This is a genomic window from Pseudomonas songnenensis, from assembly GCF_003696315.1.
Taxonomy (GTDB): Bacteria; Pseudomonadota; Gammaproteobacteria; order Pseudomonadales; family Pseudomonadaceae; genus Stutzerimonas; species Stutzerimonas songnenensis.
Genome location: NZ_RFFN01000001.1, coordinates 222915 through 278675, shown reverse-complemented (window position 1 = coordinate 278675; position 55761 = coordinate 222915). Strand labels below are relative to the sequence as shown.

Genomic DNA, 55761 nt, shown 5'->3' with positions numbered 1-55761 from the left:
TCAGAACGCGAGCCATGATTTCTCCATAGGAAGGCTTCAGCGGCAAACAATGCCGAACTTCAGGATGCTTGCTCCACCGGTGCGAAGTCAGGGACATGAGCCTTGATCGCACCGAGCAGCTCTTCTTTGCTGAACGGCTTGGTGAGGTATTGATCGGAGCCGACAATACGCCCTTTCGCCTTATCGAACAGGCCATCTTTGGAAGACAGCATGATCACCGGCGTCGACTTGAAGGAGCTGTTGTTCTTGATCAACGCGCAGGTCTGATATCCGTCCAGCCTGGGCATCATAATATCGACGAAGATGATGCGGGGATGAGTATCCGCAATCTTGGCGAGCGCATCGAAACCGTCCACTGCGGTGATGACATCGCATCCTACTTTCTTCAGCAGGGTTTCAGCGGTACGACGAATCGTTTTCGAATCGTCGATCACCATGACCTTCAAGCCCTCGGAGTGCTGTTCCATTTCGCCCTACCATCGCCTCGGTGAGTCGTAGTTTATCGTTATGTCAGTGCGCCGGAGGCCCTGCCACCGATGGGCTGCACCCAATCGCCGGACCTTTTTAGCACACTCCTCATGCACACGCTATCAACCGGAAAAGCATCCGGATTTTCCTTGACCCAGTGCACAACCGCGGCCAATCTGCAGCGACATTTTTGAGCCACTGGCGGCCCGCCGCCCACTGCCGGAGAACACCTCATGACCGTTCGCGTCGGGATCATCATGGACCCTATCGCGCAGATCGCCTTCAAGAAGGACAGCTCGCTGGCCATGCTGCTGGCGGCCCAGGCGCGCGGCTGGACACTGTTTTATATGGAGCAACGCGATCTTTATCAGCTCGGCAACCAGGCTCGTGCACGCATGCGTCCGCTACGGGTATTCAACGACCTGCAGCACTGGTTCGAGACGGATGAGGAAATCGACGCAGCCCTTGCTGACCTGAACGTGATCCTCATGCGCAAGGATCCGCCATTCAACAGCGAGTATATCTACGCAACCTATCTGCTGGAGCTGGCGGAAAAGGCGGGAACGCTGGTAGTCAACCGACCGCACAGCCTGCGCGACTGCAACGAAAAATTTTTCGCCACGCAATTTCCGCAATGCACGCCTCCGACACTGGTCAGTCGGCGCTCGGACATTCTCCGCGACTTCGCCCGCGAGCACCGTGACATCATTCTCAAACCCCTCGACGAGATGGGCGGCGCCTCGATTTTTCGTCATCGCGAAGGCGACCCCAACCTGTCCGTCATTCTCGAGGTACTGACCGAGCACGGCAGCCGACAGATCATGGCGCAGCGCTACATCCCCGCCATCAAGGACGGCGACAAGCGCATCCTGATGATCGATGGAGAGCCGATTCCCTATTGCCTGGCACGGATTCCCGCAGCGGGTGAAACACGTGGCAATCTCGCCGCGGGCGGGCGAGGTGTAGCGCAGCCGCTATCGGACCGTGATCGCGAGATCGCTGCAATCGTCGGCCCGGAATTGCGCAAGCGCGGCCTGCTGTTTGTCGGTCTGGACGTAATCGGTGACTACCTCACCGAAATCAACATCACCAGCCCCACCTGCATCCGCGAAATCGACAACGCCTTTGATACCCGAATCGGCGAGCGCCTCATGGACGCGATCGCGGGCAAGCTGCAAGCTTGAACCAGCTAACAGCTTTGAGCTTGGAGCTTGCGGCTCCGAGCTCAAAGCCGGCAGACTGCGCGGCACTTCGAGCCGACCCGACCTGCAATGAACGCCGCTATCCGCCAACCCGCGCCTGAAACTACCCGAGTCCGCCCCGCGGACCGGCTCGGCTTCACGCTTTTTCTGGCTGCTGCATTGCACCTGGCCCTTATTCTCGGCCTGGGTTTCACGCTGTCCGAACCAAAACAGATCAGCAAGACACTGGAAATCACCCTGTCAACGTTCAAGAGCGAGGAGAAACCCAAGGAAGCAGACTTTCTCGCCCAGGACAACCAGCAGGGCAGCGGCACGCTGGAGCACAAGGCGTCGCCAAAGACCACCGAGCAGGCGCCCTTTCAGGACACCGAGGTACGCAAGGTAACGCCACCGGCGGCACCACCGCGCAGCACGCAACCGGAACCGGCGAAAACAGTCGTCACCACCCGCAGCCGGCAGCCGGACAAGGCCGATACCAAGCAGCAGACCCAGCCGCAACCCGAGCCGCAGGCTGCTCCGGCATTCGACAGCTCTCAGCTGAGCGCCGAAATCGCCAGCCTCGAAGCCGAGCTGGCACAGGAAGTCGAGCGCTATGCCAAACGCCCAAGGGTCAGCCGGCAGAATAGCGCTGCCACCATGCGCGACATCAGCGCCTGGTATCGCGATGAGTGGCGCAAGAAGGTTGAACGCATCGGTAATCTCAACTACCCGGACGAAGCGCGTCGCCAGCAGATCTACGGGAGCCTGCGCATGCTGGTGACCATCAACCGTGACGGGACGGTACAAGAGTTGCGCGTGATCGAGTCGTCCGGCCAACCGGTGCTCGACGAAGCCGCGCTACGAATCGTGCGCCTGGCCGCACCTTTCGCGCCATTTACTGGCGAGCTGGCGCAGAAATTCGATCAGGTCGAGATCATTCGCACCTGGCGCTTCGAGCGCGGCGACAAGCTCTCCAGCCGCTGACCCATCACAGGACCAACCGTCGCACCTGTAGCCTGGAAGCAGAGCAACGCTTAAGCTAGCGCGCATGAAAAGCACCGCGCCCAGTTACCTCAAGCATCACTTTCTGATCGCCATGCCCCAGATGGCCGATCCGAACTTTGCCCAGACGCTGATCTACCTCATCGAGCACGGCGCCGAGGGCGCCATGGGCCTGATCATCAATCGACCGAACGGACTGAGTCTGGCCGATGTGCTGGAACAGCTGCGCCCGGACGAACCGATTCCATCACTGTGCCAGAGCCTGCCGATCTTCTCCGGCGGACCGGTGCAGACAGATCGCGGCTTCGTCCTGCATTCTGCCGATCAGCAATTTCAGGCCACGCTGTCGCTCGGCCCGCTCGGCATGTCCACATCGCAGGATGTGCTGTTCGCCATCGCCGACGGCCAAGGCCCCGCCCGGCATTTCATCGCTCTGGGCTACGCTGGCTGGGAAGCAGGACAGCTGGAGGCCGAGCTGGCTGACAACGCCTGGCTCAGTTGCCCGGCGAGCACGGAAATCCTCTTCGATCTGCCCTACGACCAGCGCCTGAACGCAGCCGCCGCATCGCTGGGAGTCGACCTGCGCCTGCTCAGCACTCAGGTCGGCCACGCATGAGCACGCCTCGTCTGCTGCTTGGCTTCGATTACGGCACCAAACAGATTGGCGTTGCCGTCGGCCAGATGATCACCGGGCAGGCGCGCGAGCTCTGCGTGCTCAAGGCGCAGAACGGAACGCCGGACTGGCAGCAGATCGAGGCGCTTATGCGTGAATGGCAGCCCGATGCGCTGGTCGTCGGCCTGCCCCTGAATATGGATGGCACGCCAAGCGACATGAGCGCCCGGGCCGAAAAATTTGCGCGCCGACTCCATGGCCGCTTCAACCTGCCGGTTCACACCCACGACGAGCGCCTGACCACGTTCGAAGCCAAAGGCGAGCGTCTACGCCAGGGCCAGCATGGCGGCTACCGCGACCGCCCCGTGGATGCCCTGGCCGCAGCCCTATTACTGGAAGGCTGGCTGAGCGATCACCCTGCCGCCTGATCCGGACCCGTAAGGAGACCCCATGATCCTGCCCAACCCCGAACAGCTGCTGCCCGAGATGGTCGCCGCACTGAAGCAGTACCTGAGCGACCGTGACATCCAGGAGCCACGCTTCATCGGCATCCGCACCGGCGGCGTATGGATCGCCCAGGCGATGCTCGCAGCACGGGGGCAGAACGAACCGCTCGGCATCCTCGACGTCTCCTTCTATCGCGATGACTTCACCCAGAAGGGTTTGCATCCCCAGGTGCAGCCATCGGAACTGCCATTTGAGATCGAAGGGCAGCACCTGGTACTGATCGACGATGTACTGATGACCGGCCGCACCATCCGCGCCGCGCTCAACGAGCTGTTCGATTACGGACGCCCCGCCAGCGTGACGCTGGTCTGCCTGCTCGACCTGAACGCCCGCGAACTGCCGATTCGCCCCGACGTAGTCGGCGCCACTCTGTCGTTGGCGCCAGAGCAGCGCATCAAGCTGATCGGGCCGACCCCCCTGGCCCTCGAGCAACAGACGGAAACCAGCCCCTCCTGAGCGAGTCGGTAGCTTCCGCACTACAGTCCATCTCCAGCCGCCCACCGAGATTCTGCGATGACGCCCACCGACGCCAAGCGCCCGCTACAGCTGAACGACCAAGGCCAGCTGCGCCACTTCCTCTCACTCGACGGCCTACCCCGCGAGTTGCTCACGGAGATCCTCGACACCGCTGACTCTTTCCTCGAAGTCGGCGCCCGGGCCGTGAAGAAGGTCCCGCTGTTACGCGGCAAGACGGTCTGCAACGTGTTCTTCGAGAACTCCACACGCACCCGCACGACCTTCGAACTGGCGGCCCAGCGGTTGTCGGCAGACGTGATCACGTTGAACGTGTCGACCTCCTCCACCAGCAAGGGCGAAACCCTGACCGACACGCTGCGCAACCTGGAAGCCATGGCGGCGGACATGTTCGTGGTACGCCATGCCGACTCCGGTGCCGCGCACTTCATCGCCGAGCATGTCAGCCCCCAGGTCGCGGTGATCAACGGCGGCGACGGGCGCCATGCGCACCCGACGCAGGGCATGCTCGACATGCTCACCATTCGCCGGCACAAGGGCAGCTTCGAAAATCTCTCGGTCGCGATCGTCGGTGACATCCTGCATTCGCGGGTAGCGCGCTCGAACATGCTGGCGCTGAAGACGCTTGGCTGCCCGGATATCCGCGTCATCGCACCGAAGACCCTGCTTCCCGAAGGCATCGAGCAGTACGGCGTGCGCGTGTTCACCGACATGAACGAAGGCCTGCGTGACGTCGATGTGGTGATCATGCTGCGCCTGCAGCGCGAGCGCATGCAGGGCGGCCTGCTGCCCAGCGAAGGGGAGTTCTACAAGCTCTACGGCCTGAACACCCAGCGCCTGGCACTGGCCAAGCCCGACGCCATCGTCATGCACCCGGGCCCGATCAACCGCGGCGTAGAGATCGAGTCGGCGGTGGCTGACGGCCCGCAATCGGTGATCCTCAATCAGGTCACCTATGGCATCGCCATTCGCATGGCCGTGCTGTCCATGGCGATGAGCGGCCAGACTGCGCAGCGCCAGATCGATTCTGAATCCGTATCCGAGGAGCAGCAGTGATGGTGGCAACCCGAATCCTCGGCGCACACGTGATCGACCCCGTCAGCGGGCGCAACGAAATCGCCGATATCTACCTGCAGCACAGCAAGATCGCCGCGATCGGCGAGGCGCCAGCCGGCTTCGAAACACAACGGACCATCGATGCTCAAGGGCTGACCGCCGCACCCGGCCTGGTCGATCTCGCGGTAGCCCTGCGCGAGCCTGGCTACAGTCGCAAAGGCAGCATTGCCAGCGAAACCCTGGCGGCCGCAGCCGGCGGCATCACCAGCCTGTGCTGCCCGCCGCAGACGCGCCCGGTCCTGGACACTGCGGCAGTCACCGAGCTGATCCTCGATCGTGCCCGCGAATCAGGCCATGCCAAGGTCTTTCCCATCGGCGCGCTGACGCGCAATCTGGCCGGCGAGCAGCTGTCCGAGCTGGTCGCATTGCGTGAAGCCGGCTGCGTCGCCTTCGGCAATGGCCTTACCGAATTTGCCAGCAACCGCAACCTGCGCCGTGCCCTGGAATACGCCGCCACCTTCGATCTGACGGTGATCTTCCACTCCCAGGATCACGATCTGGCTGAAGGCGGGCTTGCTCACGAAGGTGCCGCCGCCAGCTTCCTCGGCCTGTCGGGGATTCCGGAGACCGCGGAAACCGTGGCACTGGCGCGCAATCTGCTGCTGGTGGAGCGCTCCGGTGTTCGCGCGCATTTCGCCCAGCTGACCAGCGCCCGGGGCGCGGAGATGATCGCCCAGGCACAGGCTCGCGGCCTGCCGGTGACGGCCGACGTGGCGATGTATCAGCTGATCCTCACCGACGAAGCGCTGCATGGGTTCTCCAGCCTGTATCACGTGCAGCCGCCACTGCGCAGCGCAGCGGATCGCGATGGCCTGCGCGAGGCAGTGAAGGCCGGTGTGATCTCGGCGATTTCCAGCCATCACCAGCCACACGAGGCCGACGCCAAACTGGCCCCGTTCGGCGAAACCGAACCGGGTATCAGCAGTGCCGAAATCCTGCTGCCCCTGGCGCTGACATTGGTGGACGACGGCTTGCTCGATCTGCCGACAATGCTGGCGCGGTTGACCAGCGGGCCCGCTGCAGCGCTACGCCTGCCGGCCAGCACCCTGCAAGCTGGCCAACCTGCGGACCTGGTACTGTTCGATCGACACAGTTCGACCCGGGTCGGCGAGCGCTGGTATTCCAAAGGCCGCAATTGCCCGTTCATGGGCCACTGCCTGCCGGGCGCGGTGCGCTACACCATCGTCGACGGCCACATCAGCTTCGAAGGCTGATGCGAAAGATCTGCGCAGGCTGGACATCAACCCGTCCATGCCTGCGAGATCTCCAGCGTACTTACCTGCCCTACTCCTTCAGCTCCGCGCCAGATTGCGCTCGGATATCTGCGAGTTCAGCGTCCAGAAGTCGTAGAGCACACCGATGAAGAACAAGCCGCCGGTAAACAGGTAGAGGATCCCGGTGATCCACTTGCCCTGGTACATGCGATGCACGCCGAACACACCGAGGAAGGTCAGCAGTATCCAGCCGACCGTGTAGTCGATGGGCCCCGGCTGGAAGCGCATGTCCGCTTCACGATCCATCGATGGAATCAGAAACAGGTCGATGATCCAGCCGACGAAGAACAGGCCGAGGGTGAAGAACCAGATGGTGCCGGTGATGGGTTTGCCGTAGTAGAAGCGATGGGAGCCGAGAAAACCGAATATCCACAGGAGATAGCCGATCAGCGTGCTATGGGTGTTCTGCTGCATCCGAACCTCGACGTGCAATTGAAGAGTGACGTTCAGCTTATCCGATAATGCGCCTGAACCGCCCCGCCAGACGGGCCTTGCCGCTATGCGCAACCGTGATACTGTATATGCAAACAGTATCACGGTCATCATCATGCAATTGATCGACAAACTCAGCGTGCTCGCCGACGCGGCCAAGTACGACGTTTCCTGCGCCAGCAGCGGCGCGCCGAAGCGCAGCTCGAAGGGCAAGAGCGGACTCGGCGCGACCAGTGGCATGGGCATCTGCCACAGTTTCACGCCGGATGGGCGCTGTGTCGCGCTGCTGAAGATCCTGCTGACCAACTTCTGCCTGTACGACTGCCAGTACTGCGTCAATCGCCGCTCCAGCGATGTGCCGCGGGCGCGCTTCACGCCGGAAGAAGTGGTCAGCCTGACGCTCGACTTCTACCGGCGCAACTGCATCAGCGGCCTGTTTCTCAGCTCCGGCATCATCCGCTCGGCGGACTACACCATGGAACAGCTGGTGCGGGTCGCCAGGCTGCTGCGTGAGGAGCACGAGTTTCGCGGCTACATCCACCTCAAGACCATTCCCGACGCCGACCCACTGCTGATCGCCGAAGCCGGCCGCTACGCCGACCGGCTCAGCGTGAACATCGAACTGCCGACCGAAACCAGCCTGATCCGCCTGGCGCCGGAAAAGCAGGTGGTGACCATCAAGCAGGCCATGCACACCATTCACCAGGGCGAAACCGAGGCCAGCGCGGAGCGGCGGGCACCGCGCTTCGCGCCTGCCGGGCAGAGCACGCAGATGATCGTTGGCGCCGACAACACCGACGACAGCACCATCCTGCATACCGCGCAGTCGCTGTACGGCAGCTATCGACTGCGCCGGGTCTACTATTCGGCCTTCAGCCCGATTCCGCACAGCCCCAATACCGTGCCTTTCGCGGCACCACCGCTGATGCGCGAGCATCGCCTGTATCAGGCCGACTTCCTCATGCGAGGCTACGGCTTCAAGGCCGGGGAGCTGCTCAGCGGGCCAGGCAACCTTGCGCTGGATATCGATCCCAAGCTGGCATGGGCGCTGGCGCACCGCGACCAGTTTCCGGTGGACCTCAACCGCGCCGAACCGACGATGATCGCCCGCATTCCCGGAATCGGCATGCTCAGCGCGAAACGCCTGGTGGATCTGCGCCGGCAGAAGCGCATCCGCTTCGAGGATCTGACCCGTCTGCGCTGCTCGCTCGAGAAAGCCAAACCCTTCGTCATCACTCAGGATTACCGGCCAAGCCTGGCAGGACACGAGTCGGCCATGCTGCGCCAGCATCTGCGCGACACGCCCGCACAACTGGCGCTCTGGTAATGCTCACGGTGCGTTTCGATGGAAGCTTCCAGGAGTGGCGACTTCAGGCTCGCGCGCTGCTGCAGCGCCGCGTCGCGCCACATGAGGTGAACTGGGCCAGCGACGCTGAATCGACAGGGCTGTTCGACGATCCCTCGCCGGCACCTTCAACGGAAGACGGACCGCGCATTCGCATCCCGAGGCAACTGCTGGACGAACTCGAAATGGCCGCACGCTATCGCACCGAGCAGCGCTGGGGCCTGCTGTACCGCGTGCTCTGGCGAGTCAACCAGGGCGACTCGAGTGCGCGAATGGTCGGCGACATCGATGGCAGCGAGCTGCATGGGCGTATCAAGGCAGTCCGTCGCGAGGCCCATCATCTGCATGCCTTTCTTCGCTTCAGCCCACTGCAGACCAGTGATGGGCCGCAGCACGTCGCCTGGTTCGAACCTGCGCACGACGTACTGCCCTGGGCGGCGGGACACTTCGCCGAACGGATGGGTGGCAACAGCTGGCTGATCGCGACGCCGCAAGAAGGAGTTTGCTGGGATGGCCGGGAGATGTACTACACCCGCCCCTGCCCGCCACCGTGGCGGCAGCTGGCGCAGAACGCAGCGGACCCCGGCGGCGAGCTATGGAAGGCGTATTACGAAAGCACGTTCAACCCGGCCCGGCTGAACCGCGGCGTACTGGAAAGCAACCTGCCTGTGCGTTTCTGGAAGAATCTGCCCGAAGGCATGCTGATCCCGCAGTTGATGAGCCGCGCGCGTGCCGGTGCGCAGCGTGACGGCCAGGCCGAGCGCGTCGCCGCCAGAAGCGGCAAGCGCATCGGCCGGGAGGCAAAACCGGCCGACTAGCGGAAGCTGCGGCCCGGATCCTCGTCACTGACCTCCAGGCTAAGGCCTTGCGACACGCTGGTCAGATGTTCGCCATCGGTTTCCGATCCCAGCTTGATCAGCAGGCGCAGGTCGTTGGCCGAATCGGCGTGCAGCAACGCATCTTCGTAGGTGATTTCACCCTGCACATAGAGGTTGTACAGCGCCTGGTCGAAGGTCTGCATGCCCAGCTCGGTGGAGCGCTTCATCAGCGACTTGAGCTCATGCACCTCGCCCTTGCGGATCAGGTCGGCCGCCAGCGGCGTATTGATCAGCACCTCGATCACCGCACGACGCCCCTTGCCGTCAGGCGTCGGCACCAGCTGCTGGGCGACGATGGCCTTGAGATTGAGCGACAGATCCATCCACACCTGGTTGTGACGATCCGGCGGGAAGAAGTTGATGATACGGTCCAGCGCCTGGTTCGCGTTGTTGGCGTGCAGGGTCGCCAGACAGAGGTGACCGGTTTCGGCGAAGGCCACGGCGTAGTCCATGGTTTCACGGGTGCGGATCTCGCCGATGAGGATCACGTCCGGCGCCTGGCGCAGGGTGTTCTTCAGGGCCACTTCGAACGAACTGGTATCGATACCGACTTCGCGCTGGGTGACGATGCAGTTCTGATGCTGGTGGATGAATTCGATCGGGTCTTCGATGGAGATGATGTGCCCGCTGGAATTCTTGTTGCGGTAGCCGATCATCGAAGCCAGCGAGGTCGACTTGCCGGTACCGGTGGCCCCGACGAACAGCACCAGCCCGCGTTTGGTCATCGACAGCTTCTTGAGGACGTCCGGCAGCTTCAGCTCTTCGATGGTCGGAATGTTGGTTTCAATACGCCGCAGCACCATGCCGGCCAGGTTGCGCTGGTAGAAGGCGCTGACGCGGAAACGGCCAATACCACGGGCGCTGATGGCGAAGTTGCACTCGTGGTTCTCGGTGAACTCGCGGCGCTGCTGCTCGTTCATCACGCCGTGCACGGTCTCGCGGGTCATCTCCGGGGACATCGCGGTCTTGCTGACCGGCATGATCTTGCCGTTGACCTTCATCGAAGGCGGCACGCCGGCCGTGATGAACAGATCGGAGCCGCCCTTTTCCACCATCAGGCGCAGAAGTTTCTCGAATTCCATCGTTGTACTCGCAATCGTGGCAAGCACCGCATCGGGCGGCGCCCCTGGGTTGTCAGGCGTTTAGAAGTTCTCTGGCTGCTTGGCCTTTTCCTTGGCGCTGTCTCGCGAGATCAGCCCTTTGGCGAGCAGCCCCTTGAGGCATGAGTCGAGGGTCTGCATGCCCAGCGAGCCACCGGTCTGGATCGAGGAATACATCTGCGCCACCTTGTCCTCGCGGATCAGGTTACGGATCGCCGGCGTGCCGATCATGATCTCGTGGGCCGCCACACGGCCGCCGCCAACCTTCTTCAGCAGGGTCTGCGAGATTACCGCCTGCAGCGATTCGGAGAGCATCGAACGGACCATGGACTTTTCTTCGGCCGGGAACACGTCGACCACGCGGTCGATGGTCTTGGCGGCGGAGGTGGTGTGCAGGGTGCCGAACACCAGGTGGCCGGTTTCCGCAGCGGTCAGCGCCAGGCGAATGGTTTCCAGGTCGCGCATCTCGCCCACCAGGATGATGTCCGGGTCTTCCCGCAGTGCCGAACGCAGTGCCTCGGAGAAGCCCAGGGTGTCACGATGGACCTCGCGCTGGTTGACCAGGCACTTCTTCGATTCGTGAACGAATTCGATGGGGTCCTCGATGGTAAGGATGTGGTGGTACTTGGTGTTGTTCAGGTAATCGAGCATCGCCGCCAGGGTGGTCGACTTGCCCGAGCCGGTCGGTCCGGTGACCAGCACCAGCCCGCGCGGCACATCGGTGATCTTGCGGAACACCTCGCCCATCCCCAGGTCTTCCATGGTCAGCACCTTGGAGGGAATGGTCCGGAACACCGCGCCGGAACCGCGATTCTGGTTGAACGCGTTGACGCGAAAACGCGCCACGCCCGGCACTTCGAACGAGAAGTCGGTTTCCAGGAATTCCTCGAAATCCTTGCGCTGCTTGTCGTTCATGATGTCGTAGATCAGCGCATGCACCTGCTTGTGGTCCATGGCCGGCAGGTTGATGCGCCGCACGTCGCCATCGACGCGAATCATCGGCGGCAGGCCGGCGGAAAGGTGCAAATCCGACGCACCCTGCTTGGCACTGAAGGCCAGCAGTTCTGTGATATCCATGGGACTCCCCAATTACAAGCAAGCAGGTAGAATGCCGCGCAGACCCAAGGCGGCGGGCGCAAGTAATGTCCACGATAGAGAAGAATATTGCAAAGGTCGCAGCGCGCATCCGTGAGGCGGCGCAAGCTGTGGATCGCGACCCGGCCACGGTAGGGCTGCTGGCGGTGAGCAAGACTCAGCCGGCCGCCGCCATTCGCGAGGCTGCGGCTGCCGGCATCCGCGATTTCGGCGAGAACTATCTGCAGGAAGCGCTGGACAAGCAGGCCGAACTGAGCGACCTGCCGCTGGCCTGGCACTTCATCGGCCCCATCCAATCGAACAAGACCAAATCCATCGCCGAGCACTTCGACTGGGTGCACTCGGTGGACCGCCTGAAGATCGCCCAGCGCCTGTCCGATCAGCGCCCCGCAGCACTGCCGCCGCTGAATATATGCCTGCAGGTGAATGTCAGCGGCGAGGCGAGCAAGTCCGGCTGCGCGCCAGAGGAATTGCCACAGCTGGCGCAGGCCGTCGCCGCGATGCCGCACCTGCGTTTGCGTGGGCTGATGTGTATTCCCGCACCGAGCGAAGACCCCGCCGAGCAGCGCGCCGCCTTTGCCCGCCTGCGCGCATTGCGCGATGAACTGCCACTGACACTGGATACGCTGTCCATGGGCATGAGCCAGGACCTCGAAGCGGCAATTGCCGAAGGCGCGACCTGGGTCCGCATCGGCACCGCACTGTTCGGCGCCCGTGATTACGGGCGCCCTCAATAAAGGAATCGCTATGACCTCTCCCCGCATCGCCTTTATCGGCGCCGGCAACATGGCCGCCAGCCTGATCGGTGGGCTGCGCGCCCAAGGCGTCGCTGCCGATGCCATCCGCGCCAGCGATCCAGGCGTCGAGCAGCGCGCGAAGATCAGCGCCGAGCATGGCATCCAGACCTTCGCGCAGAACGCTGACGCATTGGCCAACGCCGATGTGGTGGTGCTGTCGGTCAAGCCGCAGGTCATGCAGACGGTTTGTCAGGATCTGGCGCCCTGTCTGGAGCACGCCCCCTTGATCGTCTCGATCGCCGCCGGCATCAGCTGCGACAGCCTGCAGCGCTGGCTGGGCCCACGACCGCAGGCGATCGTGCGCTGCATGCCCAACACACCGGCGCTGTTGCGCCAGGGCGTCAGCGGCCTGTTCGCCAATGCGCAGGTCAGCGACGCGCAGAAGCAGCAGGCGGAGCAGCTACTGTCGGCCGTCGGCATTGCCCTGTGGCTCGACGAGGAACACCTGATCGATGCGGTGACTGCCGTTTCCGGAAGCGGGCCGGCCTATTTCTTCCTGCTGATCGAAGCGATGACCGCCGCCGGCGAGCAGCTCGGCCTGCCCCGCGAGACGGCCGCACGCCTGACCATGCAGACGGCGCTGGGCGCCGCACGCATGGCCTGCGAGAGCGACGTCGATGCCGCCGAACTGCGTCGCTGCGTCACTTCACCGAACGGAACCACCGAAGCGGCGATCAAAGCCTTCCAGGCCGGCGGCTTCGAGCAACTCGTGCAGCAGGCGCTGAACGCCGCCGCACAACGCTCGGCCGAGCTGGCCGAACAACTGGGCCAATAAGGAGCATTCATGTCCCAACTCTCGCAAGCCCTGATCCTCGTCATCCAGACCCTGGGCAGCCTTTACCTGCTGATCGTGCTGCTGCGCTTCATCCTGCAACTGGTACGCGCCGACTTCTACAACCCGCTCAGCCAGTTCATCGTCAAGGCGACCCATCCGCTGCTGCGGCCGATGCGCCGCATCATTCCGAGCATGGGCACGCTGGATCTTTCCTCGCTGATCCTCGCGCTGATCGTGCAGATGGTGTTGATGGCGCTGATCCTGCTCATCGCCTACGGAACCACCGGCAACCCCTTGTTGCTGCTGGTCTGGGCGCTGATCGGCATCACCGGCCTGTTCCTCAACATCTTCTTCTGGGCGCTGATCATCAGCGTCATCCTGTCCTGGGTAGCACCTGGCAGCCACAACCCGGGTGCACAGCTGGTCAGCCAACTCTGCGAGCCTGTCCTGGCGCCGTTCCGCCGCCTGCTGCCGAACCTCGGCGGGCTGGACATCTCGCCGATCTTCGCTTTCCTGACGATCAAGCTGCTGGACATGCTGGTGGTGAACAACCTGGCCACCATGACCCACATGCCCAACATCCTGCGCATGCTCATCTGAGACGCCGTTCATGCTTTGCTGCCAAAGCGGCACCGGGGAGCGAAAAGCGCCTCGGAATGCCGCACGGCAGCACGTAGACTTCAATTTCTCGGCTTTTTCCATCCTGCCTCGTACTCTGCTGCGGGGTGTGAACGAGGGCATCGACTCAAACTCGAGCCGCCGATGACCGCCCATGCCGCCAGCAGGGCCGCTCGGTCAGGCCAGGCTTCGATTGAATTGACCTTGCATTAGCGGGTCCGATAATTCGCCGAATCACACCTCCAGGAGCTGGATGAGCATGGAACGTCTCGATCGACAAGTGGACGCCTACGTCGCCTGGAAGCGTGACCTCATTCGCGAGATCACTCGTTATCGCAGCTGGCTGGCACACAACCGGCTCAGCAGCGAGGCCGTGGAAGCGCGGCTGGAGCGCGCCCTGCGCGTGCTGCGCACCGATCACATCACCCTGGCGTTCGTCGGCGAGTATTCGCGCGGCAAGACCGAGCTGATCAACAGCCTTTTTTTCTCCAACTATGGGCAGCGCATCCTGCCCTCGCGGGCCGGGCGCACCACCATGTGCCCCACCGAGCTGCTGTTCGATCCGCGCTCGGAGCGTTCCTACATCCGCCTGCTGCCCATCGAGTCGCGCCTGGAAGACACCAGCATCGCGCAGCTCAAGCGCACACCACGCCTCTGGCTGAACCTGCCGCTCGATCCGCACGACCCTGAAAGCATGGCTGAAGCCTTTGCCCAGGTGGCGCTGACCAAAGCCATGCCAGTGGAGCAGGCGATCCAGCTGGGTTTCGACCCAGCCGGTCTGGAAAGTGCCGGCGGTGCCGAAACCGTGCTGGTGCCGGCCTGGCGGCACGCCATGGTCAACTTTGATCATCCCCTGCTGCGCCAGGGCCTGCGCATTCTCGATACCCCCGGGCTGAACGCGCTGGGCAGCGAACCGGAACTGACCCTGTCGATGCTGCCCAACGCTCAGGCCATCGTGTTCCTGCTGTCTGCAGACACCGGCGTCACCGCCAGCGACATGCAGATCTGGCAGCAGCACATCCGTCAGCTGGACGAAGACACGCAGAGCAGCCTGTTCGCCGTCCTCAACAAGATCGATGTGCTCTGGGACGATGTGGCCGGCGAAGCCTTCGTCCACCGCGCCATCGACGAGATCCGTGCGACGACCGCGCAGCAGCTGGGCATCGACTGTGCCGACGTACTGCCGCTGTCGGCCAAGCAGGCGCTGATGGCAAAGATCCGCGGCGACCAGGCACTGCTCGAACGCAGTCAACTGGCGCAGCTGGAGCAGCTGCTCAGCCAGCGCATCCTGGCGCAGAAAGAGCGGTTGCTGGAGGACCAGGTGGTGCTTCAGGTACTTGCCCTGGTGCAGAACAGCCAGCACGCGCTCAAGTTGCGCCTGGAAAAGGTCATCGAACAGCGCGACGTGCTGGCCAGCCACCAGGAAGGCAGCGGGCAGATGCTGCTCGAACTCACCGCGCGCACTCGGCATGACCACAACCGCCATCACAAGCGCCTGCTTGACCTGAAGACCAACCAGCGTCTGCTGCAACGGCAGGGTGAGCTGCTGCGCGCAGCCATCCGTGCAGAACGTCTCGAAGAACACCTGACCCGGCTGCGGCGAAGCCTTACCGGTAGCCTGACCACGCTGGGCATCAACCTGGCCATCCTGCACTTCTTCCGCTCGGTGGAGCAGGATCTGGGCATCCTCGAACAAGAGGCCGAGCGCGCCAACAAGATGGTCTCGGCGATCTACCGCCGACACAGCGAGGAAAATCCGCTGAATGGAATCGATCCGCCACTGTTTCAGCTGCAGTCCTACCAGCGCGAGCTACGCGGCCTGCAAGGCAAGGCCGATCAGTTCCGCCTGCAGCTCAAGACGCTGCTCACCGAGCAGCGCACGCTGACCCGACGCTTCTTCGCCACCCTAGTGCAGGAAGTCATTGCCCTGCACCAGCGCCTGCGCCAGGAAGCCGAGCAATGGGCTGGCGACGCGCTGACGCCGCTGCTGCAGTTCTCGCTGGAACACAAGCAGCAGCTGGAAACACATATCCTGCGCCTGAAGAGCCTCGCCCAGGAGAGCCAGCAGAGCAGCCAGCGCGGGCAGCTGCTGACCCGCTACAGCGGCGAACTGGAGCAGCAACTGGCACAAGCCGCGGAAATGCTGCGCGCATTGCGTCGGCCCGCGCCGCTGCGCCGCCAAGGCAAAGTGGTCAGCCTGGCAAGCGTTCAGAGCAGCTGAGCCGCTTGCCATTTCCGCCGCGCAAGCGTCGAAATGGCAAGCGACCCGCCCGCCGTTGCATTTCAGGATGAATTGCAGCGCGCTTACCTTTAGACTTTGCCGCCTTCTTCAAGCAAGAGCCAGGGTCGATGCCCACTGCAATTCCCGCCGATTCCGTTGGCCTGGTGAGTCCGCAGGTCGCGCACTTTGCCGAGCCATTGACACTCGCCTGCGGTCGCACGCTGGCCGATTACCAGCTGATCTATGAAACCTATGGCGAGCTGAACGCCTCGCGCAGCAACGCCGTGCTGATCTGCCACGCGCTGTCCGGTCATCATCATGCCGCCGGCTACCACAGCGAGGACGATCGCAAACCCGGCTGGTGGGATTCGTGCATCGGCCCGGGCAAGGCCATCGATACCGAGCGCTTCTTCGTCGTCAGCCTGAACAATCTTGGCGGCTGCAACGGCTCGACCGGGCCGAGCAGCACCAATCCGGCCAGTGGCAGGCCCTACGGCGCCGATTTCCCGGTAGTCACGGTGGAAGACTGGGTGCACAGCCAGGCGCGCCTGGCCGACCGGCTCGGCATCGCACAGTGGGCGGCGGTGGTAGGCGGCAGCCTGGGCGGCATGCAGGCGCTGCAATGGACCATCAGCTACCCCGAACGCGTGCGTCACTGTCTGGCCATCGCCTCGGCGCCCAAGCTGTCGGCACAGAACATCGCCTTCAACGAAGTCGCGCGCCAGGCCATTCTCTCCGACCCCGAGTTTCACGGTGGGCATTTCCAGGAGATGGGCGTGATTCCCAAGCGCGGCCTGATGCTGGCGCGCATGGTCGGGCACATCACCTACCTGTCCGATGACGCCATGGGCACCAAATTCGGCCGCGGACTGAAAAGCGAGAAGCTCAACTACGACTTCAACAGCGTCGAGTTCCAGGTCGAGAGCTACCTGCGCTACCAGGGCGAGGAGTTCTCCGGGCGCTTCGACGCCAATACCTACCTGCTGATGACCAAGGCGCTGGATTACTTCGACCCGGCGGCGGCCAACGACGATGATCTGGCCAAGACCTTCGAGGTCGCCAAGGCGGACTTCTGCGTGATGTCCTTCACCACCGACTGGCGCTTCTCGCCGGAGCGCTCGCGGGAAATCGTTGATGCCCTGCTCGCGGCGCGCAAGAACGTCTGCTACCTGGAGATCGACGCACCGCAGGGCCACGACGCGTTCCTGATCCCCAATCCCCGCTACCTGCAAGCCTTCCGCGGTTACATGAACCGCATAGCCGTATAAGGAACGAAGATGCGCGCCGATCTGGACATCATCCAAGACTGGATCCCGGCCGGCAGCCGAGTCCTCGACCTCGGCTGCGGCAACGGCGAGCTGCTGGCCTGGCTGCGCGACCACAAACAGGTCAGCGGCTACGGGCTGGAGATCGACCCGGACAACATTGCCGCGTGCATCGACAAGGGCGTCAATGTCATCGAGCAGAACCTCGATCTCGGCCTGGGCAACTTCGCCAGCGACAGCTTCGACATGGTGGTCATGACCCAGGCGCTGCAGGCCGTGCACTATCCCGACCAGCTGATGAAGGAAATGCTGCGCGTCGGTCGCCAGTGCATCATCACCTTCCCCAATTTCGGCCACTGGCGTTGCCGCTGGTACCTGGCGAGCAAGGGCCGCATGCCGGTGTCGGAGTTCCTCCCCTACACTTGGTACAACACGCCGAACATTCACTTCTGCACGTTCGAGGATTTCGAGCGGCTGTGCCAGGAAAGCGGTGCCAGGGTGCTCGAGCGCCTGGCAGTGGACCGCGACCACCGGCATGGCTGGGCCAGTCGACTCTGGCCGAATCTGCTGGGCGAAATCGGCATCTACCGTGTCACCGGGCCAACCCGCTGAGCGGCTTCAACGCTGGAGGTAAGCTTATGAAACACGTCCTGATCGGCCTTTTGGCCGCGCTCCTCACATTGCCGGCGCTAGCTGAACGCAAGTACAGCGTCGGCGAGTACGACATCCACTACATCGCCTTCAACTCCGGTTTCCTGCAGCCGGATATCGCCGCGGCGGCCGGTCTGGTACGCAGCAAGACCCAGGGTGTGGTCAATGTCTCGGTGCTCAAGGGCGGCAAGCCGGTCGCCGCGCAGGTCAGCGGCGAGGTGAAGAACCTGCTCGGCCAGGACCGCGCACTGAACTTCAAGCAGCTCAAGGAAGGTGACGAGGCGATCTACTACCTCGCGCAGTTCCCATTCGATTCCCAGGAAACCCTGCGCTTCCGCCTCACCGTACAGCCGAGCGGGGCTGAACCAATCAGCTTCGACTTCAACCAGGAATTCTTTCCCGACCGATGATGCCTTTTTCCGAACTGGTGCTGGCCAGTCATAACACCGGCAAACTCAAGGAACTCCAGGCCATGCTCGGCGACGCCGTGCGCGTGCGTTCGGTTGCCGAGTTCAGCGATATCGAGCCTGAGGAAACCGGCCTGTCCTTTATCGAGAACGCCATTCTCAAGGCGCGTAACGCGGCACGGATCTCCGGCCTGCCGGCGCTTGCTGACGACTCGGGGCTGGCGGTCGACGCCCTGGGCGGCGCACCGGGCATCTACTCGGCGCGCTATGCCGACGGCCAGGGCGACGCGGCCAACAATGCCAAGCTGTTGCAGGTCCTGCGCGACGTGCCGGATGCCGAGCGCGGCGCCCAGTTCGTCTGCGCCCTGGCGTTGGTACGGCACGCTGACGACCCGCTGCCGATCATCTGCGAAGGCCTCTGGCACGGCCGCATCCTGCATGCGCCGCGCGGCGAGCATGGCTTCGGCTACGACCCGCTGTTCTGGGTGCCGGAGTGCGACTGCTCCAGCGCCGAGCTGCCGGCCACGCAGAAGAACCAGCTCAGCCACCGCGCACGCGCCATGGCCCTGCTCAGACAGCGGCTGGGGATATGATCGCCGCAAGCCCCGCGCCGGCAACCGGCCAGGGCCGCTTCGAACTGCCGCCCCTGGCGGCGTACGTCCATATCCCCTGGTGCGTGCGCAAGTGCCCGTACTGTGACTTCAACTCCCACACGGCCGGCCCTGAGCTGCCGGAAGAGGCCTATGTCGCCGCGCTGCTGGCGGATCTGCGTGCCGACCTCGAGCACGTTCAGGGCCGCCGGCTGAGCTCGATCTTCTTTGGTGGCGGCACGCCAAGTCTGTTCTCCGCCCGGGCGCTGGCCGCCATCGTCGATGGCCTGGAGCATCTGGTCGGGTTCGCCGACGACATCGAGATCACCCTGGAAGCCAACCCCGGGACCTTCGAGCAGGCCAAGTTCCGTGATTACCGCCAGCTCGGCATCAACCGGTTGTCCATCGGCGTGCAGAGTTTCCAGGCCGCCAAACTCAAGGCGCTGGGACGCATCCACGACGGCGACGAAGCCATCCGCGCCGCCGACATGGCCCGCGCCGCCGGCTTCGACAACTTCAACCTCGACCTCATGCATGGCCTGCCGGACCAGAGCCTGGAGGACGCACTGAGCGACCTGCGCATCGCCATCGCGCAGCAGCCGACACACCTGTCCTGGTATCAGCTGACCCTAGAGCCGAACACGGTGTTCTGGAGCCAGCCGCCGCAGCTGCCGGAAGACGACACCCTCTGGGACATTCAGGAAGCCGGCCAGGCGCTGCTCGCCGAACATGGCTACCGCCAGTACGAGACCTCGGCCTATGCGCAACCGGGGCGGCAGGCGCGGCACAACCTGAACTACTGGACCTTCGGCGATTTTCTCGGCATCGGCGCCGGCGCCCACGCCAAGCTCAGCCACGCCGACGGCCGCATCCTGCGCAGCTGGAAGACCCGCCTGCCCAGGGACTACCTGGACCCGGCAAAGGCCTTTGGTGCCGGTGAAAAGCAGCTCACGGCCGCTGAGTTGCCCTTCGAATTCCTGATGAATGTGCTGCGCCTCACCGACGGCGTGCCGGCCATGCTGTTCACTCAGCGCACCGGACTGGCGCTGGAGCTGCTCGCCAAGCCACGGCGCGAGGCCGAAGCCCGTGGCCTTCTGGCGACCGACCCCGAGCGTCTGCTGGCGACGCCCAAAGGCCAGCTGTTTCTCAATGACCTGCTACAGAGCTTCCTGCCTTAAGGACACCGCATGGATTTGCTACTCGACCTGATCGTCACGCTGTCGCGCTGGAGCCGCAGCCACCTGTCCGACATCTCCCTGGCGCTGATGGCGACGCTCTTCGTGCTGTTCGGCCCGGCGCTCAATGCCTGGGTGAAGAACACCGTGAGCAACCTCAACTTCTTCCTGCGCACGCTGATCTTCGTGCTGGTCTGCGCGGTGGGCTATGGCCTGGCGATCGTCTTCCTCACGCCGTGGATGACCCAGGGGCTGGCCCATCTGAACAACTACAGCCTGGCGCCGGTGCTGCTGCTGATCTTCTTCCTCATCGGCGTGATCGCCGACCGCAACTAGCCCCGTTCGTCGCGCAGAAAGCGCTCGAGGTCAACGGGCTCGCCAGGCTGGATGCGCAGCTGCCGGCGCAGGTCCTCGAACAGCGGGTCGTACAGCCGGTGAAAACCGAATACGACATCCGAACGCACGGGCGCGCCGTGCTGGCGCAGGCATTGGCGGATCTTCTGCAGGAAGTTGCAGGCGACGTCCCGATGCATCCGGAATCGCTCATCTACCTCTATCTGGCCGACCTCGCCGTGTAGGTGGAAGTAGGCCCAGCGTGGCATCGCAGCACCATCTTCCACTCGATAATCAAGCAGCAAGCGATAAGCAGGTCGGCCCGCCGAAGGCAGGTCGCGTACCTGCAGATGACCAGGCCTGAACACAATCGACTCCTCTGCTACCCCTTGGGGCATGCCGTCTGGCTGCATTTTCAACACCTTTCGCGGCGGTTCGGCCTAATCATCCCAGCAACTAACCGATGACGGCTTGAGCGAAATCATTACATAGCGGTTCGCGCGGTACTTTAATCCAGCCAGTGCCGCGAACTTCCTGGAGGTAGCCATGGCCGCAAATTCGAAGCAGCTCAAGCTCGGAGCATTGGTAGCCCTCGTGGTGGGCTCGATGATTGGCGGCGGGATCTTCTCCCTGCCGCAGAACATGGCCGCCAGCGCCAGCGCCGGCGCCATTCTGATCGGCTGGGCGATCACGGCCTTGGGCATGCTGACTCTGGCCTTCGTGTTCCAGAGCCTGGCCAACCGCAAGCCGGAACTGGACGCCGGTGTCTACGCCTATGCCAAGGCCGGTTTTGGCGACTATATGGGCTTCTCTTCGGCGTGGGGTTACTGGATCAGCGCCTGGATCGGCAACGTCAGTTACTTCGTGCTGCTGTTCAGCACGCTGGGCTATTTCGTGCCTATGTTCGGCGAGGGCAACACCCTGCCGGCAGTGATCGGTGCATCGCTGGTGCTGTGGGGCGTGCATTTTCTCGTGCTGCGCGGCATTCGCGAAGCAGCGTTCGTCAATCTCGTCACCACCATCGCCAAGATCGTGCCGTTGATCCTGTTCATCGTGATCACCGCGGTGGCGTTCCGCCTGGAGGTGTTTACCGCCGACTTCTGGGGCCGCGGCAACATCGAGCTAGGCGGGGTCATGCAGCAGGTGCGCAGCATGATGCTGGTGACCGTGTGGGTATTCATCGGCATCGAAGGCGCCAGCATTTTCTCGGCCCGCGCCGAACGGCGCAGCGATGTCGGCCGCGCCACGGTGATCGGCTTCTGCAGCGTGCTTGCCCTGCTGGTGCTGGTGAACGTGCTGTCGATGGGCATCATGAGCCAGGCCGAACTGGCGGGCCTGAAAAACCCATCCATGGCAGGCGTACTGGAGCAGGTCGTCGGCCGCTGGGGCGCCGTACTGATCAGCGTCGGGCTGGTGGTTTCCCTCGCGGGCGCCCTGCTGTCCTGGACACTGCTGTGTGCCGAGATTCTCTTCGCTGCGGCGCGTGACCACACCATGCCGCTGTTCCTGCGCAAGGAGAACGCCAAGCACGTTCCAGTCAACGCGCTGTGGCTGTCCAACGGGCTGATCCAGCTGTTTCTGATCATCACCCTGTTCAACGCCTCGACCTATCTGAGCCTGCTCTACCTCGCCACATCGATGATCCTGGTGCCCTACTTCTGGTCGGCCGCCTACGGGCTGCTGCTTGGCCTACGCGGCGAGGGATACGAAGGCGCCCCCGGCGAGCGCCGCAAGGACCTGCTGAATGCCGCCATCGCCACGCTCTATGCGATGTGGCTGGTCTACGCCGGGGGCATGCAGTACGTGCTGCTGTCAGCGCTGCTCTACGCTCCTGGCGTGCTGTTCTTCGCCAAGGCCAAGCATGAGCTCGGGCAGCCGGTATTCACCACCATCGAGAAGCTGATTTTCGCGGCGGTGCTGATAGGTGCGGCGATCGCTGCCTATGGGCTCTATGACGGGTTCCTTTCGCTCTGAGGCGATAACCCTGCCGTATCCACTCGCCACGATCACGAGTCGTGGCCAGCCACCGAAGCACCAACAGGTGCGACGACCAAGGAGGCAATCAGATGATGTTGCAATCACCGAAGCTGGGTGTTCACTCCGAGGCAGGCAAGCTGCGCAAGGTAATGGTCTGCTCGCCGGGCCTGGCCCATCAGCGCCTGACCCCTACCAACTGCGACGAGCTGCTGTTCGATGACGTGCTCTGGGTGAGCCAGGCCAAACGCGATCACTTCGACTTCGTCAGCAAGATGCGCGAGCGCGGGGTCGAGGTACTGGAGATGCACAACCTGCTGACCGAAACGCTGAGCGATCCCCAAGCGTTGAAATGGCTTCTCGACCGCAAGATCACCGCCAACCAGGTCGGACTCGGTCTGCAGGGCGAGGTACGCAGCTGGCTGGAAGGCCTGGAGCGACGCCGGCTGGCGGAGTACCTCATCGGCGGCGTATCTGGCAGCGATCTGCCTGGCAGTGAAGGTGGCGAGATTGTCCGCATGTTCCGCGACTATCTGGGCCACTCGAGTTTCATCCTGCCGCCGTTGCCAAACACCCTGTTTACCCGTGACACCACCTGCTGGATCTACGGTGGCGTATCGCTCAATCCGATGCACTGGACCGCACGGCGCCAGGAGACCCTGCTCACCGCCGCCATCTACCGTTTCCACCCGCAGTTCCGCGACCAGGAATTCAAGGTCTGGTATGGCGACCCCGAGCTCGATCATGGCCTGGCCACACTGGAAGGCGGGGATGTGATGCCGATCGGCAAGGGTGTGGTGTTGATCGGCATGGGTGAGCGCAGCTCGCGGCAGGCGATCGGCCAGCTGGCTCAGTCGCTGTTCCGCCACGGCGCAGCCGAGCGCGTGATTGTTGCCGGCCTGCCCCGCTCCCGCTCGGCCATGCACCTGGATACCGTGTTCAGCTTCTGTGATCGCGACCTGGTGACCATCTTCCCGGAGGTGGTCCACGGCATCACCGCCTTCAGCCTGCGCCCCGATGAGTGCAAGCCGGATGGCATCGACCTGCGCCGCGAGCAAGCGCCGTTTCTCGACGTGGTGGCCGAGGCGCTCGGTCTGGCGGCGCTACGGGTAGTGGAAACCGGAGGCGACAGCTACGAAGTCGAACGTGAGCAGTGGGACGATGGCAACAACGTGGTCGCCCTGGAGCCCGGCGTCGTCATCGGCTACGACCGCAACACCTTCACCAACACCATGCTGCGCAAGGCCGGGGTCGAGGTCATCACCATCAGCGCCAGCGAGCTGGGCCGTGGTCGCGGCGGCGGGCATTGCATGACCTGTCCGATCATCCGCGACGCCATCGACTACTGACAGCACGAGGCGGCGTGCTCTCACGTCGCCTGGCGAAAAGAGGAAGCGAATCATGCCGTTCAATACGCACAACCGCAGCCTGCTCAGCCTGATGCACCACAGCGAGCGCGAGCTGCGCTACCTGCTCGATCTGTCCCGTGACCTCAAGCGCGCCAAGTACACCGGTACCGAGCGCCAGCACCTCAAGGGCAAGAACATCGCACTGATCTTCGAGAAGACCTCGACGCGCACTCGCTGCGCCTTTGAGGTGGCCGCCTACGACCAGGGCGCGAACGTCACCTATATTGATCCCAACTCCTCGCAGATCGGCCATAAGGAGAGCATGAAGGACACCGCCCGGGTACTCGGGCGCATGTACGACGCGATCGAGTACCGCGGCTTCAAGCAGGAAATCGTCGAGGAACTCGCGCGCTATGCCGGCGTACCGGTATTCAACGGTCTGACCGACGAGTATCACCCGACGCAGATGATCGCCGACGTCATGACCATGCGCGAACACAGCGACAAGCCGCTGCAGCAGATCAGCTACGCCTACCTGGGCGACGCGCGCAACAACATGGGTAACTCGCTGCTGCTGATCGGCGCCAAGCTCGGCATGGATGTGCGCATCGCCGCACCTCGCGCACTCTGGCCGAGTGCGGAACACGTCGCCGCCTGCGAGGAATTCGCCAAGGCCAGCGGCGCACGCCTGACGCTCACCGAAGACCCGCAAGCCGCCGTGCAAGACGTCGATTTCGTTCATACCGACGTATGGGTGTCGATGGGCGAACCGCTGGATGCCTGGGCCGAGCGGATCAAGCTGCTGCTGCCCTACCAGGTGAACCCGCAGCTGATGCAGGCAACCGGCAATCCGCGCTGCAAGTTCATGCACTGTCTACCGGCGTTTCACAACTGCGAGACGAAGATCGGCAAGGAGATCGCCGCGAGCTATCCGCATCTGGCCAATGGCATCGAAGTGACCGAGGAGGTGTTCGAGTCGCCGGCCTGTATCGCCTTCGAGCAGGCCGAAAATCGCATGCACACGATCAAGGCGATCCTCGTCTCGACGCTGGCCGGCATCTGAGCCCGCACATCTGATTCGGAGGAGCGCAGCATGCGTATCGTCATAGCCCTGGGCGGCAACGCCCTGCTTCGTCGCGGGGAGCCGTTGAGCGCGGACAACCAGCGCGAGAATGTCCGAACCGCCTGCATGCAGATCGCCCGCATCGCAGCGGGAAACGAACTGGTGGTGGCCCATGGCAACGGGCCGCAGGTCGGACTGCTCGCGCTGCAAGGAGCCGCCTACAAGGATGTTCCCGCCTACCCACTGGATGTGCTCGGTGCGGAAACCGAAGGCATGATCGGCTACATCATCGAACAGGAGCTGGGCAACCTGCTGCCGGTCGAGGTGCCTCTGGCTACCTTGCTGACTCAGGTTGAAGTCGATCCCGAGGATCCGGCGTTCAAACAGCCCACCAAGCCGATCGGTCCGGTTTACAGCCGCGAAGAAGCCGAACGCCTTGCAGAAGAAAAAGGCTGGGCCATCGCAGCGGATGGCGACCGGTTTCGCCGGGTGGTGCCCAGTCCGCGACCGCAGCGCATTTTCGAGATCAGGCCGATCGGCTGGCTGCTGGAGAAAGGCTGCGTGGTGATCTGTGCCGGCGGCGGTGGAATCCCCACGGTGTACGACCGCAATGGCCGGCTGCAGGGCATCGAGGCAGTGATCGACAAGGACCTGTGTTCGGCCCTGCTCGCCGAGCAGCTGAATGCGGACCTGCTGGTGATCGCAACCGATGTCGACGGTGCCTACCTGGACTGGGGAACGCCGCAGCAGCGGCGCATCAGCGAGGCGCATCCCGACCAGCTGGCATCCCTGGCCTTTGCGGCCGGCTCCATGGGACCCAAAGTCCAAGCGGCCAGCGAGTTCGCGCGCAACACCGGCAACGTCGCGGTGATCGGCTCGCTGGAGCAGATCGAGGCAATCATCCAGGGCCGCGCCGGCACGCGGGTGAGCCTGAAGGCTGCGGGGCTCGTATAGCGGATGAACAAAGGGCGCCAACGGCGCCCTTTGCATTGACCATCCTCTGACTCAGTTACCGCGACGCAGGGCCTGCGGCGAGAAGTCGCGTGGGCCGAGCTTTACATCGAAATCGTACATCGGCTCGTTGTTGTCCAGGCCGTCGACGAAGTAGTTGCCATCCTTGAGGTGGTAGAGCGTTTCCAGCGTGCTGTTGAACATCGGCACGTCGTAATAGCTGATCGGATGGCTTTCCTGCAGGCCGATCAACTGGCCTTTCTCGTCATACAGATCGACTGCCAGGATCGCCCAGCTGTCCTCGTCGATGTAGAAGCGGCGCTTGTCGTAGAGATGGCTGAAACCCTTGCGCAGCGTGGCGTCGACCACCCAGACACGGTGCAGCTCGTAGCGCAGCAGATCAGGATTCAGCGTGCGCGGCTGGACGATGGTGTCGTAGGCAATGCCCTTCTGGTGCACGGTGTAGCTGTTGTAGGGCATGAGCATTTCGCGCTTGCCGATCAGCTGCCAGTCGTAGCGGTCCGGAGCGCCGTTGAACGAATCCACCACATCGGCAGTGGCCAGGCCGCTGGTATCGGGCTGCAGGGAGTCGTAGGCCAGCGACGGCAGGCGGCGGACACGGCGGTCATCGGGGCTGTAGCGCCAGGCCTTGCGCGTCGTCAGCACCTGGTCGATCGGGTCCTGCACCACCAGCGCCGTGCCGGACAGCTTGGCCGGCGCGGTCACGCGGTACTTGTAGTACAGCACCGTGTTGTCCAGATCACCGTAGGTCATCCCCTCACGGTTGTAGACGTAGTACACGTGACGATCGCGCTTGATGTAGTTGGCCCTGCCACCGATCACCACCGCCTGGTTGTTGATCATGTGCGTCTGGTCACCCTTGTAGTGCAGGATGTGGTTCCAGATGACCTCGATACCGCTCTGCGGGATCGGGAACGGAATCCCTGCCGCCGCACCCAGGATGCCGTTGCCGTTGGCGATCAGTTCGGCGCTCACCGCGTTGTAGCGAGTGGCGTCATAAATGCGCTGCGGTACCGAAGCACTGCGGCGGGTCGGGAAGACGCGCAGGTGGTAATCCGGATAGCGCTCCAGTAGAGCCTTCATGCCCTCTGAAAGCTGATCGCCGTATTCGCCCAGATTGTTGCGGTCGACACGGTAGAGCACCGAGTCGCCCGCAAATGGATCGGGGTGGTGCATGCCCGGCTCGTAACCGGCCGGCGGCGCCACGCCCCCGGTCCACGGCGGAATGGTTCCGGCCGGGTTGCCGGCACGCTCCGCTCCCAACGGTGTAAGGTCCTGCCCCAGCCGATCTGCCTGGGTGCTGTCTACCTTCGCCTGGACCGGCAAGGCGGCACAGGCCGCCAACAGCAGAATTCCGATCTTTCCGTACATCGTCTTCTCCCCCATTGCGCACGACGCAGGGCACCGCTTGGCTAGCCCGGCTGTCGGCGTTGCATTGTTATACGGTGTGGGCAGGCATGCCTTCCTGGCAGGTGCTCGTCCCTGGCCGCTGCTGCGGCTCTAGAATGGATGTGGTGCACGCGTCCACCGGCCGGGCACTTCGATGAAGTGCCTGCAGACGGCGGGCGCGTCATAGCGATGCAGCTTGCCGTGGCCTCGCTCAGTCGATGCGCTGGAACTTAAGATCCCATACGCCATGGCCCAGCCGCTCACCGCGGCGTTCGAACTTGGTTACCGGCCGCTCTGCCGGACGCGGCACGCAACGTCCGTCCTCAGCCAGATTGCGATAGCCCGGGGCGACGTTCATCACTTCGAGCATGTACTCGGCGTAGGGCTCCCAGTCGGTCGCCATATGCAGCACGCCGCCTACCTTCAACTTGCTACGTATCAGCTCGGCGAAGGCCGGCTGCACGATGCGTCGCTTGTGGTGGCGGCTCTTGTGCCATGGGTCCGGAAAGAACAGCAGCACACGGTCCAGACTGGCATCGGCCACGCAATCGCGCAGCACCTCCAAGGCGTCGCAACTGTAGACCCTGACGTTGTTCAATTTCTGTGACAGAAGTCCGCTCAGCAACGCGCCGACGCCGGGTTTATGCACTTCTACGCCGATGAAGTCCTGATCCGGCGCCGCCGCGGCCATTTCCAGCGTGGAGTGGCCCATGCCGAAACCGATCTCGAAGGTGCGCGGCGCGCTGCGGCCGAACACCTCGTCGAAATCGCGCGGACCGTCCTCAAGCGCCAGACCGAACTTCGGCCAGCCTTGCTCCAGCCCACGCTGCTGGCCTTCGGTCATGCGCCCGGCACGCATCACGAAACTCTTGATGGTACGGCGGTGCTCGGTTTGCTGCTCTTCGGCCGCGGGGTTCTGCTCTGTCATGGTCTACCTGCGAGAAATAAAAAAGCCGGCCCCCGACGCAAGGTCAGGGCCGGCCACGAATCGTTTCAGCGAATCAGCCCATCCAGCGGCGACGAGGCGCTGGCGTAGAGCTTCTTCGGCATGCGGCCGGCGAGATAGGCCAGGCGACCCGCCTCGATGGCGTACTTCATGGCTTCAGCCATGAGCACCGGGTTCTGCGCATGGGCGATGGCGCTGTTCATCAGCACCGCCTCGCAGCCCAGCTCCATGGCGATGGTCGCGTCCGAAGCGGTACCGACGCCGGCGTCGACCAGCACGGGCACGGTCGCCTCCTCGAGGATGATGCGCAGGTTGTACGGATTGCAGATCCCCAATCCGGTACCGATCAGGCCGGCCAGTGGCATCACCGCGATGCAGCCCATCTCGGCCAGCTGGCGCGCGATGATCGGATCGTCGCTGGTGTAGACCATGACGTCGAAGCCGTCCTTGACCAGCACTTCGGCGGCCTTGAGGGTTTCGATCACGTTGGGGAACAGGGTCTTCTGGTCGGCCAGCACTTCCAGCTTGACCAGCTTGTGGCCATCGAGCAGCTCACGGGCCAGGCGGCAGGTGCGCACCGCATCCTCGGCGGTGAAGCAGCCGGCCGTGTTCGGCAGGATGGTGTAGCGCTCCGGGCTGACCACATCGAGCAGGTTGGGCTCGCCAGGATTCTGCCCGATGTTGGTGCGGCGCACTGCCACGGTGACGATCTCGGCCCCGGAGGCCTCGATGGCCGCGCGGGTTTCCTCGAGATCCTTGTACTTGCCGGTGCCTACCAGCAGGCGCGATTGATAGGTGCGACCGGCCAGGGTAAAGGGCTTGTCGTTCGGAACTGGGCGCATGGGAAATCCTCGTTCGGACTTGATACAGCGGGCTGGGGCCGTATAGGCGGCATATTCGGGACAGGTGTTACCGGCTAGCCGCCACCGATGGCATGTACTACCTCGACGTGATCGCCCTCGCTGAGCGGAGTCGACGCGTGAGCACTGCGCGGCACGATGTCCCGGTTGAGTTCGACAGCCAGGCGGCGGCCGCTCAGCTCGAGACGTACCAGCAAGTCGGCGACCGTTTCGCCGGCTGGCAGCTCATAGGGTTCGCCATTCAACTGAATCTGCATGCTGTTCGCCGCCATTGCGAAAAGGGGACGGCATTCTAGCCCGAATCACCCACGCGACCAACGCGAAGGCCGCGGCCGTTCGTCCCGGTCAGCCGCGTATGCGCCAGCCAGCCAGTACCAGGCACAGCCAGCCGGCGAGAAAGGCGGTGCCGCCTATCGGCGTGATCATGCCCAGCTTGCCGATGCCGCTCAGCGTCAGCAGGTAGAGGCTGCCGGAGAACAGCAGGATGCCGGCTACGAACAGCGCACCGGCAACGGTCAGCAGCCGACTCGGGCGCAGCAGTGCCAGCAGCGCGACACCGAACAGCGCCAGCGTATGAATCAGCTGATACTGCACGCCAGTGTGGAAAACGGCGAGATAGGCGGGACTCAGCTGGTCTCTGAGGCCGTGCGAAGCGAACGCGCCAAGCGCGACACCGGTGAAACCGAACAGGGCAGCCAGCACGAGATAACAACGAATCATTGCCTTTTCCGGTCGATGGCCCAAGCGGCCGCTATAATGCCCGCTCTTTTCGCCCACGACCAAGTGACATGTTGCGAAACCTGCTGCTGCGCCTGTCCAAACTGCTGCTCTGGCTGATCGGTCTATCGGTGCTGCTGGTACTGCTGTTTCGTTGGGTGCCACCGCCATTTACCGCTTTAATGATCGAGCGCAAGATCGAGTCCTGGCGCACCGGTGAAACTATCGACCTGACCCGCGACTGGCGTCCCTGGCGCGAGTTGCCGGACGATCTGAAGATGGCCGTGATCGCCGCCGAGGATCAGAAATTCGCCGACCACTGGGGCTTCGATGTCGCCGCGATCCGTGCCGCCCTCAGCCACAATGAGCGCGGTGGCTCGCTGCGTGGTGCGAGCACTTTGAGCCAGCAGGTGGCGAAGAACCTGTTCCTCTGGTCGGGTCGCAGCTGGCCACGCAAGGCCCTGGAAGCCTGGTTCACGGGACTGATCGAGCTGTTGTGGCCGAAGCAGCGCATCCTCGAGGTCTATCTCAATAGCGTCGAGTGGGGCGATGGCATCTTTGGCGCGCAGGCCGCGGCGCAGCATCACTTCGGCACCGGCGCCGCGTACCTGTCGACCCGTCAGGCCAGCCTGCTGGCTGCAGTGCTGCCCAACCCGCGACAATGGAATGCCGGCAAGCCGAGCAGCTATGTGAACAACCGCGCGGCGTGGATTCGCCAGCAGATGCGCCAGCTGGGCGGCAGCCACTATCTACAGCGAATCAAACCCGACCACCCGGACTGGTGGCCGAGCTGGCTCTGAGCCAGCAGGCACAAACGACAGGAGCAGCAAAAGCGGCACCCCCGGTGAAAACGTACCTCCCGCCCACCTAGAGCGATGAGGTTTTGACCGTGCAGTATTCGATCGGACCCAAGAGCTACGATGAACACATACCTCGTCCGGGTGAGCCTGGGCTATTTCAGCCTGGCCATGCTGTGGATCCTTCTTGGCGACGCGCTGGTGAGTCACCTGGCCGCGGACGACAGCCAGACCTGGCAAATGGGCAAGGGCGCCCTGTTCGTGGCACTGACCAGCGCGCTGATATTCCTGCTCGGCCGCCAGCACTTTCGCCGCTTCGATGAACAGCAGCGCGCCCAGCATGTGCAGGAAACCAGCCTGAAACAGGCGGCTGCGGTATTCGACAGCACCCAGGAAGGCGTGCTGGTGACCGATCCCAGGCAGCGCATCGTGCACGTCAATCCGGCCTTCAGCCGTATTACCGGTTACAGCACGGAGGAGGTGCTCGGGCAGACGCCAAAACTCTTCGCCTCGGGCAAGCACGACGCAGAGTTCTACCAGCAGATGTGGCTGGCGCTGAAGGAAAATGGTGAGTGGAGTGGCGAAATCTGGAATCGCCGCAAGAATGGCGAGGTGTATCCCCAATGGCAGAACCTGCGCTGCATTTATGATAACCAGGGCCAGCTCAGCCATTACGTGGCAGTGTTTTCCGACCTCTCGGCGCTGAAACGCTCTCGCGAAGAACTCGACCAGCTCGCCCACTACGACCCGCTGGTCAACTTGCCGAATCGCCTGCTGTTCACCGAACGCGCCAAGCAGGATCTCGAGCGCGCGCGCGCCAACAAACGCAGCGGTGCACTGCTGCTGATCGATCTTGATCATTTCAAGGACATCAACGAGAGCCTTGGCCACAGCCTGGGCGATGCCCTGTTGCAGGCCGTGAGCACGCGCCTGGGCGAGCATCTGGAAAAAGGCATGACGCTCGGCCGGCTCGGTGGCGACGAGTTCGCCCTGCTCTGCGAGGGCTACGGTGCCGAGAAGGCCACCGCACTGGCATTGCGCATCCTCGACCGCCTCAACGAGCCTTTTCATATCGGCAGTCAGGAGCTGTTCAGCAGCGCGAGCATCGGCATCGTGCTCTACCCCTACCCGACTGACGTGCAGAATGCCGAACAGCTGATGCGCAATGCCGACTCGGCGCTGTTCAAGGCCAAGAGCAACGGCCGCTCGACCTATGCATTCTACTCCGAGGAACTGACCAGCCAGGCCCGTCAGCGCGTCGAGCTGGTAACGGCACTGCGCCAGGCCCTTGAGCAGGGCCAGCTGCGTCTGCATTACCAGCCGATCTACGATCTGCGGCAGGGCACGATCAGCGGCTTCGAAGCCCTGGTGCGTTGGCAGCATCCGGAAAAGGGCTTGATCGCACCGGGGGCCTTCATTCCGATTGCCGAGGAAACCGGACTGATCAGCGCGATCGACCACTGGGTGCTGGAACAGGCATGCAACCAGGCTCGTGAGTGGCTCGGCCAGGGCCATCCGCTGGGATTCATAGCGGTGAACATTTCCAGTCGGTTGTTTGGCAACGGTGAACTCGACCTTCAGGTGGCCACCATTCTTGCCAGAAGCGGTCTGGAGGCTCGTCATCTGGAGCTGGAAATTACCGAAAGCGCGGTGATGCAGGACCCCGATGCCGCTCTGGTGCTGCTGCAGCGCCTGCGCGCACTCGGCGTACAGCTGGCGATCGACGACTTCGGCACCGGCTATTCGTCGCTGCAGCGCCTCAAACGCATGAATGTGCACAAACTGAAGATCGATCAGGGCTTCGTCAGAGGTCTGCCCGACGACCGCGACGATGCAGCCATTACCCGCTCGGTCATAGGTCTGGCACACAACCTCGGTTTGAGGGTGGTCGCCGAAGGCATCGAGACCGCCGAGCAGGCAACCTTCCTGCTCGGGCAGAACTGCGACTACGGCCAGGGCTATGGCTTTGCTCGTCCGCAGCCGGCCGATGCGATCGACTGGCGCCCCAGCGAACTGTGCTATGGCCAGGCCTGCCACTCATCCGGACGGTGACGACCGACTTATATCAATAGGCCATCACCAGAGTTAAGCTGACACAACTTTCAGGGCGAACCTGCCAACCGCACGCGCCCGAGACGACAGCGTTACGGCATACTGGGCCACGTCAGTGACGGACCAGCAGCAGCTGGCCAACCGCCACTCAACCGATCCACTCACAGCACACCGCAGTGAAGGCATGAGCGATCCCGTGAATCAGCAAAGACCGATCCAGGGTCTCCGGCAGCTCTTCAGCCGACGCAACGGCATCGCCTGGGCGATGCTGGTTTTCACCCTGTTGGTGCAACTGGTGGTCTGGCACAACCTGCGCAGCAGCGAGAATCGCGCCGCCGAGCAGCAGTTCGAGATGCTCAGCGAGAAGGTCACCGAAGCGATTCGCAAACGCCTGCGCGACCACGAGCAGATCCTCCTGGGCGGAGCCGGCCTGTTCGATGCCGTCGAGCAGGTCACCCGCGAGCAATGGCATGCCTATGTCGAACGCTTGCTGCTACCGGATCGATACCCCGGCATCCAGGGGGTCGGGTTCACTCAAGCCATTCCGGCCGCCTCGCGTGATGCACATGTCGCACGCATTCGCGCGCAGGGTTTTCCGGATTACGACATCTATCCGCCCGGCCAGCGCGAGTTCTATACCTCGATCATCTTTCTCGAGCCCTTCGTCGGCCGCAACCTGGCGGCCTTCGGCTACGACATGTATTCCGAGCCGACCCGCCAACGCGCCATGCGCCGCGCGGCGCAGCTGGGCGAAACGAGCATCACCGGCAAGGTGACGCTCATGCAGGAAACCCACGGCAAGGTGCAGGCCGGGGTACTGCTCTATGTGCCGGTCTATCAGCCAGGCGCGCCGCTACTGACGCCCAAGCAGCGCATGCAGGCGCTGATCGGCTTCGTCTATAGCCCCTATCGGGTCGAGGACCTGATGCGCGGCATTCTGCGCGCCGCCGACCTGCCGCTGGCGCTGCATATCTATGCCAGCAACGGCGAACAGGCCGAACAGCTGATTTATGCATCCAGGGAAACCGTCGATCCTGACAACGCGCGTTACAGCCAGGTGCAGCAGCTGGATCTCTACGGGCAGACCTGGACATTGCGTCTGGACAGCCTTCCGGAGTTCGACAACCGCTTCCACTCCAACGAAGCATTGGTCATGGCGCTGGGGCTTGGCCTGAGCCTGCTGGTGTTCTTCCTGACTTCGTCGCTGGCGCTGCGCCACAACCGAGCACAGGCGATGGCCGAGGAGATGACCCGACACATCCGCCAGAGCAAGCACGACCTGCGCTTGAGCGAGGAGCGACTTTCACTGGCGCTCAAAGGCAGCAACGACGGCCTTTGGGATCTCGATCTCGAGGCCGGCAGCATGTACGCCTCACCACGCGCCTGGGAGATGCTCGGTTACCGTCCGAATGAGCTGACCTGCGACCTCAAGCTGTGGGAGCGACTGACCGTTGCCGAAGACCTGGCGCAGCAGAAAGCCCGGCTGGCGCAAACCATGCTGTCCAACGTCGATCATTTCACTACCGAACTGCGCCTGCAGCACAAGCACGGCCACGTCGTACCCGTGTTGCTGCGCGGCTACATCCAGCGTGATCCACAGGGCATGGCGCAGCGCATCAGCGGCACGCTGATGGACCTCACCGAGCGCAAACGCGTCGAGCAGATGAAGAACGACTTCGTGTCCACGGTCAGCCATGAGTTGCGCACCCCGCTGACCTCCATCAGCGGCGCGCTTGGCCTGATTGTCGGCGGCGCGCTCGGCAGCGCACCTGCACCCATGCAGCAGATGCTCGAAATCGCCTACCGCAACAGCCTGCGCCTCGGTCATCTGATCAACGACCTGCTCGACATGGAAAAGATCGCCGCCGGCAAGATGTCCTTCGAACTTCGGGAACATTCCCTCGGCGATCTGCTCGAGGAGTCACTGGCAAGCAATCAGGCGCTCTGCGAGCAGCACGGCATACGCTGCAGCCTCGATCATCCGGTCGATGTGCTCGTCTGGGTAGACGGTATGCGTCTGCAACAGGTGCTCGGCAATTTCCTTTCCAATGCAGTCAAATTCACTCCGCAGGGTGGCCAGATCCGTCTGCACAGCAGTCTGCGTGGACCACGGGTGCGCATCAGCGTCACCGACCAGGGCCCGGGCATTCCCGAGGCGTTTCGCTCGCGCGTATTCGAGAAGTTCGCCCAGGCAGACGCCTCCGACAGCCGGCAGAAGTCCGGCACCGGCCTTGGCCTTGCGATCACCAAGGAGTTGATCGAACGCATGGGTGGCACGGTCGGCTTCGATTGCCCACCGGGTCAGGGCACTACCTTCTGGTGCGAGCTACCGATTCAGCCATCGACCAGCGAGACCGACAGCCGCGACGACCTGCCGCGCATCCTGGTAGTCGAGGACGAACCGGACACCGGGCGCCTGCTGCACATGATGCTGCGTGAAGGCGGCTACGGCGTGGAGCGCGTACAGAGCCTGCACCAGGCCCGAGAAAAGCTCGCTGCTGGCCGTTACGAGGCCATGACGCTCGATCTACACCTTCCCGATGGCAGCGGCATGCAGCTGATCGACGAACTGTGTGAAAAGCCGGCCATGCAGAACCTGCCTATCGTCGTCATTTCCGCTGCACATCAGTTCGACCAAGCGCAATTCCCCGAGCGGATCGTCTGGCTGCACAAGCCGATCACCAACGCCCAGTTGCTGACGGCAGTAGAAAAAGCGCGGAGCAATGTCCGCCAGGCCAATGGCGGGAGCACCTAGGCGGGCAGCACCGGCGCTGAATGGCAGGCAACAAAAAACGCGGGAGCCAATGGCATCCCGCGTTTCGCTTTTTGCGCCTCCGCGCGTCAGGCCTGAATAGAACCCTTGAGCTTGTTCATCGCGTTCTTTTCCAGCTGACGAATGCGCTCGGCCGACACGTTGTACTTGGCCGCCAGGTCGTGCAGGGTGGCCTTGTCTTCGTTCAACCAGCGCTGCTGCAGGATGTCGCGGCTGCGCTCATCAAGACTCTCGAGCGCCGTATGCAGGCTGGAGGTGGAGCTGTCGCTCCAGTCGGCATCTTCCAGCTGACGGGCCGGATCGTAGCGATGATCTTCCAGATAATGCGCCGGTGACTGGTAGGCGCTGTCGTCGTCGGCATCGGCTGCCGGATCGAACGCCATGTCGTGGCCGGTCAGACGGCTTTCCATCTCGCGCACTTCATGCGGCTCGACGCCCAGGCTGTCGGCCACGGCGGTCACTTCATCGTTGTTCAGCCAGGCCAGACGCTTTTTCTGGCTGCGCAGGTTGAAGAACAGCTTGCGCTGCGCCTTGGTGGTGGCGACTTTGACGATGCGCCAGTTGCGCAGGATGAACTCGTGGATTTCGGCGCGAATCCAGTGCACGGCGAAGGACACCAGCCGTACACCCATTTCCGGGTTGAAGCGCTTGACCGCCTTCATCAGGCCGACGTTGCCTTCCTGGATCAGGTCGGCCTGAGCCAGCCCGTAGCCGGAATAGCTGCGGGCGATGTGAACGACGAAACGCAGGTGCGCCAGCACCATCTGCCGAGCCGCTTCGAGATCCTGATGATAGAAGAGGCGCCCGGCCAGCTCGCGCTCCTGCTCGACGGTGAGCAGCGGGAGGCTGTTCACGGTCTGCACGTAGGCCTCGAGATTGGCTCCCGGGACTAGCGCTTGAACAGGTTGCAGAGTAGTTGTCATGCAGTACCTCCAATGACGAAGCTGCAGCAGTTTAGCATTGCCGCATGAGACTGCAAGCCTGTGGAAAAGTTCCACAGGCGACCAGTCAAGTCATTGTTATTAAAAGAGTTTTTATCGCGGAGCAAGCTCGCTCAGGTGCCTCGCAACAGCCAGCCAGGCGCCTATGTATCCCAGCAGCACGGCACCGATCACCAGCGACAGCGCATCACCAGCCGGAACGCCTTCCAGACCGAAATCGCTGCCGTAGAGACCGGCCAGACTCACCACAGCCTCGTTCAGCCAACCCAGGCCGTACGCCAGCAGCAGCCAGGCGATCAGCCCCGCGCCCAGTCCGTATATGGCGCCCATGTAAAGGAAGGGCCGGCGCACGTAGCCGTCGGTGCCGCCGACCAGCTTGACGACTTCGATCTCGGTACGGCGGTTCTCGATGTGCAGGCGGATGGTGTTGCCAATCACCAGCAGCAGTGTGGCGATCAGCAGCAGAGTCAGACCGAAGACGAAGCGATCGCCGAGCTTGAGAATCGCCGTCAGACGCTCGACCCAGAGCAGATCCAGCTGTGCCTGCTGCACGCCAGGCAGTTCGGCCAGCTGCAGGCGCAGCGCTTCGAGCTTGTCCTTGTCGACTTCATTGGGTGTCACCACGATCACGCCCGGCAGCGGATTCTCCGGCAGTTCCTTGAGCGCTTCACCGAGGCCGGAAAGCTGCTGGAACTCTTCCAGCGCCTGCTCACGACTGACCCAATCCGCCGTTGCCACATCGGGCATGTCCGCGACCTCGTCACGCAAGCGCTCACCGGCACCTGCGTCCACGTCCAGCTGCATGAACAGGGAAATCTGCGCTGCACGCTGCCAGGAGCCGCCAAGCCGCTCGACATTGTCCAGCAGCAACGCCAGGCCCATGGGCAGGCTCAGCGCCACGGCCATCACCAGGCAGGTGAAGAAGCTGCCGATCGGCTGCTTGAGCAGACGACCGAGGCTGTCCACCAGGCTGGCCCGATGACTTTCCAGCCAGGCGTGGAACAGCGTCTTGAAGTCCGGCTCGTCACTATGCGGCTGCTCGGGCTTCTTCACCGAGCCACCGACACGCTCGGCCGTGCTCGGTGTGGCCTTGGGCTTGCGCTCGCTGCTCATCGGCTGGCCTCCCCGTCGCCGATCAGGCGACCACGTTGCAGGGTCAGCATGCGGTGGCGCATCCGCGCGATCAGTGCCAGGTCGTGACTGGCGATCAGCACGGTAGTGCCGAGGCGATTGATGTCTTCGAACACGCCCATGATCTCCGCCGCCAGTCGCGGGTCGAGGTTACCGGTGGGTTCGTCCGCCAGCAGCAGGGCCGGGCGATGTACCACGGCGCGGGCGATGCCGACGCGCTGTTGCTGACCGGTGGAAAGATCGGCCGGGTACTGCAGGGCCTTGTCCTTGAGGCTGACGCGCTCCAGCGCGGTCATCACCCGCTGGCCGATCTCGCGCTTGTTGAGACCGAGAATCTGCAGCGGCAGGGCGACGTTATCGAACACAGTCCGATCGAACAGCAGCTGATGGTTCTGGAACACCACGCCGATCTGTCGGCGCAGGAAGGGAATCTGCGAATTGGTGATCCGTGACAGATCCTGCCCGGCCAGCAGCAGCTTGCCGCTGGTAGGGCGCTCCATCGCCAGCAGCAGGCGCAGCAGTGTGCTTTTGCCGGCACCGGAATGGCCGGTGACGAAGAGGAACTCGCCGCGACGCACCTGGAAGGAAAGCTCGTGCAACCCGACGTGACCGTTGGGGTAGCGCTTGCCGACCTGCTCGAAACGGATCATGCGTCTTCCCGCTGGGCGAACAGCGCTTTGACGAAGGCGTCGGCCTCGAAAGTGCGCAGATCGTCGATCCCTTCGCCCACACCGATGTAACGGATCGGCGTGCCGAACTGCTTGGCCAGGGCAAAAATCACCCCGCCCTTGGCGGTGCCGTCGAGCTTGGTCAGCACCAGGCCGGTCAACTCGACCGCCTGATTGAACTGCCGGGTCTGGTTGATCGCGTTCTGGCCGGTGCCGGCGTCGAGCACCAGCAGCACTTCATGCGGAGCGGAATCGTCGAGCTTGCCCATCACCCGACGGACCTTCTTCAGCTCCTCCATCAGGTTGTCCTTGGTGTGCAGACGCCCAGCGGTATCGGCGATCAGCACGTCGATACCACGGGCCTTGGCGGCCTGCACGGCATCGAAGATCACCGAGGCGGAGTCGGCGCCGGTATGCTGCGCGATCACCGGAATACTGTTGCGCTCGCCCCATATCTGCAGCTGCTCGACCGCCGCGGCGCGGAAGGTGTCGCCGGCAGCGAGCATGACCTTCTTGCCTTCGAGTTGCAGCTTCTTGGCCAGCTTGCCGATGGTAGTGGTCTTGCCGACACCGTTCACGCCGACCACAAGGATCACGTAGGGACGCTTGCCGCTGTCGACCACGAGGGGTTGTTCGACAGGCTTGAGCAAGCCGGCGAGCTCTTCCTGCAGCGCCGTGTAGAGCGCGCCGCTGTCGGCCAGCTCCTTGCGCGACACCCGCCGGGTGAGGTTCTGCATGATCGCCGTGGTCGCCTCGACACCGACGTCGGCGGTGAGCAGACGCGTTTCCAGCTCGTCGAGCAGGTCGTCGTCGATGGCCTTCTTGCCGAGAAACAGGCTGGCCATGCCTTCGCCAATGCTGGAGCTGGTCTTGGACAGGCCCTGCTTGAGGCGCGCGAAGAAGCCCAGCTTGGTCGGCGCCTGGGCGGGTGCCGCCGTCGCCACGGGCACAGGTGCAGGTGCAGGTGCAATTTCTGGCTCTGGCTCTGGCTCTGGCTCTGGGAGTATTTCGGCCTCGACCGCCCGCTCGGGCAGTATCTCGGGAGCATCGATTGCCGGCTGTTCGATTTCGGCCTCAGGCTGCTCAGCGTGCGGCAGGCTGGTTTCCTGCGGCTCGGCGGCAGGCTGCTCGGCCACCGGCTGCTGCGGCTTCTTGCGTAGCCAGCCGAACAGGCCTTTCTTTTCACCGGGCTCGGCCGGCGTCTTCTTGTCGTCGTTGGAACCAAACATGGAGAAGGTATTCTCAAGGGTGCGATACGCCGGCAGCCACGCTGCCGGCCAAACGGGCTCTATCCTAGCACCTCGCAAAGCGGGTGCGCTAAGCACGGACTCCTCTATCAGGGCCGGTGAAGCAGCGGATATCCCGGCTTTGCCTGATCCGCACGCACCAGTACCATGGCTGCCGTGTTGCCGCCCTGCCAGTCTGCCGTGGCGGACACCAACTGGACGAGTCCCGACTATGCCTCTGATGTTACGCCGCGCCGCCGCCCTGCTGCTCGGAGCGCTTTATCTGCCCCTGCTGGCAGCAGCAGACAACCAGCCAACCCACGAGTTCTTCCTCGATAACGGGCTGAAAGTGATCGTTCGCGAGGATCATCGCGCACCGGTCGTGGTGTCGCAGCTCTGGTACAAGGTTGGCTCCAGCTACGAGACGGCCGGGCAGACCGGCCTCTCTCACGCCCTCGAGCACATGATGTTCAAGGGCAGCCGCAAGCTCGATGCCGGCGAAGCCTCGCGCATCCTGCGCGAGCTGGGCGCCGAGGAAAACGCCTTCACCAGTGATGATTACACCGCCTATTACCAGGTCCTGGCGCGTGACCGCCTGGCCGTGGCCTTCGAGCTCGAAGCCGATCGACTGGCCAGCCTCAAGCTGCCACCGGAAGAGTTCGCCCGCGAGATCGAAGTGATCAAGGAAGAACGTCGCCTGCGCACCGACGACAAGCCCAGCTCGCTGGCCTATGAGCGTTTCAAGACCCTCGCCTACCCCGCCAGCGGCTACCGTAACCCGACCATCGGCTGGATGGCCGACCTCAACCGGATGCAGGCCGACGAGCTGCGCGCCTGGTACGAACAGTGGTACGCACCGAACAACGCTACCCTGGTAGTAGTCGGTGACGTCTCGGTGGATGAGGTGCGCAACCTCGCCGAGCGCTTCTTCGGAGGCATCGAGAAACGCGAGGTGCCTGCTGCCAAACGGCCGCTGGAACTGGCCGAGCCGGGCGAGCGCCGCCTCAGGCTGCACGTCAAGACGCAGCTGCCGACATTGCTGATGGCCTTCAACGCACCCAGCCTGGCTACCGAGGAGAACGCTCGCCAGGTCCATGCGCTGCGGTTGATCTCCGCGCTGCTCGACGGTGGCTACAGCGCACGTCTGCCGGAACGGCTGGAGCGCGGCGAAGAACTGGTGACCAGCGCCTCGGCCTGGTATGACGCCTACGCCCGCGGCGACAGCCTGTTTGTCCTCAGCGCAGCACCGAACATGCAGAAGGGCAGGACGCTCGAGGAAGTCGAAGCCGGCCTCTGGCAGGAGCTCGAGGCACTCAAGCAGACGCCACCCTCGGCGGACGAACTGGAGCGCGTGCGTGCGCAAGTCATTGCCGGCCTGGTCTACGAGCGCGACTCCATCACCCAGCAGGCCACCACCATCGGCAAGCTGGAAACCGTCGGGTTGTCCTGGCGCCTGATGGACGAGGAGCTGAGCGCCTTGGAAGCCGTCACGCCCGAGGACATCCAGCAGGCCGCCAGCACCTACTTCACTCGCTCCCGCCTGAGCGTCGCCCATGTTCTGCCCGAGGAAGCCCGTGATGAATGATTTCAGCGCCCTGCGCAATGGCCTGTTCGGCCTGCTGCTGGCGGCCAGTTTCGGGCTTGCTGGCTGCGATGAAGGCTCCAAGGCCCTGCCGCAACCCGGCGAACCGGTGAAGCAGGACGTCGCACGCGAAGCCACCCAGCCGGCCGTGCCGATCGAAGTGCCTGCAACGCCTGAGAAGCCACGCCTGGAGTCGCTGGCCGAGCTCGGCGACCAGCCGCTCGCCCGGCGTAAGCTAGACATCCAGAGCTGGCAAACCGCTGAGGGCGCCAAGGTACTGTTCGTCGAAGCTCGCGAGTTGCCGATGTTCGACCTGCGCCTGACATTTTCTGCCGGCAGCAGCCAGGACGGCGACGTCCCGGGCCTGGCGCTGCTGACCAATGCCATGCTCAACGAGGGTGTCGAGGGCAAGGATGTCAGCGCCATCGCCCGCGGCTTCGAAGGCCTCGGCGCCGACTTCGGCAACGGCTCCTACCGCGACATGGCGGTGGTCAGTCTGCGCAGCCTGAGCGCGCCGGACAAGCGCGAGCCAGCGCTGGCGCTGTTCAATCAGGTCATCGGCCAGCCGACCTTCCCCGAGGATTCGCTGCAACGGATCAAGAACCAGCTGCTCGCCGGCTTCGAGTTCCAGAAGCAGAACCCCGGCAAGCTGGCCAGCCTCGAGCTATTTGCTCAGCTCTACGGCGACCACCCCTATGCCCACCCGAGCGAAGGCACGCCTGAGTCGGTCCCGGCGATCGGCGTCGAGCAGTTACGCGAATTCCACGCCCGTGCCTATGCGGCAGGCAACGTGGTGATCGCCCTGGTCGGCGACCTTTCCCGTGAAGAAGCCGAAGCGCTCGCTGCCGAGGTTTCCGCAGCCCTGCCGGACGGCCCAGCGCTGCCCGCAACGCCGACACCCAAGGCACCCGCGGCCGGCAAGCACCATATCGACTTCCCATCCAACCAGAGCCACCTGATGCTGGCCCAGCTCGGCATCCCGCGCGGTCACCCGGACTACGCAGCGCTGTACCTCGGCAACCAGATCCTCGGTGGTGGCGGTTTCGGTACGCGGCTGATGGAAGAAGTGCGCGAGAAGCGTGGGCTGACCTACGGTATCTATTCCGGCTTCAGCCCGATGCGCGCCGAAGGGCCATTCATGATCAGCATGCAGACCCGCGCCGAACTCACCGAAGGCGCATTGGATCTGGTGCAGCAGCTGGTGCGCGACTACCTCGCCGAAGGCCCGAGCGAGGCCGAGCTGCAGCGCAGCAAGCGCGAGATCGCCGGCAGCTTCCCGCTGTCCACTGCCAGCAACGCGGACATCGTCGGCCAGCTCGGCAGCATCGGCTTCTACGGCCTGCCATTGACCTACCTTGAAGATTTCATGGGCGAGGTGCAGGCGCTGACGGTCGAACAGGTCAGGACGGCAATGAACAAGCACCTGCAGGAAGATGCCTTCGTCATCGTCACCGCCGGTCCCAGCGTCGAGCAGCAACCGCTGCCGCCGCCCACCGAAAAACCAGTCGAACAGCCCAGCGGCGTTCCGGAGCACTGATGGCCAAACCACCGATTCGCCCAAACGCCCACGGCGGCCAGGGCCAGTTGCGCATCATCGGCGGCGAATGGCGCTCGCGCCGCTTCAGCTTCCCCGATGCCGAAGGCCTGCGGCCGACGCCGGACCGGGTACGTGAAACCCTGTTCAACTGGATCGCGCCCTACCTCTCCGGCGCACGGGTGCTCGATCCGTTCACCGGCAGTGGCGCGATCTATCTCGAGGCGCTGTCACGCGGCGCCAGCATGGCCCTGGCGCTGGACGTCAACGCCAACGCCATCGCCAGCCTGCGCAAGCATCTGGATACGCTCAAGTGCGGCCATGGCCAGTTGCTGCAGAGCGATGCCCTGCGCTACCTGGATACGCAGTCGCCTACGCCCTTCGATCTGGTCTTCCTCGACCCGCCATTCAACAAGAACCTGCTGCAACCAGCCTGCGAGCTGCTGGAAACGAAAGGCTGGCTGGCCGAACACGCCTGGATCTACACGGAAAGCGAAGCGGTGCCCTCCAGCCTCGGCCTGCCAGGCAACTGGCGTCTGCACCGGGAAAAGAAGGCCGGCAAGGTGCATTACGCACTGTGGGAGCGCAACGCGCCGTCCGGCTCCGCTTCGAGCTGAAGCCGAAGACCTCAGTAGAAGTCGACGGTCTGTCCGTTGCAATCGAAGGCGAGAAAACGGCCGATATTGCCGGTCTCGATGGCACTGACCATCATCTTCAGCGGCTGCTCGGCGTCATCGGCGTTCGGCGTGATACCGCCCTGTCCCGGCAGCGCCGCGGCGAACAGCAGGTCCCAGGCGACCCCGGTGCGCGCGGACTCGTCACGCAACGCGGCGAAGTCACTCAGCTCCTCGGGCAGCTTGTCGACGCAGAGCACCGGCTTCAGCGAGCCGCCGGCATTTTCCTCGAAGCGCTGGCGCTCGGCTTCGGTGGCATCGTCGGGCAACTCGGCGCTGACGAAAACGAACAGCAGTCGCTGAGGTTCGCGCTCCTCGCGCGCAGCGGCCAGCAGTTGATCGAAGGGGGTTGGCATCATGGGCAGGGTTCCGGATAAGACTATCGCGTCACTGTCCACCGCTTACGCGGCCCTGACCATATCCCTAAAGGCATAAGTCGCCGAGCGGCAGGCACCATTCAAGGCCTGCATCGTGCTTTTCTTCCTGGCGCCGACGCTCTAAGTTCAGCTCAAACCAGCAGGAAATTCGAGCGATCGTGTCCGACACCTTCCAACCCGCCTGGTGGCTCCCCGGAGCACACCTGCAGACCCTGTGGAACCCGTTCTTTCGCCAGGCACCGCGTCTTGAGCGCCAGCGCGAACGGCTTTGGCTGGCCGATGGCGACTTTATCGATCTGGACTGGCATGGCCCGCATGAAGCAAACGCACCGTTGGTTCTGGTGTTGCACGGGCTGACCGGCTCGTCGAATTCGCTCTACGTGCTCGGACTGCAGCAGCAGCTGAGCGCCCACGGCTGGTCCAGTGTCGCCGTCAACTGGAGGGGCTGCTCCGGCGAGCCGAACCTGCTGCCGCGCGCCTATCATTCCGGCGCCAGCGACGATCTCGCCGAGGTCATCGCCCATCTGCAGGCCAACCGCCCGCTGGCGCCGCTGTATGCGGTGGGTTATTCACTAGGGGGCAACGTGCTGCTCAAGTACCTGGGTGAAAGCGGCATCCATAGCCCGCTGCGCAAGGCGGTCGCGGTGTCGGTGCCGTTTCGCCTGGACCAGTGCGCCGACCGCATCGGCCTCGGCTTCTCCCGCGTCTATCAGGCGCATTTCATGAAGGCCATGGTCGCCTATGTGAAGGACAAGCAGCAGCGCTTCCAGCATGAAGGCCTGACCGAGCACCTGGGCGCCCTGCAGCGCCTGGGCCCGCTGCGGGGCATGCGCACCTTCTGGGACTTCGACGGCCGCTTCACCGCGCCGCTGCATGGCTACAGTGACGCCCACGACTACTATCGCCGCGCCTCCAGCCGCTACTACCTGCCAGCTATCACGACGCCAACCCTGCTGATCCAGGCCGCCGACGACCCCTTCGTGTTCCGCCACAGCGTGCCGGAGCCAGCCGAGCTGTCAGCGACCACGACCCTCGAGCTGCACGCCAGTGGCGGCCACGTTGGCTTCGTTGAGGGCTCGCCACGTCGGCCGCGCTACTACCTGGAGCAGCGAATACCGCAGTGGTTGGCGGAAACGCCCTGACACCGACCCGCGTCAGCTGCTCGGTACTTGCAGCAGCGGCTCCAGCTCAACGAAATACTCCCGCTGCAACGCCGCCACCGCCTCGCGAGCCGCCGGCGCGACGAAGCCGCTCTCCAGCGCGAGGACCTGATAGATACCGCGACGCAGTTGAAGCTGATCCAGCTGATCTGCACCGGCGCTGACCGTGCCTAGGAAACGCACCCAGGACGTGAGAATGATCCAGGCATTGAGCGCCAGAGCCTCGGTCTGGGCGTCGTCCATCACCAGAATGCCCGCCACGACGAATCCCCGGTAGATCGCCTGCGCATGCTGAAGGCAGCGAGCCGCGAACACCTGATAGCGCTGCGCAAGCTCCCGATTGGCATCCAGCAGCCCCTCCAGATCGCGATGCAGAAAGCGGTAGGCCCACATCGCATCGAGCAGCGCCTCGAGATAAAGCGCCTTGTCCTGTACCTGTATTTCCCGCGCTGGGGGCAGGCGCAGGAACTGGTCGACACGCGATTCGTACTGGCCGAACAACTCCGCCACGATCGCCTGCTTGTTGGGGAAGTGGTAGTACAGATTGCCCGGCGAAATACCCAGATGGGCGGCGATGTGGTTGGTCGTGACGTTGCGTTCGCCCTGGGCGTTGAACAGCGCCAGGCTGGCTTCGATGATGCGGTCACGGGTCTTGGGTCGGGGTGCCATGAGGCGGTGGGTTCTCGGCAGCGGAGCGAAGAAGCAACGGTACACGCCAGCGGCCGGGCAAGCACGTCTCGTTGACAGTTTAGAGCAATTACTCTAGAAATCTCCCAGCCGTTATTCTTGAGGAGCTTCCATGTCCGCCGACATCCCGCAGGCGATCGCCGCCATGGAGGCCGTGTTCCAGCGGCAACGTTCGGCCTTTCTCGCCGCGCCCATGCCTTCGGAGGAAGACCGCGTGCGCTGGCTGGACGCGCTGCGCGATGTGCTGGCAACTCACCAGCCGGCGCTGATCGAAGCGATCAGCGCCGATTTCGGCCATCGCTCGGCCGACGAAACCCTGCTGGCGGAAATCATGCCCAGCCTGCATGGCATCCGCTACGCCTGCCGCCATCTGCGGCGCTGGATGAAACCTTCGCGGCGGCGGGTCGGCCTGGCTTTCCAGCCGGCCAGCGCTCGTGTGGTCTATCAGCCGCTGGGCGTCGTCGGCATCATCGTGCCGTGGAACTACCCGCTCTATCTGGCCATCGGCCCGCTGATCGGCGCGCTCGCGGCCGGCAACCGGGTGATGCTGAAGATGAGCGAGTCGACACCGGCCACCGGCCAACTGCTCAAGACGCTGCTCGCGCAGATATTTCCCGAGGATCAGGTGGCGCTAGTGCTCGGCGACGTGGAGGTCGGCTGCGCCTTCGCCCGGCTACCCCTCGACCATCTGCTGTTCACCGGCGCAACCCATATCGGCCGCGACGTGATGCGTGCGGCGGCCGAGAACCTCACGCCGGTGACACTCGAACTCGGCGGCAAGTCACCGGCCATCGTCTCGGCCACGGTGCCGTTGGTCGATGCCGCCGAGCGCATCGCCTTCGGCAAGTGCATGAACGCGGGGCAGACCTGTGTCGCGCCAGACTATGTGCTGGTGCCGCAGGAGCGCATCGAAGGCTTCGTTTCCGCTTACCGCGAGGCCGTGCAACGTCTATATCCGAGCCTCGCGGACAACCCCGACTACACCGCGATCATCAACGACCGCCAGCTGACGCGGCTACAGGACTGCCTGGACGATGCCCAGGCCAAGGGCGCGCGGATCATGCCGCTGTTCGCCGAAGCGCAGCAGCGACGCATGCCGCATTGCCTGTTGCTCGAGGTCAACGAGCACATGCGGGTGATGCACGAGGAGATCTTCGGTCCGCTGCTGCCGGTCGTGCCCTACGGCGATCTGGATGAAGCACTGGCGTACGTCAATGCGCGGCCGCGGCCGCTGGCGTTGTACTACTTCGGCTACGACCGCGCCGAACAGCAGCGCGTACTGGAAAAGACCCACTCCGGTGGGGTGTGCCTGAACGATACCCTGCTGCATGTCGCGCAGGACGACCTGCCGTTCGGTGGCATCGGTCCTTCAGGCATGGGGCAATACCACGGGCGCGAAGGTTTTCTCACCTTCAGCAAGGCCAAGAGCCTGTTCATCAAACAGCGCTTCAACGCCGCCCGGCTGGTCTACCCGCCCTACGGCAGGTGGTGGCAGAAGCTGATCTACGCGCTGTTCATCCGCTGAAGCACGACATCACGATGCCCGATCTATCCGTCAACCGCCGCCAACTGCTCAAGATCGGTCTGCTCGGCAGCGCGGTGTTGGCCGGCGGCGGCCTGCTCAGCCGCACGTTCACTGCCGCTGCCGACGGTCCGGCGAGCGGCTTCACCATGCTGCGCGAAAGCGACCTGCCACTGCTCAATCGCCTGACACCGCTGCTGTTGCAAGGAACAGCGCCTGAAGAGGCCATGCCACAAGCGGTGCAGGACACCCTCGTCAGTCTCGACCTGGGCCTGCAACATCTGTCGCCGGCCCTGGCGAAGCAGGTGCAGCAGCTCTTCGATGTGCTCAGTCTGCCGCTGACCCGCGGTCCGTTGACCGGCGTCTGGGGCGACTGGAGCCATGCCTCGGATGACGAGCTGCGGGCATTCCTGCAGCGCTGGCAGAACAGCTCGCTGGCCCTTTTGCGTCAGGGCCACGCCTCGTTACTGCAGATGACCCTCATGGCCTGGTACGCCAGTCCCCGCTCATGGGCGCACTGCGCTTACCCCGGCCCGCCCAAAATCTGACCAAAGGAGGCCTGCGTGCCTGTTGCCGATCTGTTTGCCGAAGGTCTCGCCCGCGGCTGGACAACCCATGACGGCTCGCGCCTGCGGCAGGATCTGACGCTGGAAGCCGATATCGCCATCGTCGGCAGCGGCGCAGGCGGTGCCACCAGCGCCGAAGTGCTGAGCGCCGCGGGCTACAAGGTACTGCTGATCGAGGAAGGCCCGCTGCGCACCAGCGGCGACTTCGACATGCAGGAGGCCCGCGCCTACCGCTCGCTCTATCAGGAAGCCATCGGCCGCACCAGCAAGGACGGCGCCATCACCATCCTGCAGGGACGCGCGGTCGGCGGCACCACGCTGGTGAACTGGACGTCGAGCTTCCGCACACCACCGCAGACCCTGCAGCACTGGGCCAGCGAACACGGCGTCAGCGGACTTTCGGCCGAGGCGCTGCAGCCCTGGTTCGAACGCATGGAGCAGCGCCTCGGCGTCGCGCCCTGGGCGGTGCCGCCAAATGCCAACAACGCGGTACTGCAGCGCGGCTGCGAAAGCCTCGGCCAGCACTGGGCGGTGATCCCGCGCAACGTGCGCGGCTGCTGGAACCTCGGCTACTGCGGCATGGGCTGCCCGACCAACGCCAAGCAGTCGATGCTGGTTACCAGCATTCCGGCGCTGCTGGACAAGGGCGGCGAACTGCTTTACCTCGCCCGCGCCGAACGCTTGCTGATCCGTGCAGAGCAGGTCGTCGGCCTCGATTGCCTGGCGATGGACGATCGCTGCGTGGCGCCGACCGGGCGCCGTATCCGCGTGGTCGCCAGGCACTACATCCTGGCCGGCGGCGGCATCAACACGCCGGGTTTGCTGCTGCGCTCCGACGCCCCGGACCCGCACCAGCGCGTCGGCAAGCGCACCTTCCTGCACCTGACCAACTTCTCCGCGGCGCAATTCGACGCGCGCATCGACGCCTTCAGCGGTGCGCCACAGTCGATCTATTCCGACCACTTCCAGTGGCGCGACGGGGCTGCCGGGCCGGCCGGCTACAAGCTTGAAGTACCGCCCATTCACCCGGCCCTTGCGGCCACATTGCTCGGCGACTTCGGTACGGAGAATGCGCAGCGCATGGCCGCGCTGCCGCATACCCACGCGATGATCGCCCTGCAGCGCGACGGCTTTCATCCGGACAGCGCCGAGGGCACGGTGGAGCTGCGCAGCGACGGCAGCCCGGTGCTCGACTACCGCGTGACCGACTATGCCTGGAACGGCATCCGCCGCGCCTTTCACAGCATGGCGCAGATCCAGTTCGCCGCCGGCGCCCGCGCCGTGCTGCCGTTGCATGCCGACGCCCGCTACGTGCGTACGCCGCGCGCCGCCCGTGAGCTGATCGAGGGTCTGGACCTCGCGCCGTACCGCACCCGCCTCGGTAGCGCCCACGTGATGGGCGGTTGTGCCATGGGCGACGACCCACGCCGGGCCGTGACGGACAGCCTCGGACGGCACCATCAGCTGGCCAACCTGTCGATACATGACGGCTCGCTGTTCCCGACCAGCATTGGCGCAAACCCCCAGCTCTCGATCTACGCACTGTGCGCGAAACTGGCGTCGGATCTGGATGATCGCTTGAAGAAGTCTTGAGATTGACTCCCATTCACGCCAGATCGCCGCAGGGCATTCAGGCTTTACGCTGTCGACACCGAGCCGCTACCATCCACACCCCCACGCATGCGTCAGGACGCCGCGATGAATCGAGTGTTGTATCCGGGAACCTTCGATCCCATCACCATGGGCCACGCCGATCTGGTGGAACGCGCTTCGCGCCTGTTCGACGAGGTCATCATCGCTGTGGCGGCCAATCCGAAGAAGAACCCGCTGTTCCCGCTTGAGCAACGCGTGGCACTGGCTCGCGAGGTCACCAAACACTTGCCGAACGTGAAGGTCATGGGCTTTTCGACCCTGCTGGCGCACTTCGTCAAGGAGCAGCAGGCCAACATCCTGTTGCGCGGCCTGCGCGCGGTGTCGGACTTCGAATACGAGTTCCAGCTGGCCAACATGAACCGCCAGCTGGCGCCCGATGTGGAAAGCCTGTTTCTTACGCCGTCGGAAAAGTATTCCTATATTTCCTCGACGCTGGTTCGGGAAATCGCCTCGCTCAAGGGTGACGTATCCAAGTTCGTCCACCCGGCGGTGATGAGCGCGTTGCACGAGCGCTTCGGCCAGAACTGAAGCTGCCCGCCGGGCCGCGTCGAGTGCACGCGGGCCGGCGATGCGGCACAATTGCCCGGTCGTAATATTGCTGTGCCATGGTTCGAGCCATGGCAGGAGTTAGCTGGATGTCCCTGAAGATCACCGATGACTGCATCAACTGCGATGTGTGCGAGCCAGAGTGCCCGAACAGCGCCATTTCCCAGGGCGAGGAAATCTACGTCATCGACCCCAACCTGTGCACCGAATGCGTCGGCCACTATGACGAACCGCAGTGCCAGCAGGTCTGTCCGGTTGACTGCATCCCGCTCGACGAAAACAACGTCGAGAGCAAGGACGAACTGATGCAGAAGTACCTGATCATCACCGGCAAGGCGTGATGATCCTGCGGCGACCGGCCCGACGGAACACCCTGCTCAAGGGCCTCCAGGGTTGTCTCGCCGCCCTCCTGCTGCTGGCCTGCACGGCCCATGGCAGCGCCGTCACCCATGGTGCCGTTGCCACGGCCCATCCGCTGGCCAGCGAAGTCGGCCAGCACATCCTTGAATCAGGCGGCAATGCCTTCGACGCCACCGTCGCGGTGAGCGCCGCGCTGGCCGTGGTCGAGCCATACGGGTCCGGGCTCGGCGGCGGCGGTTTCTTTCTGCTGCGCGAAGCCGGCGACCCTGCTCGCCACATTTTTCTCGATGCCCGCGAGCGCGCACCCGGTGCCGCCACGCCCGATATGTACCTGCGCGACGGTAAGGTTCAACGCGAGCTTTCCCTGAACGGTCCGCTGGCAGCGGCGATTCCCGGCACGCCGGCCGCGCTGGTCGAACTCGCCGAGAAGCGCGGCCGCCTGCCCCTGAAGACCACCCTGGCGCCGGCCATCGCGCTGGCTCGCGATGGCTTTGCCGTGGATGCCGTCTATCGCCAGCGCGCCGGCTGGCGCCTTGCAGCGTTGCGTGATGACCCGGAGAGCGCGCGACTGTTTCTCCACGACGGGGCCCTGCCAGCCGAAGGCCATCTGCTGCGCCAGCCGGAACTAGCCGATACCCTGGAGCGCCTGGCCAGCCAGGGCCGTGACGGATTCTACCGCGGTGAACTGGCCAAGCGGCTGGTGCAAGGCGTGCGCGCGGCCGGCGGCATCTGGACACTGCAGGACCTGGCCGACTACCACACCGTGGAGCGCGAGCCGCTACGCTTCGCGCTCGCCGATGACCGCGAGCTGATCGGCGCGCCGCCACCCTCGGCGGGCGGCATGATCCTCGCGCAGAGCCTTGGAATCCTCGACCGTCTGGCCTGGCGCGAAGCCGAACCGCTGCAACGCAGTCATCTGGTGGTCGAGGCACTGCGCCGGGCCTATCGCGACCGCGGCCTGCTGGGCGATCCGGATTTCGTCGCGTCACCGCTGCCACGTCTACTTTCAGAGCAGTACCTCGACCAGCTCGCCCGCTCCATCGATCCCGACCAGGCGACGCCCAGCCGCGCGCTGCCACCCGCGCCGCGCTGGCGGGAGGGCGAACACACTACGCACTTCGCGGTGATCGATGCCGAAGGCAATGCAGTGGCCGCGACGCTGTCGCTGAACATGATGTTCGGCGCCGCCTTCACCGTGCCCGGCACCGGCGTGCTGCTCAATGACGAGATGGACGACTTCGCCGCCGACGTCGACGGCAGCAACGCCTACGGGCTCGCCGGCAGCAGCGCCAATGCGATATCAGGCGGCAAGCGCCCGCTGTCGAGCATGAGCCCGACCTTTATCGAAAGCGCTGAAGAATTCGCCGCATTCGGCACGCCGGGCGGCAGCCGCATCCCGAGCATGGTGCTGCTCTCGGCATTGTCTTATCTGGATGGCGAGCCGGTGCAGGCCTGGCCGGCAGTGCCGCGCTATCACCACCAGTACCTGCCAGATGTGCTGCAGTACGAAGCCGATGCCTTCACCCCGGCTCAGCTGGACGCCCTGCGCGCTCGCGGCCACCAGCCCAGGCTGATCGAACGCGACTACGGCAACCAGCAGGTGCTCTATTGGCACAAGCCGAGCGGCACGGTCGAGGCGGCCAGCGACCCACGCGGCATCGGCCAAGCCTTGAAAGTGCCGGCAGGTCGCGAACCGGTTACAGCTGCAGAATGACCGGGCCGTCGTCCTCGGCGAGCTGACGCAGCTGCCGCGTCAGCTCATGCCCCTCGCCAAGCAGCAGGGCATTGCGCAGGCTCTGGATGATGCGACTGGCATAGCCGAGATCGTTCATCAGCGAGCTGGTCTGCAGGCCATCCAGCTTGTGGTTGCGGATCGACTCGAACAGGCGGCGGCGAAACTCGGTATCGAATTGCGCCGCGCGCTCGTCCAGCCAGTTCAGCCGCTCGCGCCAGAGCTCATCGGGCAGTTCCGAGTGGTTCAGTGCACGAATCTCCCGGAGGGACTCCAGGAGATGCCGACGCAACTCGACATAGGCCTGGCGCGCGGCAGATTCGTCGGTGCGCAGATAGTGTCCCAGGTTCTTTTGCAGGTGCTTGGCATCCTTGACTGCATCCACCAACTGCAAAGCCGCTACCTGACAGCTCAGCCAGAACGCCTGGTGGCTTTCGTCCAACGGCAGTTCCAGGCGACCCATGAACGCCAGCAGATCGGAATACACGCCCTTGATATGGCGCTGATAGAGCCGCTCGGCATCCAGCGCCTGCGCTTCGGGCTTTGCATTGATCAGCGCTTCGTCGATCCTGCCCTGCTGTCGCAGCTGATCAACCGGCAGGTAGGTCGCATGACAGATCACCTCCAGGCTCAACCGGGCCAGGTGCTGCAGCTCCTGCGCCACGGCGCTGGCCGCAGCATCTACCGAATCCAGCGCACGATCGTTGAGGTAACGCGCATGAGTCAGCGGCTCTGCCGGCACCGCCTGGGCAAGCTCGGTAATCAGCACCGTCGGCTCGACACGATCGGGCAGCACCCGCTGCAGCAACGCGGCGAGCTGACGCTGAAACGGCCAGAACAGCGCGACGCCCATGGCGTTGAACAACGAATGGAACAGTGCCAGCTGAATCAGGGTGTTGCCGCCCAACCCCAGAGGCTCGGTGATCCAGCGCACCAGATCGGTGAGTGGCTGCAGCAGTGCCAGCGCCAGTAGCGCGGTCACCACGTTGAACAGTACATGTGCCAGCGCCAGCCGCTGGGCGCTCCGATTGCCGCCGAGCGAACCGACCAGGGCAGCGGTCACCGTGGTACCCACGTTGGCACCGATGGCGGTCGCCAGCGCCTGCCCGAGATCCAGCTGCCCGGCAGCCAGCGCGGTCAGCGTCAGCATCAGCGTGGCATGACTGGACTGCAGCACCACGGTGGCGAGCAGGCCGATCGCGACGAACAGCAACTGCCCCTTCAATCCTCCCGCATGGTAGTGCGACAGGTCGAAACTGCCGAAGCTGGAAAAGCCATCCTTGATCTGATCGATACCGAGGAAGATGAACGCGATGCCAAGCACGATGCGCCCGGCAGCCTTTCCCTTGTCGCCAGTGAAGCTGGCCAGCACCCCGAACACCAGTAGCGGCAAGGCAAGCGGGCTGAGGCTGACGTTCTGTCCGGCCAGCGCGAGCAGCCAGATGCCGGTCGTAGAGCCCAGGTTGGCGCCGAACAAAATCGCGATGCCACCCGCGAGCTTGATCAGCCCGGTACTGATGAAAGCGATAGTGAGTAGCGAAACCAGCGTGCTCGATTGCAGCAGCATGGTGCCGCTGATACCGAACAGCAGGCCCTTGAGCGGGGTTGCCGTGCTCCGCGCCAGCAGCTGCTCGAGCTTGCTACCGGCCAGCTGACGTAACCCCTCCTCCAGGCACTGCATGCCGAACAGGAAGAGCGCGAGCCCCGCGCAGAGCTCGAGCCAGCCGTCATTGGCCCAGAACGACCAGGACAGCATCAACACGCCGACGATCGGCAGAAGGATCTTGAAGTAGCGATTGTTCAAGCGTTCGGCTTCGCGGTGCGGAATGGGAGGCGAAGCCTACTGCAGCAGCACCACGACCGAAAGGCTCATGCCCGACGAGTCGCGGCGCGGATGATGCCGATCAATTCTGGGCGCCATAGCCACTGGTGGTGCAACCCAGGCAGCGCACGAAGGCCGCCTTGCCCGGCTCGACCACCAATGCCTTGCCAGCCTCGCCGACGTTACCGCCCAGCGCGGTGAACGGCAGGCTGACGACGAAAGCGGCGGCGCCCAGCACGGTCGCGCCGATCAGCAGCGGGCGGGCGATGACCAGATCGCCGATCATCGAGTAGGCCTTGGGCGCCTCAACGGTGTACATCGGATCGCCGCTGACATTCTGCGGAACCGATTCCGCATGCGCCGGCAGCGCCAGCAGGCCAGTGGTCAGTGCCAAGACAGCAGCGGTAGAGCGGAACAGGTTCATGGTGTGGTCCTTCAGCTGTGCGAAACGCGGCAATTTTAGTTGTGGCGGCCACTATAGCAGTGGCCGGGGCTCGCTGAGCGTGAACGCCGTCAATGCACGCGCAGTCTGCGGGGGTTCAACGCTGGCAACGACTGCAATAGACACTGGCGCGCTGACCGAGGCGAATCTCGCGCAGGGTCGAGCCGCAGCTCTTGCAGAATTCGCCGGCCCGTCCGTAGACGAACAGCTCCTGCTGGAAGTAACCGGGCTTGCCATCGCCGCCGACGAAGTCACGCAGGGTCGTGCCGCCGCGCTCGATGGCCATCGCCAATATTCGCCGGATCTCCTCACCGAGCTTCAGGTAACGCGCCCGTGAAATGCTGCCGGCCGGCCGCCGCGGGTCGATGCCGGCGGCGAACAGCGCCTCGCTCGCATAGATATTGCCGACGCCCACCACCACGGCGTTGTCCATGATGAACGGCTTGACCGCCATGCTGCGCCCGCGGGACAGCCGATACAGCCGGTCGCCGTCGAAATCCCCACCCAGCGGCTCGGGTCCGAGGCTCGCCAGCAGCACATGGGCGAGCGGCTCCTCGCTCCAGAGCATCGCGCCGAAACGCCGCGGGTCGGTGTAGCGCAGTGCCTGGCCGGACTCCAGCAGGATATCGACGTGATCGTGCTTGCCCACCGGCTGCGTCGCGTCCACCAGGCGCAGGCTACCGGACATACCCAGATGGACGATCAGCGTACCCGCCTCAGCCTTGATCAGCAGGTACTTGGCGCGCCGCTCGACGGCCTCGATGCGCTGACCGGACAGGCGCACATCGAGGTCTTCCGGAATCGGCCAGCGCAGGCGCCGGTCGCGCACCAGCACGCGGTCGACGCGCTGACCGACCAGGCGCGGCTCGATGCCACGACGGGTAGTTTCGACTTCTGGGAGTTCAGGCATGGCAGACGTTGAATACAGCGAAGGGATGCCGACCTTAGCAGGCCGGCGCCGGGGCGTCAGCCCACGCCCAGCTCGCGGATGCTCTCCTTCAGGCAGAGGAAGTCGTACTCCGAGAGCCCGACGTATTCGAGCACCAGCTGGGAGATGCCTTCCCACTCGTGATCGTCCGGCTGCGCACCGAGGACGCGATGGCAGGCACAGATGTGCTCGGCCATCTTGAGGATCGCCAGCAGCGTCTTGATCGGTGCATCGCGCGCCGAATCGTCGGAGAACAATGACAGGGCGTTGTGGTGATTGGCGATGGCATCGCACAGGTGCAACGGCAGGTTCCACGACTTCGCGGTGAAGTAGCCGACCACAGCATGGTTGGTGCTGAGCACGCGGTTCTCGATGTCGACGATGCGCTGCCCGGTCCCGGCGCTGGCATAGGCCTCTTCCAGCACCGCCATGTAGCCGGGGAAGCGCTTGAGCATCAGCGGTATGCCGCAGTTGTGGAACAGGCCCAGGGTGTAGGCCTCATCCGGCGACTGGTAGCCGATGCGCTTGGCCAGGGTGAGGCAGGCCATCGCCACATCCTGCGCGGTGTCCCAGAAACGGCTGAGGGTAACGATGGTTTCGTCACTCATCTCGCCCTTGATCGACTGGGCGTTGATCAGGTTGATCACCGAATTGCAGCCCAGCAGATTCACTGCCTGCTGAATGGAAGCGATGCGGTTGGCGAGGCCGAAATAAGGCGAGTTGACGATCTTCAGCAATGCGCCGGACAGCCCCGGGTCCTGGCTGATCAGCCGTGAGATGGCCTTCAGATCCGGAACGGGCATGACCTGCTCCATCTGCAGGTCGACCATGATTTGCGGTTGCGGAGGCACACTGATGCCTTGCAGCACCCGGCTAATCTGTTCGGCGGAGAGTTCAACGGCCATGAAGGGACGCTCAAGGAGAGGGCAAAGTGCCATCGGCACGAAAAGGCGAACTTTGGCTGAGATGCGGGTCACATTTCAAGTGACCCGCATTCCGCG

Annotated in this window: 57 protein-coding genes (1 of these 57 cut by a window edge); 36 read left to right on the top strand and 21 right to left on the bottom strand. The window is 63.9% G+C overall.

What is annotated here, in order from left to right; genetic code table 11:
* A protein-coding gene (gene pilH, locus EA798_RS01335) for a twitching motility response regulator PilH (protein ID WP_003297216.1) crosses the window boundary here: on the bottom strand, window positions 1-16 show its 5' end (the start). 350 nt of this gene lie to the left of the window's left edge; the window shows 16 of its 366 coding nt (coding positions 1-16); its start codon is at window positions 14-16; the stop codon falls past the left edge of the window.
* 43 nt (window positions 17-59) lie between these two features.
* Window positions 60-467, bottom strand: a complete 408-nt coding sequence (gene pilG, locus EA798_RS01330) for a twitching motility response regulator PilG (RefSeq protein WP_003282729.1) — start codon at window positions 465-467, stop codon at window positions 60-62.
* A gap of 234 nt (window positions 468-701) precedes the next feature.
* Here pilG and gshB point away from each other — a divergent pair, with 234 nt between their 5' ends.
* The 7 genes from gshB to EA798_RS01295 all read left to right on the top strand — a co-directional run bounded on the left by gshB (window position 702) and on the right by EA798_RS01295 (window position 6575).
* The gene (gshB, locus tag EA798_RS01325) at window positions 702-1652 is read left to right on the top strand and encodes a glutathione synthase (protein ID WP_122097791.1); all 951 of its coding nucleotides are present in this window, start codon (window positions 702-704) and stop codon (window positions 1650-1652) included.
* Between the two features lie 87 nt (window positions 1653-1739).
* Window positions 1740-2633: an energy transducer TonB gene (locus tag EA798_RS01320; protein ID WP_106157299.1), complete on the top strand. Its 894-nt coding sequence runs from the start codon at window positions 1740-1742 to the stop codon at window positions 2631-2633.
* Between the two features lie 64 nt (window positions 2634-2697).
* The gene (locus tag EA798_RS01315; RefSeq protein ID WP_122097790.1) at window positions 2698-3267 is read left to right on the top strand and encodes a YqgE/AlgH family protein; all 570 of its coding nucleotides are present in this window, start codon (window positions 2698-2700) and stop codon (window positions 3265-3267) included.
* A complete protein-coding gene (gene ruvX, locus EA798_RS01310) occupies window positions 3264-3692 on the top strand; it encodes a Holliday junction resolvase RuvX (protein WP_106157297.1) in 429 nt (142 codons plus the stop codon). Before EA798_RS01315 ends, ruvX begins: the two co-directional genes overlap by 4 nt.
* A gap of 22 nt (window positions 3693-3714) precedes the next feature.
* Window positions 3715-4227, top strand: coding sequence for a bifunctional pyr operon transcriptional regulator/uracil phosphoribosyltransferase PyrR (gene pyrR, locus EA798_RS01305; protein ID WP_106157296.1), 513 nt, complete (start codon window positions 3715-3717; stop codon window positions 4225-4227).
* A 57-nt stretch (window positions 4228-4284) separates the two neighbouring features.
* Window positions 4285-5301 carry an aspartate carbamoyltransferase catalytic subunit gene (locus tag EA798_RS01300; RefSeq protein WP_015275299.1) on the top strand — a complete coding sequence of 339 codons (1017 nt, stop codon included), beginning with the start codon at window positions 4285-4287 and terminating at the stop codon, window positions 5299-5301.
* Entirely contained in the window at window positions 5301-6575 is a 1275-nt protein-coding gene (locus tag EA798_RS01295) for a dihydroorotase (RefSeq protein WP_122097789.1), read from the top strand. Before EA798_RS01300 ends, EA798_RS01295 begins: the two co-directional genes overlap by 1 nt.
* A gap of 78 nt (window positions 6576-6653) precedes the next feature.
* Here EA798_RS01295 and EA798_RS01290 read toward each other — a convergent pair whose 3' ends face one another.
* A complete protein-coding gene (locus tag EA798_RS01290; protein ID WP_003282737.1) occupies window positions 6654-7049 on the bottom strand; it encodes an NINE protein in 396 nt (131 codons plus the stop codon).
* A 133-nt stretch (window positions 7050-7182) separates the two neighbouring features.
* On the opposite strand from EA798_RS01290, the gene EA798_RS01285 reads away from it, so the two are divergent.
* Window positions 7183-8394, top strand: a complete 1212-nt coding sequence (locus tag EA798_RS01285) for a putative DNA modification/repair radical SAM protein (RefSeq protein ID WP_106158792.1) — start codon at window positions 7183-7185, stop codon at window positions 8392-8394.
* Window positions 8394-9230, top strand: a complete 837-nt coding sequence (locus EA798_RS01280) for a TIGR03915 family putative DNA repair protein (protein WP_122097788.1) — start codon at window positions 8394-8396, stop codon at window positions 9228-9230. Before EA798_RS01285 ends, EA798_RS01280 begins: the two co-directional genes overlap by 1 nt.
* Here EA798_RS01280 and EA798_RS01275 read toward each other — a convergent pair.
* A complete protein-coding gene (locus tag EA798_RS01275) occupies window positions 9227-10372 on the bottom strand; it encodes a PilT/PilU family type 4a pilus ATPase (protein WP_106157292.1) in 1146 nt (381 codons plus the stop codon). The genes EA798_RS01280 and EA798_RS01275 overlap by 4 nt on opposite strands.
* Window positions 10373-10432: 60 nt before the next feature.
* Window positions 10433-11467 (bottom strand): type IV pilus twitching motility protein PilT, encoded by a 1035-nt coding sequence (gene pilT / locus EA798_RS01270; RefSeq protein ID WP_003303153.1) that lies wholly within the window; start codon window positions 11465-11467, stop codon window positions 10433-10435.
* Between the two features lie 65 nt (window positions 11468-11532).
* Between pilT and EA798_RS01265 the strand changes: the two genes are divergently transcribed.
* The 10 genes from EA798_RS01265 (at window position 11533) to EA798_RS01220 (ending at window position 20320) form a co-directional block, all read left to right on the top strand.
* Window positions 11533-12222: a YggS family pyridoxal phosphate-dependent enzyme gene (locus tag EA798_RS01265; RefSeq protein ID WP_122097787.1), complete on the top strand. Its 690-nt coding sequence runs from the start codon at window positions 11533-11535 to the stop codon at window positions 12220-12222.
* A gap of 10 nt (window positions 12223-12232) precedes the next feature.
* Window positions 12233-13057 carry a pyrroline-5-carboxylate reductase gene (proC, locus tag EA798_RS01260; RefSeq protein ID WP_122097786.1) on the top strand — a complete coding sequence of 275 codons (825 nt, stop codon included), beginning with the start codon at window positions 12233-12235 and terminating at the stop codon, window positions 13055-13057.
* Window positions 13058-13066: 9 nt separating this feature from the next.
* Window positions 13067-13657, top strand: coding sequence for a YggT family protein (locus EA798_RS01255; protein WP_106157289.1), 591 nt, complete (start codon window positions 13067-13069; stop codon window positions 13655-13657).
* Between the two features lie 271 nt (window positions 13658-13928).
* Window positions 13929-15896, top strand: a complete 1968-nt coding sequence (locus tag EA798_RS01250; RefSeq protein ID WP_106157288.1) for a dynamin-like GTPase family protein — start codon at window positions 13929-13931, stop codon at window positions 15894-15896.
* Between the two features lie 128 nt (window positions 15897-16024).
* Window positions 16025-17164: a homoserine O-succinyltransferase MetX gene (metX, locus tag EA798_RS01245; RefSeq protein ID WP_106157287.1), complete on the top strand. Its 1140-nt coding sequence runs from the start codon at window positions 16025-16027 to the stop codon at window positions 17162-17164.
* A 9-nt stretch (window positions 17165-17173) separates the two neighbouring features.
* A complete protein-coding gene (gene metW, locus EA798_RS01240; protein WP_122097785.1) occupies window positions 17174-17773 on the top strand; it encodes a methionine biosynthesis protein MetW in 600 nt (199 codons plus the stop codon).
* Between the two features lie 26 nt (window positions 17774-17799).
* Entirely contained in the window at window positions 17800-18222 is a 423-nt protein-coding gene (locus EA798_RS01235) for a DUF4426 domain-containing protein (RefSeq protein WP_106157285.1), read from the top strand.
* On the top strand, window positions 18219-18812 hold the full coding sequence (gene rdgB, locus EA798_RS01230; protein WP_122097784.1) for an RdgB/HAM1 family non-canonical purine NTP pyrophosphatase: 594 nt from the start codon (window positions 18219-18221) through the stop codon (window positions 18810-18812). Before EA798_RS01235 ends, rdgB begins: the two co-directional genes overlap by 4 nt.
* Entirely contained in the window at window positions 18809-19987 is a 1179-nt protein-coding gene (hemW, locus tag EA798_RS01225) for a radical SAM family heme chaperone HemW (protein ID WP_122097783.1), read from the top strand. Before rdgB ends, hemW begins: the two co-directional genes overlap by 4 nt.
* 9 nt (window positions 19988-19996) lie before the next feature.
* Window positions 19997-20320 carry a DUF3392 domain-containing protein gene (locus EA798_RS01220; RefSeq protein ID WP_015275285.1) on the top strand — a complete coding sequence of 108 codons (324 nt, stop codon included), beginning with the start codon at window positions 19997-19999 and terminating at the stop codon, window positions 20318-20320.
* Here the strand turns inward: EA798_RS01220 and EA798_RS01215 are convergent.
* The gene (locus EA798_RS01215) at window positions 20317-20685 is read right to left on the bottom strand and encodes a DUF5064 family protein (RefSeq protein ID WP_376780559.1); all 369 of its coding nucleotides are present in this window, start codon (window positions 20683-20685) and stop codon (window positions 20317-20319) included. The two genes, EA798_RS01220 and EA798_RS01215, sit on opposite strands and share 4 nt — an antisense overlap.
* Before the next feature lie 178 nt (window positions 20686-20863).
* Between EA798_RS01215 and arcD the strand changes: the two genes are divergently transcribed.
* The 4 genes from arcD (at window position 20864) to arcC (ending at window position 25657) form a co-directional block, all read left to right on the top strand.
* Window positions 20864-22291, top strand: coding sequence for an arginine-ornithine antiporter (gene arcD / locus EA798_RS01210; RefSeq protein ID WP_122097782.1), 1428 nt, complete (start codon window positions 20864-20866; stop codon window positions 22289-22291).
* 92 nt (window positions 22292-22383) lie between these two features.
* A complete protein-coding gene (gene arcA, locus EA798_RS01205) occupies window positions 22384-23640 on the top strand; it encodes an arginine deiminase (protein WP_122097781.1) in 1257 nt (418 codons plus the stop codon).
* 52 nt (window positions 23641-23692) lie between these two features.
* The gene (locus EA798_RS01200; protein WP_106157280.1) at window positions 23693-24703 is read left to right on the top strand and encodes an ornithine carbamoyltransferase; all 1011 of its coding nucleotides are present in this window, start codon (window positions 23693-23695) and stop codon (window positions 24701-24703) included.
* Between the two features lie 30 nt (window positions 24704-24733).
* Window positions 24734-25657, top strand: a complete 924-nt coding sequence (gene arcC / locus EA798_RS01195) for a carbamate kinase (protein ID WP_122097780.1) — start codon at window positions 24734-24736, stop codon at window positions 25655-25657.
* 51 nt (window positions 25658-25708) lie between these two features.
* Here arcC and EA798_RS01190 read toward each other — a convergent pair whose 3' ends face one another.
* From EA798_RS01190 to EA798_RS01170, 5 genes are all read right to left on the bottom strand, one after another.
* Window positions 25709-27046 (bottom strand): DUF1329 domain-containing protein, encoded by a 1338-nt coding sequence (locus tag EA798_RS01190; protein WP_122097779.1) that lies wholly within the window; start codon window positions 27044-27046, stop codon window positions 25709-25711.
* Window positions 27047-27275: 229 nt separating this feature from the next.
* The gene (gene trmB, locus EA798_RS01185) at window positions 27276-27992 is read right to left on the bottom strand and encodes a tRNA (guanosine(46)-N7)-methyltransferase TrmB (RefSeq protein ID WP_106157277.1); all 717 of its coding nucleotides are present in this window, start codon (window positions 27990-27992) and stop codon (window positions 27276-27278) included.
* Between the two features lie 65 nt (window positions 27993-28057).
* Complete coding sequence (locus EA798_RS01180; protein ID WP_122097778.1) at window positions 28058-28852, bottom strand: thiazole synthase; 795 nt, start codon at window positions 28850-28852, stop codon at window positions 28058-28060.
* Between the two features lie 74 nt (window positions 28853-28926).
* Window positions 28927-29127: a sulfur carrier protein ThiS gene (thiS, locus tag EA798_RS01175; protein WP_106158790.1), complete on the bottom strand. Its 201-nt coding sequence runs from the start codon at window positions 29125-29127 to the stop codon at window positions 28927-28929.
* Window positions 29128-29215: 88 nt separating this feature from the next.
* The gene (locus tag EA798_RS01170) at window positions 29216-29590 is read right to left on the bottom strand and encodes a DUF423 domain-containing protein (protein WP_122097777.1); all 375 of its coding nucleotides are present in this window, start codon (window positions 29588-29590) and stop codon (window positions 29216-29218) included.
* 68 nt (window positions 29591-29658) lie between these two features.
* On the opposite strand from EA798_RS01170, the gene mtgA reads away from it, so the two are divergent.
* The 3 genes from mtgA (at window position 29659) to EA798_RS01155 (ending at window position 35191) form a co-directional block, all read left to right on the top strand.
* Complete coding sequence (gene mtgA / locus EA798_RS01165) at window positions 29659-30387, top strand: monofunctional biosynthetic peptidoglycan transglycosylase (RefSeq protein ID WP_106157274.1); 729 nt, start codon at window positions 29659-29661, stop codon at window positions 30385-30387.
* 120 nt (window positions 30388-30507) lie between these two features.
* Window positions 30508-32436: a phosphodiesterase DibA gene (dibA, locus tag EA798_RS01160; protein ID WP_106157273.1), complete on the top strand. Its 1929-nt coding sequence runs from the start codon at window positions 30508-30510 to the stop codon at window positions 32434-32436.
* A 184-nt stretch (window positions 32437-32620) separates the two neighbouring features.
* On the top strand, window positions 32621-35191 hold the full coding sequence (locus EA798_RS01155) for a hybrid sensor histidine kinase/response regulator (protein WP_122098165.1): 2571 nt from the start codon (window positions 32621-32623) through the stop codon (window positions 35189-35191).
* A gap of 86 nt (window positions 35192-35277) precedes the next feature.
* On the opposite strand, the gene rpoH is transcribed toward EA798_RS01155, so the two are convergent.
* From rpoH to ftsY, 4 genes are all read right to left on the bottom strand, one after another.
* A complete protein-coding gene (rpoH, locus tag EA798_RS01150; protein WP_106157272.1) occupies window positions 35278-36132 on the bottom strand; it encodes an RNA polymerase sigma factor RpoH in 855 nt (284 codons plus the stop codon).
* 111 nt (window positions 36133-36243) lie between these two features.
* Window positions 36244-37263: a permease-like cell division protein FtsX gene (ftsX, locus tag EA798_RS01145; protein WP_122097776.1), complete on the bottom strand. Its 1020-nt coding sequence runs from the start codon at window positions 37261-37263 to the stop codon at window positions 36244-36246.
* Entirely contained in the window at window positions 37260-37931 is a 672-nt protein-coding gene (gene ftsE, locus EA798_RS01140) for a cell division ATP-binding protein FtsE (RefSeq protein WP_102824023.1), read from the bottom strand. Before ftsE ends, ftsX begins: the two co-directional genes overlap by 4 nt.
* The gene (ftsY, locus tag EA798_RS01135; protein WP_122097775.1) at window positions 37928-39178 is read right to left on the bottom strand and encodes a signal recognition particle-docking protein FtsY; all 1251 of its coding nucleotides are present in this window, start codon (window positions 39176-39178) and stop codon (window positions 37928-37930) included. The genes ftsE and ftsY overlap by 4 nt, the downstream gene beginning before the upstream one ends.
* A gap of 229 nt (window positions 39179-39407) precedes the next feature.
* On the opposite strand from ftsY, the gene EA798_RS01130 reads away from it, so the two are divergent.
* From EA798_RS01130 to rsmD, 3 genes are read left to right on the top strand one after another with little or no spacing between them, the layout of a single operon-like run.
* Window positions 39408-40760, top strand: coding sequence for a M16 family metallopeptidase (locus EA798_RS01130; protein ID WP_122097774.1), 1353 nt, complete (start codon window positions 39408-39410; stop codon window positions 40758-40760).
* Entirely contained in the window at window positions 40753-42294 is a 1542-nt protein-coding gene (locus tag EA798_RS01125) for a M16 family metallopeptidase (RefSeq protein ID WP_122097773.1), read from the top strand. Before EA798_RS01130 ends, EA798_RS01125 begins: the two co-directional genes overlap by 8 nt.
* The gene (gene rsmD, locus EA798_RS01120; protein WP_122097772.1) at window positions 42294-42908 is read left to right on the top strand and encodes a 16S rRNA (guanine(966)-N(2))-methyltransferase RsmD; all 615 of its coding nucleotides are present in this window, start codon (window positions 42294-42296) and stop codon (window positions 42906-42908) included. Before EA798_RS01125 ends, rsmD begins: the two co-directional genes overlap by 1 nt.
* 11 nt (window positions 42909-42919) lie before the next feature.
* On the opposite strand, the gene EA798_RS01115 is transcribed toward rsmD, so the two are convergent.
* Window positions 42920-43324, bottom strand: coding sequence for a hypothetical protein (locus EA798_RS01115; RefSeq protein ID WP_015275264.1), 405 nt, complete (start codon window positions 43322-43324; stop codon window positions 42920-42922).
* Window positions 43325-43500: 176 nt separating this feature from the next.
* Between EA798_RS01115 and EA798_RS01110 the strand changes: the two genes are divergently transcribed.
* A complete protein-coding gene (locus EA798_RS01110) occupies window positions 43501-44484 on the top strand; it encodes a hydrolase (RefSeq protein ID WP_122097771.1) in 984 nt (327 codons plus the stop codon).
* A 12-nt stretch (window positions 44485-44496) separates the two neighbouring features.
* Here EA798_RS01110 and EA798_RS01105 read toward each other — a convergent pair whose 3' ends face one another.
* Entirely contained in the window at window positions 44497-45171 is a 675-nt protein-coding gene (locus EA798_RS01105) for a TetR/AcrR family transcriptional regulator (RefSeq protein ID WP_122097770.1), read from the bottom strand.
* 130 nt (window positions 45172-45301) lie between these two features.
* Here EA798_RS01105 and EA798_RS01100 point away from each other — a divergent pair, with 130 nt between their 5' ends.
* The 6 genes from EA798_RS01100 (at window position 45302) to ggt (ending at window position 51550) form a co-directional block, all read left to right on the top strand.
* The gene (locus tag EA798_RS01100; RefSeq protein WP_122097769.1) at window positions 45302-46714 is read left to right on the top strand and encodes a coniferyl aldehyde dehydrogenase; all 1413 of its coding nucleotides are present in this window, start codon (window positions 45302-45304) and stop codon (window positions 46712-46714) included.
* A 14-nt stretch (window positions 46715-46728) separates the two neighbouring features.
* Window positions 46729-47259, top strand: coding sequence for a twin-arginine translocation pathway signal protein (locus EA798_RS01095; RefSeq protein ID WP_122097768.1), 531 nt, complete (start codon window positions 46729-46731; stop codon window positions 47257-47259).
* Between the two features lie 15 nt (window positions 47260-47274).
* On the top strand, window positions 47275-48870 hold the full coding sequence (locus EA798_RS01090) for a GMC family oxidoreductase (RefSeq protein ID WP_122097767.1): 1596 nt from the start codon (window positions 47275-47277) through the stop codon (window positions 48868-48870).
* Between the two features lie 105 nt (window positions 48871-48975).
* Window positions 48976-49458 carry a pantetheine-phosphate adenylyltransferase gene (gene coaD / locus EA798_RS01085; protein ID WP_003303199.1) on the top strand — a complete coding sequence of 161 codons (483 nt, stop codon included), beginning with the start codon at window positions 48976-48978 and terminating at the stop codon, window positions 49456-49458.
* Window positions 49459-49565: 107 nt separating this feature from the next.
* Window positions 49566-49817, top strand: a complete 252-nt coding sequence (locus EA798_RS01080) for a YfhL family 4Fe-4S dicluster ferredoxin (RefSeq protein ID WP_003303200.1) — start codon at window positions 49566-49568, stop codon at window positions 49815-49817.
* Entirely contained in the window at window positions 49817-51550 is a 1734-nt protein-coding gene (gene ggt, locus EA798_RS01075; protein WP_122097766.1) for a gamma-glutamyltransferase, read from the top strand. The genes EA798_RS01080 and ggt overlap by 1 nt, the downstream gene beginning before the upstream one ends.
* Here the strand turns inward: ggt and EA798_RS01070 are convergent.
* The 4 genes from EA798_RS01070 to EA798_RS01055 all read right to left on the bottom strand — a co-directional run bounded on the left by EA798_RS01070 (window position 51534) and on the right by EA798_RS01055 (window position 55611).
* Window positions 51534-53324, bottom strand: a complete 1791-nt coding sequence (locus EA798_RS01070; protein ID WP_376780563.1) for a Na/Pi cotransporter family protein — start codon at window positions 53322-53324, stop codon at window positions 51534-51536. The two genes, ggt and EA798_RS01070, sit on opposite strands and share 17 nt — an antisense overlap.
* Before the next feature lie 148 nt (window positions 53325-53472).
* Window positions 53473-53814: a multidrug transporter gene (locus EA798_RS01065; protein WP_122097765.1), complete on the bottom strand. Its 342-nt coding sequence runs from the start codon at window positions 53812-53814 to the stop codon at window positions 53473-53475.
* Between the two features lie 115 nt (window positions 53815-53929).
* On the bottom strand, window positions 53930-54742 hold the full coding sequence (gene mutM, locus EA798_RS01060; RefSeq protein WP_122097764.1) for a bifunctional DNA-formamidopyrimidine glycosylase/DNA-(apurinic or apyrimidinic site) lyase: 813 nt from the start codon (window positions 54740-54742) through the stop codon (window positions 53930-53932).
* Window positions 54743-54798: 56 nt separating this feature from the next.
* Window positions 54799-55611 (bottom strand): HDOD domain-containing protein, encoded by an 813-nt coding sequence (locus EA798_RS01055; RefSeq protein WP_167462885.1) that lies wholly within the window; start codon window positions 55609-55611, stop codon window positions 54799-54801.
* Window positions 55612-55761 lie beyond the last annotated feature (150 nt).

Excerpts from the sequence above, each read along its gene's own strand:
- pilG (WP_003282729.1), bottom strand. The coding sequence starts at position 467 with ATGGAACAGCACTCCGAGGGCTTGAAGGTCATGGTGATCGACGATTCG.
- gshB (WP_122097791.1), top strand. The coding sequence starts at position 702 with ATGACCGTTCGCGTCGGGATCATCATGGACCCTATCGCGCAGATCGCC.
- EA798_RS01320 (WP_106157299.1), top strand. The coding sequence starts at position 1,740 with ATGAACGCCGCTATCCGCCAACCCGCGCCTGAAACTACCCGAGTCCGC.
- EA798_RS01315 (WP_122097790.1), top strand. The coding sequence starts at position 2,698 with ATGAAAAGCACCGCGCCCAGTTACCTCAAGCATCACTTTCTGATCGCC.
- ruvX (WP_106157297.1), top strand. The coding sequence starts at position 3,264 with ATGAGCACGCCTCGTCTGCTGCTTGGCTTCGATTACGGCACCAAACAG.
- pyrR (WP_106157296.1), top strand. The coding sequence starts at position 3,715 with ATGATCCTGCCCAACCCCGAACAGCTGCTGCCCGAGATGGTCGCCGCA.
- EA798_RS01300 (WP_015275299.1), top strand. The coding sequence starts at position 4,285 with ATGACGCCCACCGACGCCAAGCGCCCGCTACAGCTGAACGACCAAGGC.
- EA798_RS01295 (WP_122097789.1), top strand. The coding sequence starts at position 5,301 with ATGGTGGCAACCCGAATCCTCGGCGCACACGTGATCGACCCCGTCAGC.
- EA798_RS01290 (WP_003282737.1), bottom strand. The coding sequence starts at position 7,049 with ATGCAGCAGAACACCCATAGCACGCTGATCGGCTATCTCCTGTGGATA.
- EA798_RS01285 (WP_106158792.1), top strand. The coding sequence starts at position 7,183 with ATGCAATTGATCGACAAACTCAGCGTGCTCGCCGACGCGGCCAAGTAC.
- EA798_RS01280 (WP_122097788.1), top strand. The coding sequence starts at position 8,394 with ATGCTCACGGTGCGTTTCGATGGAAGCTTCCAGGAGTGGCGACTTCAG.
- EA798_RS01275 (WP_106157292.1), bottom strand. The coding sequence starts at position 10,372 with ATGGAATTCGAGAAACTTCTGCGCCTGATGGTGGAAAAGGGCGGCTCC.
- pilT (WP_003303153.1), bottom strand. The coding sequence starts at position 11,467 with ATGGATATCACAGAACTGCTGGCCTTCAGTGCCAAGCAGGGTGCGTCG.
- EA798_RS01265 (WP_122097787.1), top strand. The coding sequence starts at position 11,533 with ATGTCCACGATAGAGAAGAATATTGCAAAGGTCGCAGCGCGCATCCGT.
- proC (WP_122097786.1), top strand. The coding sequence starts at position 12,233 with ATGACCTCTCCCCGCATCGCCTTTATCGGCGCCGGCAACATGGCCGCC.
- EA798_RS01255 (WP_106157289.1), top strand. The coding sequence starts at position 13,067 with ATGTCCCAACTCTCGCAAGCCCTGATCCTCGTCATCCAGACCCTGGGC.
- EA798_RS01250 (WP_106157288.1), top strand. The coding sequence starts at position 13,929 with ATGAGCATGGAACGTCTCGATCGACAAGTGGACGCCTACGTCGCCTGG.
- metX (WP_106157287.1), top strand. The coding sequence starts at position 16,025 with ATGCCCACTGCAATTCCCGCCGATTCCGTTGGCCTGGTGAGTCCGCAG.
- metW (WP_122097785.1), top strand. The coding sequence starts at position 17,174 with ATGCGCGCCGATCTGGACATCATCCAAGACTGGATCCCGGCCGGCAGC.
- EA798_RS01235 (WP_106157285.1), top strand. The coding sequence starts at position 17,800 with ATGAAACACGTCCTGATCGGCCTTTTGGCCGCGCTCCTCACATTGCCG.
- rdgB (WP_122097784.1), top strand. The coding sequence starts at position 18,219 with ATGATGCCTTTTTCCGAACTGGTGCTGGCCAGTCATAACACCGGCAAA.
- hemW (WP_122097783.1), top strand. The coding sequence starts at position 18,809 with ATGATCGCCGCAAGCCCCGCGCCGGCAACCGGCCAGGGCCGCTTCGAA.
- EA798_RS01220 (WP_015275285.1), top strand. The coding sequence starts at position 19,997 with ATGGATTTGCTACTCGACCTGATCGTCACGCTGTCGCGCTGGAGCCGC.
- arcD (WP_122097782.1), top strand. The coding sequence starts at position 20,864 with ATGGCCGCAAATTCGAAGCAGCTCAAGCTCGGAGCATTGGTAGCCCTC.
- arcA (WP_122097781.1), top strand. The coding sequence starts at position 22,384 with ATGATGTTGCAATCACCGAAGCTGGGTGTTCACTCCGAGGCAGGCAAG.
- EA798_RS01200 (WP_106157280.1), top strand. The coding sequence starts at position 23,693 with ATGCCGTTCAATACGCACAACCGCAGCCTGCTCAGCCTGATGCACCAC.
- arcC (WP_122097780.1), top strand. The coding sequence starts at position 24,734 with ATGCGTATCGTCATAGCCCTGGGCGGCAACGCCCTGCTTCGTCGCGGG.
- EA798_RS01190 (WP_122097779.1), bottom strand. The coding sequence starts at position 27,046 with ATGTACGGAAAGATCGGAATTCTGCTGTTGGCGGCCTGTGCCGCCTTG.
- trmB (WP_106157277.1), bottom strand. The coding sequence starts at position 27,992 with ATGACAGAGCAGAACCCCGCGGCCGAAGAGCAGCAAACCGAGCACCGC.
- EA798_RS01180 (WP_122097778.1), bottom strand. The coding sequence starts at position 28,852 with ATGCGCCCAGTTCCGAACGACAAGCCCTTTACCCTGGCCGGTCGCACC.
- thiS (WP_106158790.1), bottom strand. The coding sequence starts at position 29,127 with ATGCAGATTCAGTTGAATGGCGAACCCTATGAGCTGCCAGCCGGCGAA.
- EA798_RS01170 (WP_122097777.1), bottom strand. The coding sequence starts at position 29,590 with ATGATTCGTTGTTATCTCGTGCTGGCTGCCCTGTTCGGTTTCACCGGT.
- mtgA (WP_106157274.1), top strand. The coding sequence starts at position 29,659 with ATGTTGCGAAACCTGCTGCTGCGCCTGTCCAAACTGCTGCTCTGGCTG.
- dibA (WP_106157273.1), top strand. The coding sequence starts at position 30,508 with ATGAACACATACCTCGTCCGGGTGAGCCTGGGCTATTTCAGCCTGGCC.
- EA798_RS01155 (WP_122098165.1), top strand. The coding sequence starts at position 32,621 with ATGAGCGATCCCGTGAATCAGCAAAGACCGATCCAGGGTCTCCGGCAG.
- rpoH (WP_106157272.1), bottom strand. The coding sequence starts at position 36,132 with ATGACAACTACTCTGCAACCTGTTCAAGCGCTAGTCCCGGGAGCCAAT.
- ftsX (WP_122097776.1), bottom strand. The coding sequence starts at position 37,263 with ATGAGCAGCGAGCGCAAGCCCAAGGCCACACCGAGCACGGCCGAGCGT.
- ftsE (WP_102824023.1), bottom strand. The coding sequence starts at position 37,931 with ATGATCCGTTTCGAGCAGGTCGGCAAGCGCTACCCCAACGGTCACGTC.
- ftsY (WP_122097775.1), bottom strand. The coding sequence starts at position 39,178 with ATGTTTGGTTCCAACGACGACAAGAAGACGCCGGCCGAGCCCGGTGAA.
- EA798_RS01130 (WP_122097774.1), top strand. The coding sequence starts at position 39,408 with ATGCCTCTGATGTTACGCCGCGCCGCCGCCCTGCTGCTCGGAGCGCTT.
- EA798_RS01125 (WP_122097773.1), top strand. The coding sequence starts at position 40,753 with ATGAATGATTTCAGCGCCCTGCGCAATGGCCTGTTCGGCCTGCTGCTG.
- rsmD (WP_122097772.1), top strand. The coding sequence starts at position 42,294 with ATGGCCAAACCACCGATTCGCCCAAACGCCCACGGCGGCCAGGGCCAG.
- EA798_RS01115 (WP_015275264.1), bottom strand. The coding sequence starts at position 43,324 with ATGATGCCAACCCCCTTCGATCAACTGCTGGCCGCTGCGCGCGAGGAG.
- EA798_RS01105 (WP_122097770.1), bottom strand. The coding sequence starts at position 45,171 with ATGGCACCCCGACCCAAGACCCGTGACCGCATCATCGAAGCCAGCCTG.
- EA798_RS01100 (WP_122097769.1), top strand. The coding sequence starts at position 45,302 with ATGTCCGCCGACATCCCGCAGGCGATCGCCGCCATGGAGGCCGTGTTC.
- EA798_RS01095 (WP_122097768.1), top strand. The coding sequence starts at position 46,729 with ATGCCCGATCTATCCGTCAACCGCCGCCAACTGCTCAAGATCGGTCTG.
- coaD (WP_003303199.1), top strand. The coding sequence starts at position 48,976 with ATGAATCGAGTGTTGTATCCGGGAACCTTCGATCCCATCACCATGGGC.
- EA798_RS01080 (WP_003303200.1), top strand. The coding sequence starts at position 49,566 with ATGTCCCTGAAGATCACCGATGACTGCATCAACTGCGATGTGTGCGAG.
- ggt (WP_122097766.1), top strand. The coding sequence starts at position 49,817 with ATGATCCTGCGGCGACCGGCCCGACGGAACACCCTGCTCAAGGGCCTC.
- EA798_RS01070 (WP_376780563.1), bottom strand. The coding sequence starts at position 53,324 with ATGCTGTCCTGGTCGTTCTGGGCCAATGACGGCTGGCTCGAGCTCTGC.
- EA798_RS01065 (WP_122097765.1), bottom strand. The coding sequence starts at position 53,814 with ATGAACCTGTTCCGCTCTACCGCTGCTGTCTTGGCACTGACCACTGGC.
- mutM (WP_122097764.1), bottom strand. The coding sequence starts at position 54,742 with ATGCCTGAACTCCCAGAAGTCGAAACTACCCGTCGTGGCATCGAGCCG.